Genomic DNA, 46,811 nt, shown 5'->3' with positions numbered 1-46,811 from the left:
TGGTGGCGCCCGTTACAACTCCGACAGTCGTAAGGGAGCAGTGCTCGTATGTATATACCTCATTAAAGATATAACAGATTTGAAAGAGCCCTGTCGCAACCTGCGACAGGGCTCTTTTCATTTCCGCCCATTTATCGAACCCGGCTCAGCCGGCATTACAACAGAGTTTAATTATAAAAAGAAGAATATATGAAAAGTTATCAAGTTGACAAAGATGGTTATTATGGAGAATTTGGCGGAGCATATATCCCCGAAATACTTCACAAATGTGTAGAAGAATTAAAGAATACATACCTCACCGTACTGAATGATGAGAGTTTCAAACAGGAGTTCGACCAACTACTGCGCGACTACGTAGGACGTCCCTCCCCTCTCTACCTGGCACGCCGCCTTTCAGAGAAATACGGATGTAAGATGTACCTGAAACGGGAAGACCTCAACCATACCGGTGCTCATAAGATAAACAATACCATCGGTCAGATATTGCTGGCTCGCCGAATGGGCAAGACTCGTATCATCGCCGAAACAGGTGCCGGACAGCATGGAGTAGCTACAGCCACCGTTTGTGCACTGATGAATATGGAGTGCATTGTCTACATGGGCAAGACAGATGTGGAACGCCAGCATATCAACGTAGAGAAGATGAAAATGCTCGGCGCAACAGTTATCCCGGTAACATCGGGAAATATGACATTGAAAGATGCTACCAACGAAGCAATACGCGATTGGTGTTGTCATCCGGCAGACACGTATTACATCATCGGCTCTACGGTTGGTCCTCACCCTTACCCGGACATGGTAGCACGGTTGCAGTCGGTGATCAGTGAAGAGATAAAAAAACAACTTGCAGAAAAAGAGGGACGCGACTATCCCGATTATCTTATCGCCTGTGTAGGTGGAGGAAGTAATGCTGCAGGTACTATCTATCATTATCTGGATGACGAACGGGTACGCATCGTTCTGGCAGAGGCCGGAGGAAAGGGCGTAGAAACCGGACAGACTGCAGCAACTATCCAACTCGGGAAAATGGGTATCATTCACGGAGCACGTACCTTCGTCATCCAAGACGAGGACGGGCAGATTGAAGAACCCTACTCGATCTCTGCCGGATTGGACTATCCGGGCATCGGACCGATACATGCCAACCTTGCATCGCAGCATCGCGCCACAGTACTGGCCGTAAATGACGACGAAGCCATAGAAGCCGCCTACGAACTGACAAAACTGGAAGGAATCATTCCGGCACTCGAATCGGCCCATGCATTAGGTGCCCTCAAAAAGTTAAAGTTCAACCCGAAAGATGTGGTAGTATTAACAGTGTCGGGAAGAGGAGATAAGGATATTGAAACCTATTTGGGATTTACGATTTGACGATTTACTATTTACGATTGGGATTACCCTTATTTATAAATAAAGTAACTTCAATCGTAAATAGTAAATTGTAAATTGTCTAATCGTAAATCAAAGTAGTTTCAATCGTAAATTGTAAATCGTCTAATCGTAAATAACCCCATGTTTAATTATAAGACCAATAGCAAACAGGTACTTGGCGACCTGCATACTCCGGTAAGTATCTACCTTAAGGTACGCGATATGTATCCGCAATCGGTACTCATGGAAAGCTCAGACTTCCATGCCGGAGAGAATTCCATGTCATACATCGCTCTCTGCCCACTGGCAAGCGTAGGTGTCAACAACGACCTTGTCACTACTACCTATCCGGACAATACCCGCGAAGAAAAGCCGCTGACAGAAACCTTCACAGTAGAAAATGCCATTAACAGCTTCATTAACAGTTTTCATGTATCGGGAGAACACAAGGAAGTATGCGGACTCTATGGTTATACCACTTTCAATGCCGTGAAATACTTTGAACATATCCCCATTAAAGAGAGCCACGACCAGATGAATGATGCACCGGATATATTGTACATCTTATATAAGTATATCATCATCTTCAACCATTTCAAAAACGAGCTTACGCTTGTAGAAATGCTCAGCGAAGGAGAAGAGAGCGGATTGCCGGAACTGGAATCTACCATCGAAAACCGTAATTACGCATCTTATAACTTCTCCGTGACCGGTCCGGTAACAAGCCCCATCACCGATGAGCAACACAAAGCAAATGTTCGCAAAGGTATCGCACACTGTCTGCGTGGCGATGTTTTCCAGATTGTTTTATCGAGAAGATTCGTACAGCCTTATGCCGGTGATGATTTCAAAGTATACCGTGCTCTGCGCAGCATTAACCCTTCCCCTTATCTGTTTTATTTCGACTTTGGCGGTTACCGCATCTTCGGTTCATCTCCCGAAACACACTGCAAAATTGAAGGAAAACAAGCCTGTATTGATCCCATAGCAGGAACTACCCGCCGCACAGGCGACTCTATCAAAGACAAAGAACTCGCAGAGGCTCTGCTTGCAGACCCGAAAGAGAATGCAGAGCATGTCATGCTGGTAGATCTGGCACGAAATGATCTCAGCCGCAACTGCCATGATGTGCGTGTAGTGTTCTACAAAGAACCACAGTATTACAGTCATGTGATCCATCTGGTCAGCCGCGTCAGCGGAGTACTCAACCAAGAGAGCAGCTCCATGAAAACGTTTATCGACACTTTCCCGGCAGGTACTCTTAGCGGTGCACCCAAAGTACGCGCCATGCAACTTATCAGTGAGATAGAGCCGCACAACCGCGGCGCCTATGGCGGTTGCATCGGATTCATCGGACTAAACGGAGACTTAAACCAAGCCATTACAATTCGTACCTTTGTGAGTCGTAACAATGAACTGTGGCTCCAGGCAGGAGGCGGTATTGTAGCCCGCAGCCAGGACGAATATGAATTGCAGGAAGTAAACAACAAGTTGGGTGCATTGAAGAAAGCAATAGACCTGGCAGTAACACTTAAAAATTAAAGACAATGAAGATATTACTTTTAGATAACTACGACTCTTTCACTTATAATTTGCTGCATGTAGTGAAAGAATTGGGAATCAAAGATGTAGAAGTATTCCGCAACGATCAGATTGCACTCAGTGAAATAGAACGCTTTGACAAGATCATCCTCTCACCTGGTCCCGGTATACCGGAAGAAGCCGGTCTGTTATTGCCCATCATCAAACAATATGCCCCAACCAAAAGTATTCTCGGCGTTTGTCTGGGCCATCAGGCTATCGGCGAAGCATTCGGTGCCACACTGGAAAACCTTACGGATGTATACCATGGTGTACAAACTCCGGTTCATATCATCAAAGACGATATTTTGTTTCAGAATCTGGAACACGAAATACCCGTAGGGCGCTACCATTCATGGGTAGTAAGCCGCAACGCCTTCCCGGAGTGTCTGGAAATTACAGCCGAAAGCCAGGAAGGGCAAATCATGGCATTGCGCCATCGGATGTACGATGTACATGGCATTCAATTCCATCCCGAATCGGTGTTGACACCACAGGGCAAAGTTATCATTCAGAACTTTTTAAATGCATAAATGTATGAAACAGATTTTATATAAGCTCTTCGAGCACCAATACCTGGGACGGGACGAAGCCCGTATCATCCTGCAAAACATAGCACAGGGCAAATACAATGATGTACAGGTGGCATCTTTAATCACCGTTTTTCTGATGCGCAATATCTCCGTAGAGGAATTATGTGGTTTCCGCGATGCTTTACTCGAGATGCGGGTCCCTGTCGATCTGAGTGAGTTCTCTCCTATTGACATTGTAGGTACGGGTGGTGATGGAAAAAACACCTTCAATATTTCTACAGCAGCCTGCTTCACAGTAGCCGGAGCCGGTTTTCCGGTTGTGAAACATGGAAACTACGGAGCAACTTCCGTTAGTGGTGCCAGCAATGTAATGGAACAACACGGTGTGAAATTCACCAATGATGTTGATAAGTTACGGCGTTCTATGGAGAGGTGTAACATCGCTTATCTGCACGCTCCCCTCTTCAACCCGGCACTCAAAGCAGTAGCTCCGGTACGCAAATCACTGGCAGTACGTACGTTCTTCAATATGCTTGGTCCGTTGGTCAATCCGGTACTACCGAGCTACCAGCTGTTGGGCGTCTACAATCTGCCGTTACTTCGTCTGTATAGCTACACTTATCAGGCAAGCAATATTAAGTTCGCAGTAGTCCACAGCCTGGACGGATATGACGAAATATCCCTGACAAAGGAATTCAAAGTAGCTACCAGCGAGAGTGAAAAAATTTACACCCCCGAAAGTCTTGGCTTCTCTCGTTACACAGAGATGGATCTGGACGGTGGAAACACACCGGAAGATGCCGCAAGGATATTCGACAATGTACTGGCAAATACAGCTACCGAAGCACAAAAAGATGTAGTAATTGTCAATGCTGCCTTTGCCATCAACGTGATTTGTCCGGAGAAGCCAATAGAAGAGTGTATTGCCCTTGCCCGCGAGTCGCTGGAAAGCGGAAAGGCACTGGATACGCTTAAGAAATTTATAAATAGTGGTGAGTGATTAGTGATGAGTGATTAGTGCCATGCGGATGATCTCGCAGCCCACTAATCACTTATCGCTCATCACTAATCACTTATCACTAATCATTAATCACTATTTTTCCTATGCCCGATATATTATCAGAAATTATCGCTAACAAGCGGATTGAGGTGGAGTTGCAGAAGCAATCCATTACAATCGAACAATTATACGAAGGGGTTAGTGACGCCCCTCCTACCCGCTCTATGAAACAGGCATTAGCTACTTCTTCCAGTGGTATTATTGCCGAGTTCAAACGCCGTTCTCCCTCCAAAGGCTGGATAAAGGAAACAGCCAGTCCGGAGGAGATCATTCCCGATTATGCCGCTGCTGGTGCTTCTGCACTATCTATCCTTACAGATGAGAAATTCTTTGGCGGAACATTACGTGATATCCGTATCGCCCGCCCGTTGGTGGATCTGCCCATTCTGAGGAAAGAGTTCATTATCGACGAGTATCAGCTCTACCAGGCCCGTATCGTAGGCGCCGATGCAGTGCTGCTTATTGCTGCTGCACTCGAACAGGACGAATGCCATGCACTGACTGCCAAAGCTCACGAACTCGGTCTTGAAGTTCTGCTCGAAATTCATAGTGCAGACGAGCTTACTTATATAAATAAGGAGACAGATATGGTAGGTATCAACAACCGTAACCTCGGGAGCTTTCATACAGATGTTGCCAACTCCTTCCGTCTGGCAGAACATTTGCCGGAAGACATCATACGCGTATCCGAAAGCGGACTTTCTCAACCAGAAACCGTATCTCAGTTACGCGATGCCGGTTTCAGAGGCTTTCTTATCGGCGAAACCTTTATGCGAACCGGGCAACCGGGTGAAACACTCAAAGATTTTATAGATAAAATAACCACATAATAACTCTTAATCCCTCAAGAAAATGGTAAACAACAAATTAATCAAAGTTTGCGGCATGTGTGAAGGAGAAAATATCCGTGAAGTAGAATCACCGGACATCGACATGATCGGGTTCATCTTCTATCCCAAATCTCCACGTTACTTATGCGAAATGCCCGATTATATGCCTGCCAATGCCCGCCGTGTCGGAGTCTTTGTTAACGAAGATAAGCAGACAATAGAAATGTTTGCCGACCGTTTCAGTCTGGACTTCATTCAATTACACGGAAATGAATCGCCGGAATATTGCCGGTCACTCCAGTTGTCAGGGCTGAAACTTATCAAGGCATTCCCTATAGCCAGCAGAAAGGACCTGCAAAACGTACACAATTACAGTAATTTCTGTAAATACTTTCTCTTTGATACAAAATGCGAACAACGCGGAGGATCGGGCAATCAATTCGACTGGAGCATTCTGCATATCTATAAAGGACGTACTCCCTTCATACTGAGTGGCGGTATCAATCCTTATAGCGCCAAAGCACTCAAAGAGTTTCAGCATCCCCTACTGGTGGGCTACGATCTCAACAGTCGCTTTGAAGTAAAACCGGGAAGAAAAGATGCGCAACGTATCCATCAGTTTTTAAACGAATTACGCTAACAATAAAGAAAGAATAAGAACATGAATAGAATCAATCAACTCTTCAGCAGCGATAAAAAAGACCTGCTATCTATCTATTTTTGTGCCGGTACTCCTACATTGGAGGGAACAGCCAACGTTATCCGCACCCTCGAAAAGCACGGTGTAAGTATGATTGAAATCGGAATTCCGTTCAGTGATCCAATGGCAGACGGCATTGTGATTCAGAATGCAGCCACACGGGCACTTCGCAACGGCATGTCGCTCAAACGGCTTTTCGAACAGCTTCACGGCATTCGCGAAGATGTAAAAATTCCACTTGTATTTATGGGATATCTGAATCCTATCATGCAGTTTGGGTTTGAAAACTTCTGCCGCCAATGCGTTGAATGCGGTATTGATGGGGTTATTATTCCCGATCTTCCCTTTCGCGACTATCAGGAACAATACCGCCCCATAGCCGAACGTTATGGTATTAAAGTAATTATGCTTATCACTCCCGAAACCAGCGAAAAACGCATACGTGAAATAGATGCCCATACAGACGGGTTTATTTATATGGTATCTTCGGCTGCCACTACGGGTGCCCAGCAGGATTTTGATGTGCAAAAGCGTGCTTACTTCAAGAAGATAGACGAAATGAAACTGCGCAATCCGCGCATGGTGGGTTTTGGAATTTCGAACAAAGCTACCTTCCGTGCAGCTTGTGACAATGCGCGGGGAGGTATTATAGGCAGTCGATTTGTTACTTTACTGGAAGAAGAAAAAGATCCTGAAAAAGCAATCCTACGACTGCTGGAAGCAATTCGGGAGTAAGTTGATGAGTTTGTGAGTTGACAGGGGGGACAAGTTGTCAACTCACAAACTTACCTAACGATAATCCATAAATCATAATAAATTTATATCTTTGTCGCCGATTTAACAAAAGAGCCACAGATATGATAGCAAATTGCCCTTCCGTTTTGTTAATATATACTGGAGGAACTATCGGAATGATAGAAAACCCGGAAACAGGTGCCTTAGAAAATTTCAACTTTGACCACCTGCTGAAACACGTCCCCGAATTGAAACGTTTTAATTACCGGATCTCCTCCTATCAATTCGACCCTCCCATTGACTCTTCTGATATGGAACCTCTTTACTGGGCAAAGCTCGTAAAGATCATCAACTATAATTATGACAACTTCGATGGCTTTGTCATTTTGCACGGTACAGACACAATGGCCTATACAGCTTCGGCTTTGAGTTTCATGCTTGAGAATTTAAGCAAACCAGTCATCCTCACCGGCTCACAGCTTCCTATCGGAACCCTGAGAACAGACGGAAAAGAAAACCTGATAACCGCTATCGAAATAGCCGCAGCCAAAAATCCGGACGGTACCGCCATAGTACCGGAAGTATGTATCTTCTTCGAAAATCACCTGATGCGGGGCAACCGTACTACCAAAATCAACGCCGAAAACTTCAATGCCTTTCGCTCATTCAACTATCCGGCATTGGCACGTGTCGGTATCCATATTAAATATGAACCTAATTTAATCCGCAAACCAGATTTCTCCAAACCACTGAAACCACATTATCTGTTCGATTCCAATGTGGTGATATTAACTCTTTTCCCCGGCATACAGGAAAGTATCGTCACCTCCCTGCTTCACGTGGAGGGATTGAAAGCGGTGGTATTGAAAACTTTCGGTTCGGGAAATGCCCCTCAGAAACCCTGGTTCATCCAACAGCTAAAAGAGGCTACAGAACGAGGCATTATCATTGTCAACATTACCCAATGCTCTTCGGGAGCAGTAGAAATGGAACGGTACGAAACCGGAATACAACTATTGCAGGCAGGTGTAATCAGTGGATACGACAGCACCCCGGAATGTGCAGTAACCAAACTGATGTTCCTGCTTGGACACGGATTGAGTAACAAAGAAATCAGATACAAAATGAACTCTTGCCTGGTGGGAGAAATAACGAAGTCAATAGGATAAAATGAAATAGACAATATATTCCCTAACTCCGAAGTTTTCAATCAACCGATATAGAGTCCCAGGGAATATTTTCGGTATTTAGCTAAAAATCAGGCATTAGTCCTAAATAATAAATAATAGATTACAGATGAATATTTTTATCCTGTTGGGTTCCAATACACAATCATTAATCTTCTTGAATAGTAACCGGAGCAGAGAAAACACAGTTCTTAATAGTAAAAATTCAATAAATATATCTATTATCAACTAAAAATATTTTTCTATATACTTACCTTGATCCTCCCCAAATACAGACATCTCAATCATATATTGAAAGAAGAAACAGTCAAAATAAGCATCATGATAACAATAACCTGTTACTGTAATCCATGACTCCTCTGCTTGTAAAGAAAATCCAATAATAAACAATGAACAGAATATACAACTTTTATTACAACCATCTTTTACAACACACAAACAAGCACAGCATATACCACTGATAAACAGAGAAATAAAAGTTATTGAAAGAGCAACAAAAGAAAGTTGCAATATCCATCCAATAATATCTAAAAAGATGTTAACAAGCAAAACTTTATCTCCCCTAACAGGTTGTTATCATACAATAAATAGATATCTTTGTGATAAATAGTAAAGGCTATTTGTTGTTATAGCAAATTACAGTAGACAAAATAAGCAATATTTAATGTATGAAAATTAACTTCCGGGAATCACTGGCAGCTACATTTATAGTAAGTGGAGTTGTTTTTAGCAGTTGTGTAGATAGCGATAAGAACTTCTATGATCCCAATTACCGTGCTCAAAATCCAATGGGTAACATAAGTGCTCCTAATGGCTTTGACTGGTTATTATTCTCTTCGATAAACCTCAATGTGAAGGTTAACGACACTTTTAACGGACAATATCATTATACAGTAGAAGTGTTCGACAACAATCCTGTAATATCTCCGGATGCAACCCTCCTGACCAAAGGATTTGCCAAATTGGGTCAGGACTTCACTACCGAATTGCCCGTATCCAATTCGATTCCGCTGCTTTACATTCGCCAGACTGCTCCGGATGGATTGGCATCAATCCGTGCGTACAGCACAGAGAACGGTGTCGTTAATTGTGATTTCAGTACTCCGGTGACTACACAAGCTACCAGAAGCATGAGCACACGGGCATCCACGACAATGACAGCACCAGACAGTGAAGATAAAAGTATATTCCCCGAAGCATCACCCACAAATGAAATATTCGATCAAAACAACTTTAAAGCCAACGGCAGTTATAAAGTTACTGCAAAGACAACCAAAATAAATATTTGGGCGTCAGGGGTTAGTTTGTATGTTACCGAAAACATAACGCTGAGCGAAGAAATATACCTTGCTGCCAATTGCAAACTATTCATACTGCCCAATGTGACTGTAACAATGCCACAATCAAAGAATAATGGCCAAAGCAACTGTCTGATTTCAGTAGGTAAAGGGGCAACATTAAAGATAGAAAACGATATGCAACTGGATAGTAACTATAAGTTGTATAACCAGGGTACTCTCACCGCCCGTAATGTCACTTATGCCAACAATTCTTTCATCTATAATGGAGAAAAGGGTATTATAAATATCTCCGGTAAACTGACCGGCACGAACGGAAACTCTAACATGCTGAATGAAGGAGAAGCGACTGCCACCGATATAGCTATCACAGGTGATAGTCATATAAAGAATATCAATAAAGTAACCGTATCCCAACTGACTAACCTCAACTGTACAAACGGCTCATGGGAAAATGAAGGTGAATGGACTACCACGAACATGCACATAGAAGGCTGGAATGATTATAGCCTCAACAAATGCAAACTAATCGTCAATCAGTTATTAGATCTGCACGAAGCTAAAATCATAAATGACGCCGGTGCATTTATTAAGACCAGCAACCTGTATATGGACAATACATTAATAGAATTGGGTGCCAAGTCTATGTTTGTCGTAGAAGAGCAGGCCGAATACAATTATCATACCACTGCCAGAGGATTCAAGGGTACAGGTAGCGAGAAAGCGCTTCTTAAAATAAAAAAAGCAATTGCTACAAATCCCAACAATAATGATATCATTCACTATTCCGGTAATATGCAGATTGTATGTAACGAGCATCCCGAAGCAATGAGAGATCCGTGGAATACCCGCTGGACAATGACAGGTGGTGCCGAATGGGCAAGTGAATCCACCAATCCTGTAGAAATCGCCAAAACAGAATGTAGTGAAGGTTCCGTTACCAATCCGCTTCCTCCGACTGAACCGGAATTCCCAATTATTGTAGAAACAGCCAATAAATACACGCTGCTATTTGAAGACCAATGGCCTCTCTACGGTGACTATGACATGAATGACATTGTAATACAGCTCAAAGGTTTGAAGTATGAACTTGACAGTAAAAACAAAACGAGCAAAGTAACATTCACTGCTACCCTTCGTGCCGTAGGAGCAACCAAAGCTATCGCTGCCGCTGTAATGTTAGACAAAGTACCGGCAAGCAGTATAAGCAGCATTGTATACAAAGCCCATAAACCTACCACATTCAATCTTCAAAACAGTGGAGTTGAAGCAGGTCAGAGCCAAGCTGTGATACCTCTCTTTGACGATGCACACAAATTGATGGGAAAGAATACAAGAGAGTTCATCAATACCCAGTCTGGCAGTGACAATAATGTAAGCAACAGTGATCTTCCCGAAATAGAAATCACTGTGAACCTGACCAATCGCATAGAAGAAAGTGCCTTCAACATCAACAACATGAATTTCTTCATCATCACCGACAGAGCTCAGCAGAGAAAAGAAATTCATATGCCGGGACATCAGCCAAGCAATTTGGCCAACACTCAACTGTTCGGAGGAAATGATGATGGTTCATCGGGCACGAAGTACTACATAAGCAAAGAGAATCTTGCCTGGGGTATTATCATACCGCAGTCGTTCAAATGGCCTCTGGAATATCGCAATATCAAAGATGTATACAAAGAATTTGAAGGTTGGGTAACCAGTGGTGGTACAGAAAACGGAAAATGGTATAACACCTTCGACAACGACGGCACCTTCCAGAACAATAAGAATTAAAAATAAAGTAAAAGCCGGAAAACAAGAGAATCCGGCTTTTATTTTACACGGGAAACAGACTTTATTTGAAAACAGAAAATAACTTTATCGTAAAAGAACACAGTTATAAAAATATTATATATATTTGCACGGCTTGAGACAAGAAAGGCATCAATCACGTATCAACAAAGCAAGCAAAGTAAAAAGTTTTATTATAGACATGAGAAAAAAAATATTGCTCATTGATGACAAGGCATCCATCGCAAAAGTAGTTTCCATCTATTTGGGAAAAGATTACGATTTCACCTATCATGAAAATCCTATTAAAGCCATTGAGTGGCTGAATGAAGGGAACGTTCCGGATCTTATTATCTCGGACATCCGTATGCCGGAAATGATGGGAGATGAATTCTTGCTTTACATGAAACGAAATGAGTTATTCAAATCCATACCTATTATTATGCTTTCAAGCGAAGAAAGCACAACAGAAAGAATCAGGCTTCTGGAAGAGGGAGCAGCCGATTACATCCTAAAACCATTCAATCCTCTTGAACTTAAAGTCCGTATTAAAAAAATTATAGACTAAGTCTTTCTATGCTACATCTTATCTATATCGGAAGATACGAAAAAACGATTAAACGCTTTTCCAAACTCCCCAAAGGGGAATTTTACAATGTAGCTACATGTGATAAGGCTATCAAAATAATAGATAAGATACGGGAGAAGTTTGATATAATCATATTATACGAACAGACTAATACACAGACAGATATCAAAGATATTGAGTCTTTGCGGAAAAAGTATCCCGGTATCTATATGGTATTAGTGATGGATTCACTTACACAACAAGAAAGTCTGCAATATCTGAAAGCCGGTATCAACAACACCATACCGTTTGAAAGCCCTCAGGATGCAATAGACAGCCTGATAAGCTTTCAGAAACGCAGAAAGCAACAAAAGATAAAAGACCTGCAAAAAAGAGGAGAAAATATACAAACATTCAGACTTCCTCTCTGGAAAAGATATTTCGATATACTCTTTTCGGGCACTGCACTGTTAGGTTTGTCTCCCTTACTCATTATCACTGCGATAGCTATCCGCCTGGAGAGCAAAGGAGCCATTATCTATAAATCAAAACGCGTAGGAAGCAACTATGAGATATTTGATTTCCTGAAATTTCGTTCCATGTATACGAATGCCGACAAGCATCTGAAAGACTTCAACTCCCTGAATCAATATCAAGCCGAAGAAGAGACAACCGAAGATATCATCTGGGGAGAAATGCCCGAGCTTAGTGAAAATGAAGACGGGATAGTACTAATCTCTGATGACTTTGTCATTTCAGAAGAAGCGTATATCAACAAAAGAAGCCACGAACAGGAGAATGCATTTGTCAAACTCGAAAACGATCCACGCATCACGCGGGTAGGACGTTTCATTCGTAAATACAGCATTGACGAATTGCCTCAACTTATCAATATATTGAAAGGAGACATGTCAATAGTAGGTAACCGCCCCTTGCCACTGTACGAAGCTGAGTTATTAACCAGCGACGAATACATCGACCGCTTTATGGCTCCGGCCGGATTGACAGGACTTTGGCAGGTAGAAAAGCGTGGAGATTCAGGAAAGATGTCGGCAGATGAGCGTAAACAGTTGGATATAAAATATGCCAAAACATTCTCTTTTTGGATAGACATGAGAATTATCCTGAAAACTGTTACTGCATTTATACAAAAAGAAAACGTATAATATATACAGCTTATATGGCAGACACTCTTTTCTATACTGCAGACAGCATATTCTTTCTCTGCATTGCGATAGCCGGCATCTATCTATTTGTTTTTGCTTTAGCAGCATTATTCAGAAGATCAGAGAAATATCCGGCTACCGGGAATATGCATCGTTTTATACTTCTGGTTCCTCCGGGAACAGAAATCTGTAAACAAAAGTATCCGGAAGAGTTATATACCCTGCTCACTTACGAAAATCTGTATCAGAGTATAAAAGAACTGGATGAGTCGCTATACGACATAGCTATCATTCTGGGAGAAACAACCAATGTATCTCCGTGCCTGCTAAAAGAAATCAATAACGCATACGGATCGGGGACAATGGCTATGCAACTACACCACATCATTGAATGCCGTCCTACCCGAAAGATTCGCTGGAAAGCAATCCATGAAGAAATCCGAAATTCAATATTCAGGCAAGGACATGTCCAGGCAGGACTTTCTTCGGCACTCGAAAAAACGGACATTGCCATAGACTTCAAATGGCTGAAACAAAACCTGAGAAGTCCGAAGAGCAATCTGGAAAGCAGATTATTACAACAGAACATCTATATAGAATATATGGACCACATCCATGTATATAGTAACACTCCTCGTCCCCGCCCCTATTCTATGTCAAAGCAAAAGGCCGTTTCAAAGCTTCCTGTAGTACTAATGGAAGGTAACTGGGATTATGCAGACAAATTATTCCGACAGCTTTTGCCTTCATGGGGAATCCTTCTTCTTGTCAGCAGCATCTGGTGCATCATAGCTACCTGTTATGACTGGAGAGCTTCTTTGAGTTGGTGGTTCCTGCTGTTCGCCCTGTTATTTACTCTCTGCCTGGCTATCCCCGATTATCTGGTAGAGAAGAAGAAAAAGAAGTAACCTCCCAAACCCAACAAACATATATGGACATCAGAAAGCTAAAACATAACATTAAGCAACACCCGGGCTTAAAACATGCCGTACACAGATTCATTATGCATCCGGTAAAAACACGCCCCAACTGGTGGATACGTCTGTTTTATTTTGCATATTTGAAACGGGGGAAAGGTTCGGTTATTTATCGTAGCGTACGCAAAGATCTTCCACCGTTCCGTAGCTTTTCACTCGGCAAATACTCAGTTGTGGAAGATTTCTCGTGTCTCAACAATGCCGTGGGAGATTTGATTATCGGAGATTATACCCGCGTGGGATTAGGAAATACGATCATAGGTCCTGTACAGATAGGCAATCATGTAAACCTGGCACAGAATGTGACTGTAACCGGATTAAACCACAATTATGCGAATGCCGAAAAGCCGATTGATGAACAAGGAGTAAGTACTGCCCCTGTGACAATAGAAGACGACGTGTGGGTAGGTGCCAATGCAGTCATTCTACCCGGAGTGACACTTGGAAAACATTGTGTTGTAGCTGCCGGGAGCGTTGTAAGCCGTTCTGTTCCGGCTTATACAATATGTGCCGGAAGCCCTGCACGTATCATCAAACGCTATGATCCGGCAAGCAAAGAATGGAAAAAAGAGGTCAAGTAACTATATATAGTGAGAAATACTACGTAATATACCTTATTTAAGGGATTGTGGCTATGGGGTAAACACCCTATCTTTGCAGTATCAGAATTTAATTAATTAGTCATAATTTTATTACGTAGCCACATTTAAGTAAAATGAAACAGTGTCCTGTCGAAGTGATTTCGCCAGGATTTTGTTTTTTATATACAAAAAAAATCCCCGAACAAAACAGTGTCCGGGGAGAACATATATATAAAAAGGTAGGCTTATTGGCCTACCTCACTTAGTTTTTCCTTTACCTCATTGGCCTTATCCGCTACTTTACCTGCAACCTTAGCACCTGTTTTCACAGCTTTTACTTTTGCATCTTCCATTGCAGCTTCGGCATCTGCCTCAATCTCATGAAGGGCATTAAACACATCATTTTTCAGTTTCTTAGCTTTCGCTGTGCGCGAAAAGTGATAAACCAACGCACCAATGGCAGAACCTAATCCAAGACCTACCAGAAATTTAGCATTTCCACATTCCATAATCAAATAATTTTATGTTAGTTAATAAAATAAATACATTGCAAAGGTAACTTACTGTCGCGAATGACTAAACAAAGATGCAATCCACAGAAACAGAACAGCACCTACAACAGAAGTTATCAAACTACCGATAATACCCGTTGCCGCCAATCCAAGTAAAGCAAAGACCCAGCCCCCGAGTACACCGCCAATAATTCCTAAAACAAGATTGACCAGCAGCCCAAAGCCACCTCCTCTTGTTATTTTACCAGCCACATAGCCGGCAATAATTCCTATCAGAATATACCAGATAAAATTCATAATATTCTCTTTTTGTATTGTTTATACAAGGAACGTATCTCCTCTGTGAAAAGTTCGCAAACAGAAGAGGGAATTAACGAGAATTTAGGAAAGGTATGATTATGAAAAAAGGCAGTATAGAAATAAATTCCTATACTGCCTGCGTCTAATATAAAAAGGATCTTTTTTTATTTATCGCCGTACATCTTAGCTCTCAACTCCTTAATATGATCGGAAGTAATATATTCATCATATTCCATCATCTTGTCAATGATGCCGTTCGGAGTCAGTTCGATCACACGATTTGCCACAGTCTGAATAAATTCGTGGTCATGTGAAGAGAACAGGATATTACCTTTATATGTTTTCAGGTTGTTATTGAATGCCTGAATAGATTCCAGATCGAGGTGATTAGTCGGCGTATCTAAGATCAGACAGTTTGCATTGCGAAGCTGCATACGCGCAATCATACAACGCATCTTTTCACCACCCGAAAGTACACTTACCTTTTTCAAAACTTCTTCTCCAGAGAAAAGCATACGTCCCAGGAATCCTTTCATATATACTTCATTCCCTTCACCATACTGCCCCAGCCAATCTACCAGATTGAGGTCAGTGTTAAAGAACTCCGTATTATCCAACGGCAAATAAGCGGTAGTAATCGTCACTCCCCAATTGAAGTGTCCGGCATCCGGCTTCATATTGCCATTGATTATTTCAAAGAAAGCCGTCATGGCGCGTGGATTGCGTGAGATAAACACGATCTTATCTCCCTTCTCAACGTTAAAGTTCACGTCATTGAACAGCACTACGCCCTCTTCGGTCTTCTTACTCAAACCTGAAACCTCAAGAATCTGATTGCCCGGTTCACGTTCGGGTGTGAAGATAATGCCCGGATACTTACGTGAAGAAGGTTTAATCTCTTCTACATTCAGTTTCTCCAACATCTTTTTACGGCTAGTAGTCTGCTTGCTCTTAGCTACATTGGCGCTGAACCGGCGGATAAATTCTTCCAGTTCTTTCTTCTTCTCCTCAGCCTTTGCTTTCTGGTTCTGTTGCTGACGGAGAGCCAACTGACTGGATTCATACCAGAAACTGTAGTTACCGGCAAACATATTGATTTTTCCGTAGTCGATATCAACCGTGTGTGTACATACTGAGTCAAGGAAGTGACGGTCATGGCTCACCACCAATACGGTATGTTCAAAGTTTGACAGATATTCTTCAAGCCATGTCACTGTCTCCATATCGAGGTCATTGGTAGGCTCGTCCAGTAGCAAGTTGTCCGGATTACCATAAAGTGCTTGCGCCAACATCACACGTACCTTCTCTTTACCACTCAGCTCACCCATCAACACATAATGTTTGTTTTCTTTAACTCCCAAGCCACTGAGCAACATGGCAGCATCACTCTCGGCATTCCAGCCGTCAAGCTCAGCAAATTTCTCTTCCAGCTCGGAAACCTTCAACCCGTCTTCATCGGTAAAGTCTTCCTTGGCATACAACTCTTCGCGTTGCTTCATGATGTCCCACAACACAGTATGTCCCATCATCACAGTATCCATTACCGTGAAAGCATCCCACTTAAAGTGGTCCTGGCTCAACACTGACAGACGTTCGCCCGGACCTAATGTTATATTTCCGGTAGTCGGATCAAGATCGCCATAAATTGTGCGAAGGAAAGTGGACTTACCTGCACCATTGGCACCAATAATACCATAACAATTCCCACTTGTAAACTTCAAATTTACATCATTAAACAATACTCTTTTACCAAACTGTACCGAAACGTTTGAAACTGTAATCATCTTTTATATTTACGATTTTAACTATTTACAATTTACGATTGAAATGTCTGTAATTCACAAACAGGTTGCAAAGATAGACATTTTTAATGAATTACATGCTATGCAGCATGTGTCAATCTGACAGAAAAGCATTACCTTTGCAGCGTTTTTTGACATGTTTAGCAGATTGGCAGAGTTTTTGCTGGGAGGCAGTTACATTGTAACGTCCTATTGACATGAAATTGAATCCATTTATTAAGAACAAAAAAGATAAAGATATGAATCCTAAAGAAAAAGAAACAGCTAAAGAACAAGAGTTGAACGCTGAAAACCTTGCAGACGAACAGTTGCAGGATACAGAAAATACGGAGGAAGCAGCTCCCCTGACCAAAGAAGAAGAGCTGGAAAAGCAGTTGAAAGAAGCTGATGCAACCATTGAAGATCAGAAAGATAAATATCTGCGCCTCTCTGCCGAATTCGACAATTACCGTAAACGTACGGTAAAAGAAAAAGCTGAACTGATCTTGAATGGAGGTGAAAAGAGCCTGAGTAGTATCCTGCCTGTGGTTGACGATCTGGAACGCGCTATCCAAATGATGGATAAAGCAACAGACGTAGCAGCCGTTAAAGAAGGTGTGGAACTTATCTATAACAAATTCATTTCTGTATTAGGACAAAATGGCGTAAAAGTAATCGAAACCAAAGATAAGCCTCTGGATACAGATTACCACGAAGCCATCGCAGTGATTCCCGCACCGTCTGAAAAACAGAAAGGAAAAATTCTGGATTGTGTACAGACCGGATACACACTGAACGATAAAGTACTGCGCCACGCCAAAGTGGTAGTTGGAGAATAAAATATATATGGAAAAGAGAGACTACTATGAAGTGCTGGAGGTATCGAAAACCGCAACAGCAGAAGAAATAAAAAAAGCGTATCGTAAAAAAGCCATTCAGTATCACCCGGACAAGAACCCGGGCGACAAGGAGGCGGAAGAAAAGTTTAAAGAAGCAGCCGAAGCATATGACGTGCTGAGCAACGAGGACAAACGTGCCCGTTATGATCAGTTCGGTCATGCAGGTATGGGTGGTGCTGCCGGAAATGGTGGTCCGTTTGGCGGCTTCGGTGGAGGTATGTCTATGGACGATATTTTCTCCATGTTCGGCGATATCTTCGGAGGTCGCGGAGGCGGCGGTTTCGGAGGCTTCAGTGGTTTTGGAGGCGGAGGCAGTCAGCAACAGAGACGCTATCGTGGCTCTGATCTTCGTGTGAAAGTAAAACTGACGCTGAAAGAAATCTCTACCGGAGTAGAAAAGAAGTTCAAGCTGAAAAAGTATGTGCCTTGTACGCACTGTCATGGAACGGGTGCAGAAGGTAACGGTGGTTCTGAGACTTGTCCGACCTGTAAAGGTAGCGGATCGGTAATTCGTAACCAACAGACTATTTTGGGTACGATGCAGACCCGCACCACCTGCCCCACTTGTAATGGTGAAGGTAAAATCATTAAGAACAAGTGTAAGGAGTGTAGCGGTGACGGTATCGTATACGGAGAAGAAGTGGTAACCGTTAAGATTCCGGCCGGCGTAGCAGAAGGCATGCAACTCTCCATGAGTGGAAAAGGTAATGCCGGAAAACATAACGGTGTACCGGGTGATTTACTCATCCTGGTTGAAGAAGAGCCACACGAAAGCCTGCTCCGTGATGAAAATGATTTGGTATACAACTTACTTCTCAGTTTCCCGGCAGCAGCCTTGGGAGGAGCTGTTGAGATACCTACCATCGACGGAAAGGTAAAAGTAAAGATTGATGCGGGTACACAGCCGGGTAAAGTGCTTCGTTTGCGTGGCAAAGGCTTACCAAGTGTTAATGGATATGGTACAGGAGATTTACTGGTAAATGTAAGTGTCTACGTGCCCGAAGCATTAACAAAAGAAGAAAAGAGTACACTTGAAAAACTGGATACTTCTGATAATTTCAAGCCCAATACTTCTGTGAAGGAAAAGATTTTTAAGAAGTTCAAGAGCTTCTTTGATTAAGCACATTAGTGTTTGTTTCATATTATTCAAACGCAGGCTAATGCAAATTTTCATATAATTCATTTTACTGTAGAGTATAGGATTTGTTTATGAAAATTAGCGTTATCCTGCGTTTTTTATCTTCCTCAAAGAACTATCAAATCCTATTATGACAAAGTGGTTCTTTCACCCCAAACATATTGATTATCAATCATTAAAAAAGTACGTACTTTATTAGTCCAAACTATGCATTTTAACAGAGAGTTAAAAACGTAATTAACGTGCAATTAAATACGTATTTCTATAAATAAGAATTACTACTTTTCTATCTAAGAATATTATTATTGTAAAGTAATCATTTTCTATTTCTACATCAAATTTATAGTGCAATACTATTTTAATCGATAATATTTTACATAAGCAATAATAACAAGAAGTATAAGTGATATTTCTCGAATGCCAGTCATTAGAGAGAATAATAATGCTCTTTCTACTTCTGAATAAATTTCAATTAATTCTTTTGAATAATTTAAATATGCAGATAGTAAATTAATGAAAAGTATCAAAGGGATAATCCAGAACCGTATATAAGGAAGTTTCTTTACGCGAAAGCATGTTACTAATAAAGTAAATGCAACAATTGCCAATAAAGACGGAGCTATATAAATATTATGAACAAAATTCACAATTATTTCATACCCGATTAACTCAGTAAATCCCAAAATTGATCTTATTATAAAGAACAATATTATTCCATAACAAATATCTTTCTTCATCTTTCAAATTTTATAATATTGATTCAGACCATACATAGAAATCAATTCCTTACCCGTATATTTATCTGGTTGAAGATCATAGTTCGTGCTACGAAAGATCAATCCGGACGGGTAATACTCTAAACTCTGGACTACATTGCCTGTCGCAGCATCGCAAACCTGGCGGACACTACCCAAATGATCGCAAACATACGCATAAGATTTAAGAGAATCCAAATTGCCGGATGTTTTATTTACACATAATTGCAAATAACCATCCTGAATATCTATCCGTTCCGCAACATCACCTTTGTAGTGCATTTCTCCATTACGCCACTCTTTAGTTTCTACAAAAGGATCGGTACTCATACCAACAGATATCAACCCTGTTTCAAGTTGATATTATGAATATATCTATCATAACAATTTTGTATTTCTTCTTCAACATAGGATCGTGCTTCATCAATATTTAAAACTTGCTCACCCTGGATAAATATAATAATAGAAAAAAAATCGATAAAAGCACCGTCTTTATGCCAGTAGTTCACCTCTATCTCTGAGAAATAAGTAGCTTCACTCCCTGTTCTACTAACAAAAGAGAAATCACTATAAACAGAAAATTTCTTAAATTTTCCTCTCCACTCTTGTAACAACTCATTAGTTACTTTTAGAATAGATTCTTCTATTACAATACGCTCTGATTGTTTCATTTTTTCTCTATTTTAGGATATTTGACCCATTCATCTGGGAATTGTCTCATCGTGGCCTTTTCTCCCTGAGGACGGTTTTGAGGAACAAAATCTTGATGTTGATGAATTACATTCCCATTTTTATCATTCACCTGATGTGTTTTTGATATTGTACTCCTTGTGAATCTTTTTCTATTATATGTTTTGATGTGGCACCATCGCGGCCTTTCCCTTTCCTCTGTACAGTGAATTCTGTTACCCCATTGTCTGAAGAGATATCACTCCCTTCTACTTCGTTTTGAGAAAACTCGCCTATCTTGTGACATCAAACTCACAACAGTTTTTCCTGCCACTGCAGCTCCATGCACTATCAATCGAACTCCTGCTGCTGTAACAGGAACTGTTATTGGTGATGCCGTTCCTACTGACCCTACAGTTGCTACAGTACCTCCTCCTGCCGTACCACCTCCAATCGCAGCCTCTATTACCCCATCCCTATACTAATAACATCCCCATCACGACCTACATTATATCATTAGCATTCGATATCAAGTTGTTAACAGGCTCATTAGAAACTCTCAAAAATAAATTTCCCCAAATAGAAGAGCCAAAATCTAACAAAAATCCCAAAGGTCTTTTCCATCCGGATCCACATACCTCATCGGATTCCCTGCGCAGTATCCATACGGACTTAGATCATAATGTTTCTCGCACAACGGATCCCGGGTTGTAAAATGAGGGATCTTATTAAAAGAAACTACTCCTTCTTTGGTCTGCTACTCTTGTATTCTCCTCTTGTATAGACTCCAATCCATTTATCCATGTCGGCATACTTATATATCAGAAAAATAAACAAAAAGAAAAAACCGGTAATGCACATATCTATTTTAGTACTTTTTAATTTTAATTCTTTCTTTCCAATATAACTCAAGCAAGGTATTTGTTTATTATAATACACATTGTTTTCATAAAAATCACGAGCAGCAATTTTTGATATATAAATAGACTGCTTTGATTCATAGTTTTTTTTATCTACAGTGTATTTATAGATGATCGTTTTAGTTTCTGTGATAGAATCTATTTCAACACGCGTTTCAAGATACTCCGGCTTAACATATTCAAAAATATCACCAAAACCATTGTATGCTATATATTGTAAAAAAGCAAGTAAAAAACCTCCTCCTAAAAACAAAAAACCAATACTAAACACTAACTTCATAAAAAGTTTCATTTTAACGCCCTCCATTTTTTAAATTTTCTTCTACTAATTTTGTTGAAACTTCAGTTACTACTGATGTCACAGCTTCCACTTTTATCATTGATTTTGTTGTATTAGCGACTACAGTACCCATCCCTTGTGTTATGCCATTTACGGCTGTATTTACAGTTCCTTGAGTGGCACCTTGTTCAGTTAATATAGTAGCCGTTGTTGTTATGTTTTTGGACATAGTTCCTTGAATAACTTGTGCAGATGAAGTAGCTGCTTTTCCCATTACCCCTAACAATCCACCACTTAAACCATTTATAGCCCCACTTATGGCTCCACCTTTAGCCTTATCTGCAAAATTATTCGTCGAAACATTACTTACTGCTTGAGAAAGAGTATTATCTTTTCTTATTGCTGATACTACCTGTCCCGTAACATCTCCCGCAATTGCCCCTGTAGCTCCACCAACTGTTCCTGCAGCAGCACCTACTCCAATTACGACTAAAGCTCCACCTCCTGTAGCAACCGTAGCTGCAACAGCCAGATCTACAGCCGCACCGGTTATAGCGCCAGCTACCATTCCTTCCGCAGCCCCTGCCCAAACATCCGTACCATTTTTATGGGCTTCATATGCACCTTTTAGTCCTCCAAAAACCGTTCCTATGGCAGTTCCAATAAATCGTCCATCCGGATCCACATATATCATCGGATTCCCCGCACAGTATCCATACGGACTTAGATCATAATATTTCTCGCACAACGGATCCCGGGTTGTAAAATGAGGGATCTGAAACTCTTGCATGCGTGCCTTTGAATAATATTGATTCAGACCATGCATGGAAATCAACTCCTTGCCCGTATACTTATCAGGTTGAAGATCATAGTTCGTGCTACGAAAGATCAATCCGGACGGGTAATACTCTAAACTCTGGACTACATTGCCTGTCACAGCATCGCAAACCTGGCGGACACTACCCAAATGATCGCAAACATACGCATAAGATTTAAGAGAATCCAAATTACCGGATGTTTTATTTACACATAATTGCAAATAACCATCCTGAATATCTATCCGTTCCGCAACATCACCTTTGTAATACATTTCTCCATTACGCCACTCTTTAGTTTCTACAAAAGGATCGGTACTATTGGTTATCTTATCCAAGGGTACGGAGAGCGGAGTGGTATAAGTACGGGAAATACTGCCCAACTTGATACCACTTGACAGATAATAATTTACGATACGGTTGCCATCACCAAATTGTACCGTATCCGGTAGATTAAGAATATTATAGCGTACTGCCACAATATTCTTATCAAGATTAGCAGTTTCATTGCCATTACCATCATAATAATACTCTTGTTCACTATCAGCAAGATCGGGATAAATGGCGAAATCATAAGTGCCATGAAAACTTTTGTTGTCATCGGTCACCTTCAATAGCTGATTACCCCGATAATGAATATCCAGACCATTTACAGTTCCTGCTTCCTCCAAACGATATAAAGATGTGATATTACCCATCTTATCATAACTATAGAACTCATCATTCTTTAAACGGCTACCACTCATCCCATACATCATACCTGAAGTCAAACGATTGAATTCGTCATAATCAAAATGATAAAAATAAGAACGGCCATCCTGACTAATAGAGATATCGGCTATATTACCATTGTAGCAACGAGAGAGTTGATAGGGCAACATAGAATTCCCATAATAAAGAGTTTCATTAAACCGGCTCGTACTGATAATATTATATAGAGTCCCATCATTCTGGTAATTATACATCACTGCAACTTTATCACCCTGCAATTGCTTTTCAATAACACGTCCATAAGAGTCATAATTAAATGTACGCAAAGGAGAAGTATGCCGAGTCGCTCCATATCCTAAAGCATAGGTACTGCTTTTTTCACGTTCGGCATGGTCATAGATATAATTCGATTTCAAAGAGTAACGATTGTCATAATGCGATTCACTCTGTATCAATGCTCCCTGAAAGTTGTAATTATAATCTGTAGACAGGCTGTTGCCGGATAATGTTTCTTTTGAAGACTGAGTAAGTAACCGCGCTTTATCATCATACCGACTGACTGTATACCGCCCTTTATCCGGAAGATTCAATACAGATTCAAACACCCCTGTCTGCAATCCTTTTGCAGAAACGGAAGTGGAAATGTCGACAGAGGGCCACTCTGCGGTAAGTTCTGTAAAATCATAGGTATCATAATACCGAACACAAATGAATGTATATCCTCCCTGCCCCAGCTTCACATTGTCGGAATAACCCATGCATGAACCGGAAGCGCCCCTGTAATTTTCGCGTATCAGTACATCCCGGTAGAGTGCTGCCAGTTCTTCACGGCTACGGCTATCTTTGACCGTCCCCTCTACAACGGCCCGCCCAAGCCCGTCATATTTAATGAAACTCCATTCACCTTTTACTCTCCTGTTAGCATCTTGTATCAGAATCGGGCGATGATCTCCATCATATACTGTATAGATCCAGTCTGCACCCGGATATTTCACTTCCACACACTGGTTATCATCATCATAGATATAAAAATAGGCATATAAATCAAGATAATTCCCTTCAGACAGACTTTGATTGTTGAAAGAGGTGTATCCGTCTACAGCAGCAGGGGGAAGAACACAACAAAGACGATCATAATTATCGTATACAGAATAAGTATCATGATATCCGTCTTCTCCTATTTGACGCTTCAACACTGTACGTTCGTCATTATCCACAAAAAGCAAAGTTTGATGGCCATCCTCATCCGTTTCCCAGGTAACCTGATAGGCCCCTGTCGCTGCTATACGTTTTTCAAGTGTAGTGGGCCCTTGCATTCTGAATTCAAAAGCATTCAACTCCGGTATAGCAGAAGTACTCAGCCGATACTTATAAGTAACATTTTTACCACCTAAATGAAGCCCCGAAACTTCTCGCAGCTGCCCTCCGATAACAGGTTCATAACAATAATCATGAGACCATGCACTACCTGAAGACTCAAAATTTGCATGAGAAACAAAAGCCCCGTTATTACCGGAAAAAGGAAACGGAAGATACTCTTGTGATTTCTGACCAACCGTATTATAAACGATATAGTTTGCCAAATCCCCTTTATCAGGACTAATCCCTTTCTGAAGCTTTTGAATTAACCGGCCGGCAGAATCATAATACTCAATAGTAGTGAGGGAGTTGTTTTCATTAACTGCTGACAACTCCTGAACCGGCTCACGCAAAATGTGAGAAGTGATACTATTCTCCTGAGCGCAAATGCGTACTCCAACATGGACAAGCAGCAAGCAAAGACTATATATAATTAATGTGCGTTTCATTTTTCAGTAGCCATTTTAAGGTGATTTGTTTGAATGATGTTATGGTCATTATCCCGTATACAGTTCAGGCGTCCCATATCATCATATCCATAATAAGTGGTGATACCCCGTCCATCTGTCTTTGAAGTGATGCCCACTGACGGACGATAAGTCATTATAATAACTTCCGCACGTGGAAGTTTAGTGCGAAGGGCATGCAAAGCCTGCCACTGTGCCTGAGTCGGTTCATCGGAACGCCCGATAACGTCAACATCAATTCCTTGCGCTTTTACCTCTTCTATAGTCGCATTAAAAATTTGTGCAATAGGATATTGTGACTTATATCCCCACACATAAACAGCCGTCTGCCCCATCCGGCTTTGTATAGAGGTGCAATTACTCTGAGGGTCATAGTCTGCATAGGTAGTTTCCGCTTTTCCAAACAAGCTCATATCGCCATATAAAGAAAAAGGTTCTTCCTTACCAAATGGTTGATAATAAATATAATCGGCTTCCGGAACAAACTGACTATTCTTATTATTCTTCTTGTATGTATGGAGTGTTTTCCGAACTAATCGATTTTGTGCCCCTTTACGAAAATTCTCTTCAACAGGTGTACAGACTAAATTCTTCTCACACATCTCTTTATAAGGTGAACGGTCTTTAAAATCAACAGAATAAAATATCTCATGAGTTTCATTCAGATTCCGTTCTGTTACTTTTTTAGTTATAGTCCGAGGCTGGAAGTTGGTTGTGTTGTATAGATAACTATTCATCGAATTACGAACAACCGGAGTAGTTCCGTGAATATCAATAATTGAATCATACTGATGAGATAAAGCACAGAATGTGATCGGAATATGATACTTCGAAATAACAAAGAGATTACCCGGATCCTCCCGAAGGGCCTTTAGTCTCATGACCTCCCGTTCCAGATAAGCATAGTAAGTTGCTTTCGTCATTCTTTCATTTTCATAGATACAATGCCGACGCAATTTACCATTTTTAAAAATAAACTCTCCCGGAAATCCGGGAACTGCTCCCTCCCTCTCTTTCTTGTTATAATAATAAAAGTCTTCCCGCAATGTATCTGTCAATACACTGACCTGGCTATAACCAACCGCTACTCCGGCTGTTGGACTTTCCATTGGATTAACAGAACCGGAAGAGCGGTTCAATACAATCGTACTACCAGCCACATAATAATGATCGGGATAGGCAGATGCGGCATCATAGCAAAGAGAGACTTCACGGACAGCGTATAAAGGGTTACGTATCTGAATGCCAGAACTTTTCCAATTATCATTCATATATTGGTATTTCCGGAGAGTTGACGGTGACTTGATCTGAGCTATACGAACTCCACCGGCAAGAGGCAACCCTTTATAATAAGGAACCTTATATAACTTTAGGGTTGCCGTTTCTTCCACAACAGTAGTATTTGACTGCATGTCAAAAGTGTAAATGCCTTCTGTCAGGTAAACTTTACGCCCCCGGATTGACCGGTCATCCCAATTTATATCTTTTGCTGTATGCCTGCGATCACGAAAGCCAAAAATAATAGTTCCCTTCTCTTCCTCTGCGTGAAATTCATTACCGGCATACATGAAATCATAATCCACATATCCGTCAAACGGCATATAAAACCGGCTGGTTTTCAAATGCTCACTGGCAGGCTTTACAAACCGTAATGTTTCCTTCCAGGTACCTTCATCAGACAAAGGTATTTTTACTTTTTCTCCATCAATGGCTTTTGGTTCGTAAGTGAACTCAGTACGCCCACCCTCGGGTGTTTCAAAGGCCGTTAACATGCAAGAAGTTACATAATCGGGCAGTGTGCCGCGATTGGCACCAGGCAAATGAGTTCCTTTTGGAATAATGATATTATGTGCAAAACCCTCATAATCCCGATCCGTAATTATCGAAGGATAAAGGCAATTGTTCTTTATACCGTTGTAATATCCCCAATGATCACAGGAAAAACTATTCTTACGAGGAAGAAGATGGGTTGTGTCATACTCCATGCGATACATAACACTACGTGCCTCTGTCCCGGTTACAGTTATAGAATCCAGTCTCAGCCGAAGCGACAGGTAATTCTTGCACGAATCTGATGAAGTAAAATAGGAGGTATGAAAGTAGTACTTACTCAAAGGCTGAGGTTCTTTATCTGAGCCACAAATTTTAATCTCCTGCAATGCACGAGCTGGGAAATGATTACCCCAATCAGCGTTATGTTTATAATAATACAAAGAACGTACATCTTCTCTTTTATCTTGGCTTGCAACAAAATCAATATGCCCGTTTTTCCAGCTAATACGCCTCAGACGAGGATATTCTACAGTCAGGTCAGCAGAGTAAGTAGCCTTGGGAGTAAATGTATCATACGGAAGTTTCTTTCCATCTTGTGCCAATATTGTATATATATGTTGCGATACACTCACCGGAGACACATAAGCATTCAACTCTTCATCATATTCAAAAGTTATCCGGTCGCCATTTGGATAGTAGATATCTTTCAGATACCAAGCCGTCACATGATTATCTGCCGGATTACTGGGATCTATATCACCTTGTTCAAAATTACCTTCAATACTTGACATACTGGCATTCGACTCTGTATATGAACGAGAATATTTTATCTCCGGTTGCACGAAACAGTAACTGGTGCCATCAGGAACAGTTACTCGAAATCCGATAAAAGTAGTCGTTCCTTGTAGTTCAATCTCCTCGATCTTCAGATTATCTTCCGGATTAGAATAGATAAACCCGCTTCCCGGATTCTCCTGTTGCAGTTTATGCCCTCCCAATTTACAATAAAAACGGCCTGTATATCCACCAAAGTTATAATAAAATACATCCGGTTCGGCATCCCGCGATAATCTGGGGAAAATAAAAGCAGTACCATATTCATAAGACATTCTTATATACTCCGAATCTACCGAACCATCCACTACATCAGGAATATCCGTCTCATTATAATAATATCCGGTACCAAGATCATCTTTCCCCCGGATTGTACGTGTTATCACACCGCCGGCATTCAAGCACCAGCCCAATCCCACCCAAGTAGCTTCTTGTGCAACCCGGATACCCGAAGCGTGGTAACTAAGATTTATCGGAAAGCTATAAGGCCCTGTTTCAATCGTATGAATAGGAATATTGATGGAAGGAGTTCCGGTATACAGAGATACCGGATAGTCAACATATTGCGCTAATGCACACGAATTGGGAGAAGGAGTAATATCTTTAAATAACGATTGCCCTTTTTGTGCTCCCAAAAGACAACAGTACAAAAGTGCAGAAATAAATATTGTTATTATCTTCATACATAATTAGTTTTAAGGTCACTATTACATTATTTTTCGGGACTCTTGCTTTCCATTTACAATAGTACTAAGAATAAACTCTTTGTCTCCGCTCTGCGAAACATCTATTTTCTCAGAATACCCCCCCGCAGAAACTATGTGAGGAGACTGATAGTGGATAACAATACCCGAAACTGTAGTAAGAATCACCTCCAACTGTACCGGTTCATTCATTTGATAGTTCAGTGTCAATTGTTTCCCGGGAACCAACGTATAATCCAACAGAAAAGGCCTGTACCCAGGTCCTGATACGGAAGGATTGTTTTCCGAATCCTGTCCGGGAGTTTTTTCTGCAACGACCGCTAACTGTTCACGAATAGCACGGTTTTCCGGATCATCTTTCAGATATTGCTGTTCTGTAAGGGGATAATAAAAGGAGGTATTGAAGTGTTTGTGTAAAATACCGGACTTATATATAGAATTTTCAAAGGTTTCGAATACCGGATAACGATAGCCGGGAGCATACCACTGGCAATGGACAACATGCCAGGTAGCAGGGTCTCGTTGCAACCATACCTGTATAGTATCGGATAAATGAGGAATACTGTCAATACAGGGAGTAGAATGCCTATTGGCATAGTAGGTCTGCCCTATATACTGATCACGACGAACACGAAGAACTTGCCGCAAAGTATCCGTACCGGGAAGTAGCAAACACCCTAATCCATCGGCCACAACGGAAGAAAAACCGTAGGAAGAGATGCCTAAAGAATGGCTATAACTCCCTTCACCATAGAAATAAGAGCCGATAGAATCGCCATAGGCAAATGGATAGCGCAGGGCAATCATCGGGAACCTGTTGTTTACCCGGGCATTGGCATTCTCATAGCCTATAAGAAGCAACGAATCAGTGGAAAGCCGGTACTTGTATTGTGTACGGGATTCTGATAGACAAAGTACAGAATCAATCTTACCGGTATAACCAACTCTATAGGTGTCATTATCTGCTTTTTGTGTACGGAAATCCCATACTATTCCTGAGCCTTTTGCTCCGGAAGTAGTATAGTCTTGTTGTATCTTATAAAGCACATCACCAGATCGGGGCTGTGAAGCCTCTTTTGATAACTGCTGAGCTAAGCAGCCTGGTGTTATCATAAAAAACAAAAGGAATAACAAAGTACAATTTTTCATATCTTCTATTAAGTTAAGTCAGTGCTCTTGTTACGAGTTCATTGAGAACAAAGGGAAAAAGGAAATTGTAAAATTACGAAAACAAAGCTAGCAAACAACTATTTATGCTTTTTTTTTACATTTTCGGCATATGTTTATTAACATCTTTTCTACCACCCAACAACGTTCTGTTGATATATACAGATAAAAAAACAGCTGCCTGTTAACATTAGAAAATGTACCGACAGGTAGCTATTCTTACTCCAGAATACGTTATATCCTTATTTATACCCCGGATTCTGAACCAGATTCGGATTCATACGCCTCACCTTATCCGGTATGGGGAATACCGTAGTATACCCACTCGCTTCGCCAGCCAACTGTGGCCGGCTGCTATACGGACGGGTGAATAATCCAAACCTCACAAGATCCTGTCGCCTCCAGCCTTCCCAGGCAAATTCCAGTTGGCGCTCATCAAGAAGGGTATTCAAGGTAGCTTCCCGGTAAGGAGCAGCCACACGGGAACGTACCCGGTTCAACTCTTCATCACCGTTCTCTCCGTTGCGGACTTTTGCTTCACTCTTCATCAGCAGCACGTCGGCATAGCGATAAAGCACAATATCATTCTCCATCAGTTTACCGTCTTTCGTGCCCGTATCATCTACTTCGTACTTCTTCATACGGGCTCCTGCTGTCTTCTCATAAGGCTCATTGGATATATCCAAAGCCACCTCCCAGGGTAGGTATTCAAGTATCGTACCGTCGTCCAGCCTCACGACGTTTCCTTTCAAGTCATAAACAATGCCGGCAAAGTAGCACTTGTCAAAACGGGGATCAACCTGAGGAGTGCCATAAGCAAAGGTTTTCAGAACCTCAATGGTGGCACTTGAACCATTCTCTCCACTCAAGCCATATGCCTTGGCATGGTTGTAGTGACGCGAACGGAAGAGATATTGCATCTGGTTGGTGTACAGGTTCTTATTCATCGGTATAATAAAGATATTCTCGGCCGATGATTCGTTGAATACGGCAAAGTTGGTGGTATAATCCTCTTCAAGCCGGTAACCGGACTTCGTGACAGAATCACAATAAGCCTCAACGGTCTGCCAGGCATTAAGCTCTTCACCACCTACATTAAAATAGATGTTTCTGCCATCCGGGCGTATGCCGTCCGTCCAGTCATTATCGGTATATACCTCTGCATTCAGAGCCAGTTTAGCCAAAAGGAAATGGGCAACGGGGCGGGTAATGTGTCCATAATAAGTACCGGGCAGATTGCTATGGGCAGTGCTCAGTTCGGGAGCCGACTGCTGTAACTCGCGTACAACAAAATCATAAACCTCCTGGCGGGTGGACTGTTTCACTTCTTTCACCGGCATAGAAGAAGACAATACCAACGGAACATTTCCAAACAAATCTACCAGATGATAGTAATACAGGGCACGTAATGCTCGCACCTCTGCTTCATAGGCCACTAACTCCCTGTCGTTGTGCGTCCCGGCATACTGCGCTATTCTTTCCAGCGATTTATTACTTAAACCTATCACTTTATACAAATATTCCCAGGTGGCTTGTATAGCATCATTATTGACACCCCAATTGTGCAGATAAAGCCCCTGCCAGAAACCACCATCATACCAGTCGCCACCCCGGGTGGGCATTATAGCCTCATCGGTAGTGAAGGTATTCAGATCGTAGATACCGCGTCCGGTGCCCTGCAAGCCCTGGCTGTCACTGTATCCGCCAATATTGTTGTACAATGAGGCGACTGCATTGAGATACAAGTCGGACAAGTTTTTATATGCTTCTTCCTCAAAGATGCGGTCTCTCGGTTTCTCACGTAAAAAGTCATCACAGGATAGTTGCGCCAGTGATAACAGCAGAAAACATGCTATATATATAAATGAACGTTTCATCGTAGCTCCTTTTTAAAAGTTAATACTCAAACCTACTGTATAAGTCCGCGCCAGCGGATAACCACGTTTATCATCTACTCCTAATGTAGAGTTGACGGTGGAACTATTGATCATCGGCGAAAGTCCGGAATAGCCGCTGATGGTAGCCAGGTTATTGACCGTAAATGCCAGACGAAGTGACCGGATATACTTCTGAGCCTTTGCTAACGGGACATTCCAGCCGATGGTAAGATAATCGAAGTTGACGTAATCTCCCTTTTCCAGCCAGTAATCGGTGGCGGTCTGATCTTTTATATTTCGCCGGGGGGCCTCTTCCATCACATTATAATCGGGGAAGATGTTCATATTCATATAAGTCAGCGAAGTGCCGTTGTAGACCTTGTGTCCGAAAGCTCCGTTGATCTGTACCGAAATATCAAAACGCTTGTAACGGAAACTGATGTTAGACCCCAGTAAAGTTTTGGGTACTGCCTGCCCTGCCACATAGCGGTCTTCACCGTCTTCAAGACTGATGCCTCCTCCGTTCAGATCGGCTATGCCATAGGTATATCCGCCATCGCCATCGGATACAAGCCCGTTGCTGTGCGGAAGATAAAAAACACCGAGCGGTTGTCCCACTATCTGATAGACGATGTGATTGTATCCTCCATGAAAGCCTGCACCGTCAAGGCTTGCCAGGCTTTTATACTCCGGTGCCGAGATATTCTCGCCATTATAGGTACCGCTCAAAGAGAGTAGTTTGTTGCGCTGAAAGGTAATATTGGCATTGATATTCAGTTCCATATCCGGCGTTTTGAGTGGAGTGATACCAATGGCTATCTCGGTACCGCTGTTACGCATGGAACCGATATTTGCCAGCAGCGTGTTGTAGGTAAAGGGAGGCACACTGACGTTATAAAGATAGAGCATATCGGTGGTCTTTGAGTTGTAGTAATTGACAGAGAGTAGCAGGCGGTTGCCAAACATCCCTAAGTCTGCCCCGGCATTAAACGTATGTTTCACCTCCCACTTCAAATCGGGGTTTATATTCTGCATCTCTCCCAAGGTAACTACTGCCGAATTGCCCACAGGCACTACCCCGTTGGGTCTCACCAATCCGAGGGTGGTGTATGAATCTATCCCGTTCTGATTTCCCGCCAATCCGTAACCTACACGTAGTTTCAGATTGTCAACCAGAGGGATACGCTTCATAAACTCCTCTTCACTCACCGCCCATGCTGCGGATACGGAAGGGAAAAAGCCCCACTTATGATTGCTCCCGAACTTGGAGGAAGCATCTGTACGGGCATTCACGGTAAGAATATAGCGGTCGGCATAGGTATAATTGAAGCGCCCCATGAAGGAAGCCAGATGTGGCTCTTCATAATAAGAATTCGTACCTTCCCAAAGGCGGATTGCACCTGCCTGAAGGTTGTCATATCCAAACTGGTCGGAACTAAAGTTTGTGACGGTGGTATAATATCCGGTATAGGTCTCCTTCTGAAGTTCGGCAAGTGCCAGCACATCAAAGAAGTGTTTCCGCCAGTTCTTTTTATAGCTCAGCATCAGGTTGCCAAGCAGAGACTCCATCTTCTTCGTCCCTTTGTATGCCTGCCCGTGTGCCCAGACCGATGTGGGGAGATACTGGGAGTTCTCTACAATATTGTAGGTGTATGCACCAAACATGACGAGCTTTAGATCATCCATCAGATTGAACGTCAACCGGGCATGTGTACTGATGTGAGAAGTAGCATCATGGTCTTTCACTTCCATCCATGCCAGCGGGTTGGTGATCTGGCTGGCACTTGTGATCTGATCCCACGAACCGGTTTCCGTATTCTTATGATTGGGAAAGGTGGGATTGAAAGTAGCCGCAGAGTAAAATGTCTTCTGGTAATCGAACAAGTTATGGTTCTTCTGCACGGAGCCGAACATGCCTAACTCGCAACGGATAAAGTTGCCAAAAATGTTCTGGCTCATATTCATGTTGGATGTAAAATTCTTCATATCCTGATTTTGTATCACCCCCTGCCGGTCTACATATCCCAGGGAGACACGGTAGCTGGAGGCATCGGAACCGCCATAAAAGGCGATATGATGATTCTGCTGAAATCCGGTTTGTTCTATTTCTTTCTGAAAATCGGTATTGTTTCCCAAATCCAGAATGGAAAGTCCCCGCTCACCGGCCACCTGCCGAAAGCCGTTTGCCGATAGCATGCTGAGATTCTTGTAAACGGAGGTTATACCGAAACTACCATTATAGCTGACGCGGGTTTTGCCGCTAATACCCTTTTTGGTAGTCACCTCTATGACACCGGAAGCCCCACGAGAACCGTACTGGGCAGTTTCGGAGGCATCTTTCAGGATAGTAAAACTTTCGATGTCAGTGGGATAAATGGAGGTAAGCATATTCAAATCGCCAAATACCCCGTCGACGATGATCAGCGGATCGTTGCCACTGGTCAAGGAGGTGGTACCCCGCAAGCGAACGGCATCCAGGGCGGCCTGCCCGTTTGTTCCCCGTTGTATGGTTAACCCCGGCACACGGCCACGGATTGCATCGAGAGGATTCGTGATCTGATCCCGGTTCATCTGTAACTCGGTGATCTTCTCAACGGAACCGGACAGATTTTTAATACTTCCGGTGGCATATCCTACGGTTATTAAAGAATCGAGCGGAACTAACCCGGACTTCTGGGCCACGACATCCGAAAAAAGAAACAGAGAAAAGAGGCATAGGAGAGAAAATCTCAAATGTGTAGTGTGGTGTTGCTTCATGTTATCTCTTTTTTTAAGGTATATATATCTTCAATATACATTTATAACAAAAAAAAGGATAGAGGGGTTCGTGAAGCAATGAATTTTATTCCGGCTTCCGGAATGTCACGGAACAGAGCCTATGAAATCAGTAACAAAAAGACGCTATATGAGCTGCATACAGGCAACGCCTTGCCTGCATGCAGTAAAGGCGTGGACTACATGCAGGCAAGGCGTTGCCTGTAAAAGGGCATTCGGAGATGTTATACAGCAGGTATTTCCTCTCTCTTAATAAGATCGGAAAGTAGAAGCCGGCAACCCCTGAGCATTCACCAGATTGGCACGGGTGAAAGGTTGCCAGCCATAACGCACATAACGGGGATGCTTCACCTGATCGCTATATACTTTTATCTGGTCGCCAACGATCTCGGCTTTGGCCGGATAGAAGAGCCCTTCGGTTTCTGCCACTTCAAAAGTCCGCAACGCTTTGCCATCCGAAGAAGACATTCCATCGGCAAAATCAAACGAAACATAAGCAGCCCCTTTGCGGAACTCTGCACTGCGGAACAAGGGTCCGGAAGGTACAACCGCTTTCATGCCATACGTACGGTTCAATGCCTGACGCGCCAGACGCTCGCCCACCGGTTTCTTATTCTTAGGATGTACATCCAGCGAATCACCCTGATCGCTCGAAACAGCTATGCCCGTATAAGGTATCTCCTTCAGCAACCTGCGCTGGCTATCGCGAAACCACGGCCACGAAGGACGGTCCATGGAAGAGAGCTGTACGTAGTAAAACGGAAGTTCCGGATTTTCCCAATTCTTGCGCCAGCTATCTACAAGCAGATGGAATAGCTTCTCGTGCGTCTCGTAATCGGGAGCATTGGATTCTCCCTGATACCAGATCACTCCTTTCACCGGAAACTTATCCAACGGGAGGATGCCGGACTCATACAGATAACATGGTTCATAGGGGTGGCGCTGAAACTTATTCGTCGATTTCTTAACATTCAATGTAGCGCGTGCGCGTATCCAGTTTTGCGGATCATTCTTCGTCCAATTGCGAAACATGACAGGAAGGTGAAACTCCAATGCATGCCTGCTCACCCATGCTTCTGTGGGCGAACCACCAATCGCATTGCAAATCAAACCAACGGGTACATGCAGGCTATCCTGCAACATCTTCCCGAAATAGTATGCCACAGCAGAAAAATCAGCAGCACTGACCGACGTACAAACCGTCCATTGGCTATCTTTATAATACTGCAAATGGTTCAGAGAATCGAGTACGGACACCTCCCACTCTACAGGATTGGTACGCCAACGGGCTTTCATATCCAGCAAACGAATGTTATTATTGCCACTTTGAGGAATATCCATCCGGGCCGTAGAGGCTTCTTTCAGCATAAACTCCATATTGGACTGCCCCGAACAAAGCCATACTTCTCCTACCAACACGTTGGAAAAGTGTAACCGGGTCTTTCCGGCAGAGACAGTAAGTGTATGAGGGCCTCCTGCCTGCATGGGTTTCAGACGCACGCACCACTGTCCGTCCGATCCGGTTTTAGCCCGTTGCTTTTGTCCGGCAATGCTTATCGTTACTTCTTCTCCGGCATTGGCAGTACCCCGCACTTCCAACGGACAATCACGCTGTAACACCATGTTATCACTGTATACCTGCGGCAGACGAAGGCCACCATAATCACCGGTGATGGCCGAGCAAACCGTTTGTGCCAGAATCCCTGCTCCTTCGGCAGTGGGATGTACCGCATCCGGAAGCATAAAGGGATAAGGATAAAGGGGAGTATGAAAGTCTATCAGTTGTGCCCCGGCAAGCTCGGCCACCCTTTCAATGGCATGTTGTATCTGTTCGTGCCAGTCGCGCGTGCCCGACTCAAAACGGGAGTGGCGGTTGGTTATGGGAGTCATTCGCGCCACCAGGATACGCACCTTCGGATTGACTACACGGAAAGAGTCGATCAGCGCCAGATAGTCTCTGACGAAATAATCACGATAATTGGGCCAGTCGCGCGGATCGGTATCATTGATGCCCAGATGAATCACAACAACATCTCCCGCGAAGGTCAATGCCCGCTGAAATTCCTTCTGTCCGATATAGGGACGATGCCCTTTATTCAGCAGTGTGGCCCCTGATTTACCAAAATTTCCTACCACATACCCCTCTCCCAACATCCGTTGCAGTTGGGCAGGATACGCATCCCGTTCCCGGTTTTCAATCCCGGCCCCATACGTAATGCTGTTTCCCACACAAGCCACCCTTACCGGCGTTTGCGCTACAGCAACCAGGCTACAAAGAACCAGCAAATAACTCAGTACTATCTTTCTCATTTTCCGTTAACATAAGGTTTAACAATCTCCACCCATTTCAGATAACCTTTACCCAACAGGTGTAATCCGTCATTCGTATCATCCATATTCATTTTCCCCGTTGCCGGATCGACAAAATGAGCGTAAAGGTCGATATACGTAAGCCCCCTCTCCGTAGCCAGCCGGAGTATCCCTTTGTTGATCTTCTCTACTTCTTCCCAACGGGAAGTGTGGCCCTTAAACAGTCCATAATGATCGGTCACCGGGAGTACACTTTGCAGATATAACTTCGTTCGGGGCGAATCTGCCTTTATTTTAGAGGCAATCATGCCGATGCGCTGTACAATGGTGTCTGCCGGAGTGCCCCGACTTACATCATTAATGCCGATCAGCAAAAAGATCTTCGCAGGTTTCCCTTTCAGAACCGCATCCAGGCGATCATACACTCCCATGCAGACATCACCGCTGATCCCTCTGTTCTTGACATGCTTATTGCCAAGCAACTCGGCCCACTCCGCTCCGTTTGTGATACTGTTTCCCAGAAAAATAATATCCTTCGAGGTGACGGGTAACTCTTCAAACAAAGTAGCCCGCTGATAATAAAACGTTGAGTACTTCCGCTCCTGGGCATTGCCTGCAACAGATACAAGCAATAGCACAATAAAAATCCACTTGTTCTTCATAAATTATTCCTTCTTAATGTTCATTCAATTACGATCTTGCAAATTTGTGCTGTACGAATGCCGGGCTTTGTCTCACCACCTATAACGAAGACTTCTTGTTGCCTTCCTGCCAAAGCAGCACCGGCACGTGCCAGACCGGAAGATTGTCCCCATTCATCCCAGCCGTTCCGGTGGATATCATATACCATCAAGCGGTTGTTAAAGCGATACCAGCTTACGGGTTGCGTCAGATAATTTTCTTTAGTAACCCGGCTATAACTTCCGCTGATTGCATCCAGAAAAATCTCTTTGTTCACTCCGCCTACACAAAGAATAAGACTGTCCGAGCAGGCTATGGAGGCCCCTCCCGTCAAAGTAAGAAGTTCGCCTGTGGCCGGGACCACAGGTGCCGATACGGGTTCCCATGTTTTCGATGCCGGAAGATACCGATAGCCATCCGTAGCAACCGTGGCCTCCTGATTCTCTCCTAAGGAAGGTGAAAAGCCTCCCCAAATGTAGAGCGCATCCTCCTGAGCAGTACAAACCGGTTGCACACGTGGAGCTCCGGGCAAGGCTGGCTCTTCCTTCCAGCCCTCAGCAGGATTCTCCATACTCAAAGAGAACAGAGAAGCAGAGGGAACACCTGCTTTGTTACCCCCGAACACATAAAGAACATTCCCAAGAACAGCGCCTGCCATATTATCTAAAGCAAAAGGTAACGCGGGCAATGTGTCAAGAATAGCAGCGTCACCTGTGGCATTCAATGACAAAGAGTAGGTGGCAGAAAGCCTGCCTGCGGAATGATTGCCACCTACAAAGATCAGTTTATGAGGCAGTGAAAGCGTTACTCCATAGGCAGCCTCAACGGGGAGTTCACCTATTTGGGTCCATGTCAATGTAGAGTCGTTGGCAGGCAGGCCCCTATATATGCCTTTATAAAAACGTTTTTCACCTCCCTCGGAAGCAGGTATACCAGGGAAATTACAACCGCCTGCAATGATTAGTTCGTCGTTTATAAAACCGGCATAGCATGCCGACACTCCCAGAGAGTATCCGGGCTCATAATCCGGAAAACCGGAGATATGCTCTATACGTATGGCACAAGAGGCGGCCTTCTGCCCGGAAGAGGAGGTACATGCCGGGAGCAGACCGCCCGTGATTACAGTGGCGATCAGTGACAGGACTATGAGAGAGGACTTTTTCATAATATATAGATCATGGAAGATTTTACCACAGAGTAACACTGAATTAAATCTTTATTGAAACGCAGATAAACGCAAATTTTCGCAAAGGGAAACAAATAGATGATAAGGAACTACAGGCTTTTAATCTACATTAATCCGCGTTAATCCGCGTTTCAATAAAGATTTAAAACTCTGTGCTACTCTGTGGTGAAACTCAGTATATATCTCCTTTCGCCAATTCCCCCAACAACTGCGCATACTTTTCTACCACAGCCCCGGCGTATCTTTTACCTTTTTCTGCCGTAGCCAGCCGGGGATCTCCGATGCCTGTATCCTCAGATACTTTCTGCCAGTTTCGCGGAATCCATGCAACCTTTTCTTGCAGTGAACTTATGGCAAATGGTTTGTATTTACCCTCACCGGCTTCTTCCAGATTAACTAACTCCGGGTGATAATGCATCATCACAGAAGTTTCCACCTCGTCGGCATGGTCGCCTGGCCGATCGAAGTACTCCTTTGCCGGAAGCACCGCAAACCACTCGCTGCAAGCTATCAGGAAGTCCGGGTAATCAACAGATAAGTCGCGAATCATATTCTTGAAATTATTCCCGCCATGTCCATTGATAATCACCATTTTGCGAATGCCCTGTGTATGGAGTGAAGCCACGATATCCGTAAGGATTGCCCTCTGAGTCTCATACCGGGCATGTATACAGAAGGGTAACTCGCGCTGTCCCGGATTTTGTGACCCCATAGTTACAGGAGGCATCACCATACAGCGCACACCATACAACTCTTTACTGCGCTCTGCCGCATCAACGGCAATGGCGTGTGCCAAGATACAATCTGTCAAATAAGGCAGATGCAGATTGTGCGGTTCGGTAGCTCCCCAGGGAAGCAGTACCAAATCATAAACTAACTCTCTCGTTTTTCCGTAGCATGATACGGACAAGTCAATTTCTTTATTCATCGTCATCCTTTTTTATCTGAATTCAATAGATACAAAATCATTTTAGTTTCTTCTCCGGCGAGTAAATCAACCCGTCTACTGCATGTTCGCCATCAAGCGTGACAAAAACAGTTGTAAACATCCACTTCACCAGACGAACCTGAGGAGTCGTAAATTTCCCTACCGGAAGTTTCAGCAGCACCTTATTCCACCCCTTATTCAAGTGTACCTTCAAAGGAGGGCGGGCTGTAAAGTTTTCATTACCCAAAGGCGTTTCATTATCCGGCTTTGTGTGGGTAGCCGTCCACACAGGAGGAAGTATTTCACTATCGTTCAGCCAGATGCGGCTCCCTTTATAATCCCACTTTCCGGCTGGAGGAGGTAAGTCTTTCTCCGAACGTCCGTAGTTCTGAAACTCCGCCCACAGCCCCACATCCTGTGCTTTGGGCGAATATACCCATGTATAGGCATATGCCGTATGGTTTTCTGCCGGCTCTTTATAGAAAGAGGGGACCAGCGTACCCCATACATGACGCAGATAGATACCCGCACCGATAGCCTGCCGCACATTATACGCTTTGCCATCATATATATACTGATCTTTGAGTCCGGCTTCGGGTGGAAATGCCTGTTCCGGATTTCCTCCATTGGGAAAAGCATCCGTAATGTTCCACTTCACATTTGTCTGCTTCACATAAGCAAAGGGATATCCTTTGAAATGATGCTCTTTGTGCCACAACATTCTTTCTTCAAAATCAGCAAAACTCTTAAACTCCTCCGAGTCTTCACCCGGAAGAACCGTACCGTTCCGGTTAAAATATTCGGAGCCTCCCCCTCTCCACGAACGCCCGGCAAAAGCCAGCATGTTAGGATAAAAGGCATTCTCCCTGATCACATTCTCCTCGGGCACTACTACCCTATCCTGCCACACTGCCATGATAGCCCCGGCTATATCCTCACTACCCTGAGGCTGATTGTAAATGCGACTGTTATACAAAGCTATTATATCGGCAAATACGTCAAAATGATTCAGGTAGTGGAACCTTGAATCAATGGCAGGAATACCTTCCTGCGCCTTTCCGCGGTAGCTCCAGAGGTGGGTCATATCTATTTCTCCCGGTTTGTAGTGCCAGCCCGGATTCCAGGAAATCACTTTCTTGCCTTTTGCCCGGATATAGGCTACCATCTCCGGCGCAAATTGCGGATTGGTAAAGGCTACCTCATCCGTGCCGATATGCAGGTAAGGTACCTCAAAAACCTCACAGACCTCATCCATCAGCAGTTTAAGAATTTTCATTCCCGCTTCGCTCTGCATATCGTGCCGAAAGGCCCGTACAAAGGCGGCACTATGCCCCGGCATATCAAACTCCGGTATCAGCAATACCTGACGCTGTTTACAGTACCGAACCAACTCTTTAGCTTCTTCCTGCGTATAAAACTTGCCCGGCATACGCGTCACATTACAACTGTCGTTCAATACCGGAAAGAGCTTACTCTCAAGCCTCCATGCCTGGTTCTCTGTCAGATGCCAGTGAAACACATTAATTTTATAACGAGAAAGCATGTCGATCTCCCGCTTCAATTCGTCCATAGAAATATAGCCTCTGCCTACATCCTGCATGAATCCCCGTACCCGGAAAGCAGGCCAGTCTACAATCTCACATCCCCGAACAAAGGTCTTTCCTCTCCGGTGCTGCAACAATTGGTTCAATGTTTGTAATCCCCAATAAGCTCCTTGTTCGGTGATAGCCTCAACCCTGATATTGTTTCTATGTACCGTCAGGCGATATGCTTCATTTTCATTCAAGGGTATCCCCTCCAGTTTCTCAACCAACCGGATTTCAATTACAGAAGAGGCGCGCTCATCGGCAGTCCCTCCCGCTTCGGTCACCCATGCTTCCAGTTGCGGAACAAGTACGGAAGAGACGAGCCTCACCCGTTTCATATCAAACTGCTCACCGCTCAGTTTCACTTGCTGCGGCTCTGGCAGGAAATGAATCTCACCTGCCCGGACTGTAGGAAATGTACAAAGCAACAGGAGAAATGCAACGCTATATACAATGTGCCTCATTTCACTATATCTTTTATTTTAATCTGTTGAAATGTCATATGCGCCACACTGCTCTCATACAAAATGCCAATCGTTTCATTGTCCACCAACGTAAGACAGGAATATCCCCAACCATCGGCCTCGTCTATCAACAACTGATGTTCAGGCAACCAGGTCACGCCTCCATCCAGACTGGCTTTTATAGTGATATGGTTTCTTCCCTTCGTTGTATCAGGATTGGAGAAGAACAAAAGATCTCTGCCAAGCACATTGTCCTTTGCCTCTACTTTTATCAGACTTGCCATACACACCGGCTCACGCAAAGCACTCCGCGAAGAAATATGTTCTGTCCACGTTTCGCCTAAATCCCTGGTTATAGATACTGCACGACTTCCACCCCGGTTATCGCGCATGTTCAGCATCAATACACCAGGCTCTACTTCCGCCACTTGTGCCTCGGTGGTATTGGTACGGGCATAGTTATGTATTTTCCAGGTTTGTCCCCGGTCCTTACTGTACATAATACCGGCGTTGGGTATACGTGTGGCATCAATAAACTGAATAGGAAACACCAGCGTACCGTCTTGCATGGTGATACCACGCCCCGGTCCTTGCAGCAGGAAATACCAGGAAGGATCTTTCACCTGCTCCGTGATGTTGATCGGAGCCGACCACGTCTTTCCATCGTCAGTACTCTTTGTCATCATCAATTGCGCCGTATGATTCATATCCATTCCCGGATGCGAACTCACCCACGCCCGCTGATTGCCCATGCCGTGCGTCCATGCAGCAACAATCCATATTGTATTGGTCTTTGTATCTACCAGAATAGACGGATCTCCTACCCCATTCTGTGCAGCAGGCAGTCCTCCATACTCTCCAAATGCCAGTGGCAAACGCATTTTCTCCCATGTCTTTCCACCATCCGTACTCCGGCTTAAACCTACATCGACGCGCTCCTGCAAATCAACACTGCTATTATAGCGCACGTCATACACTCCCAACAGCGTACCTTTGTTGGTAGTCACCAATCCCGGAATACGGAATGCGGCCGACTGATCATCTCCGGCATGACGCACGCCTACCCCCATGCGGTGTTCTGTTTCTTTCGGAGATACAATATCTATAAGTGCTTGTTTACCATCCACTGTCACAGAGGCGATACTCGCCGTAACCTTAGCGGCCAGCGGAGTGGAAGGCTTCATTTGCAAGCTGACCCAGAAATAATTGACACCTGGAAACAGATCTTGGCTGCCCTTCAATGTAACTTCGGCGTTAGGATTACTCACTTCGGCTTTTTTGATTGAATAAGACGGATTGGCAGCCAGCGTATTTCCCACAGCATGGCTGGAAATGTATTCAACTGGTGCAAAACGGTTCTTATGCTTATTCTGCAACGCCTCTGTACCGCTATAATAAAGTTTCACCGATTGAATATCTGAAAGCCTTGTTCCTTTGTCTAATTTCAAAACCACATTATTTAGTTTTTTGCTCTCTTGTGCATTCAGGCGCAGATAGAACAGAACGTTGTCTTGTCTTTCGATCAAGACAGGGATACGCGCTTCCTTAACGAATATAGTATCTGCTGCATAAAGCACAGGTGTGGTACATAAAAAGCAGAAAAGGAGAAACAGAAGAGGGGTCTTTTTCATGGTAATGATTAAAATTGTATGAATATTATTGAGGACAAAGATACTATTTTTCATTTTACAGGATAGGAGGATAATTAAGTTATTTAGCATAGATAAAGTCTATTCCATATTATCAGTTTTAGGCCGCAAAAAATAGAGTTGCAACGCCAATGCTATCAGAACAACAACGCTAAGCCATGCAAAGCCCAATCCCAGATTGCCACCATCGGTCCAGCGTCCCAACAAACTGGTAACCGCTGCTCCGGCAAATACACCAGTCATATTCATTATACCATAAGCCGTGGCTCTATATTTAGTTGACACAAACTGGCACAGGATAGGCATGTTGTTCGCATCGAAAATGCCATAGCCCACACCAAACAACAAACCCGCTCCCACGATGCCTGCTGTATTGTGGCCAAATCCCAACAACATCAGCGCCGGAATTGTAAGTCCCAATCCGATAGCACCGGTATAAACTCTACCACGGATATTCTTCAACACCCATCTATCCGAAAGAACACCTCCAAGCAATACACCGACGAAAGAAGACAAAGCAATCGTTATAGTTGACATTGGCCCCGCTTCGGCCATCGGAATATTCAAATTTTCGGCAAACAGCGTAGGCAGCCAGTTCTTTGTAGCCCATCCCGGAAGGCTCGGTGCGGCAAAATAGAACAATATTACCCAAAATGCAATGTTACTGAACAACAAAGAAAGGCCTTTGAATACAGATGATTTCTGCTTCGGCTCCTCTCTGCGTAAACGTTCAATCTCAATATGCTCTTTATTCTCATGTAAGAACAACACCAGAATCAAAGCATAGATAATACCGATAATACCAAACCAATGGAAAGCAGTATGCCAGGAGTATGCCGCTGCTACCGTAGCACCGAAGCCACCGATAGCCTGCCCTGTGTAAAGCCCCGTCATGTGTATACCTACTGCCAATGACCGGGATTTATCCTGATGCCAGTCGGCAATCAGTGAAAGCCCGGCGGGAATATAAAGTGCTTCACTAACTCCCATCAAAGCGCGCAACCAATATACCTGACTGAACGTTTCGGCATATCCCATGCCAAAAGTGACAGCAGACCATACGAAAAGACTCCCTACAATTAACCACTTTCTATTCAGCCTGTCGGCAATCATACCGGCTACCGGGCTCATAAATCCGTATATCCAAAGAAACACAGCCATCAAACGGCCGAAATTAGTAGCTGATTGTAGCTCTGCAATATCCAGTTGCATGGCGTCTTTCATCGTCGAGAGCATCTGACGATCCATGTAATTGAGTAATGCCACTCCCCAAAGAAGAGCTACCACAATCCATGGATAAATTCTTGAGTTTTTCATAATATGCAGTTCTTTTTATTTATTATTGCGTACTTCCTGCTACGGTTTATACTTGTCTCTAAAACAAGTATCTCTCTCATCACCCGCAAATATAAGAATATACTTTCTCTTTCAAACCTCACTATTCAGTGAGGTTATCTATTGATAGTCAACACATTCAGAAGTACTATTCTTTATATTATAAAAGTACGTATTTAATGGAGTGTTAAATGTACACTTTTGCTATACAAGAGTGTACACTTTCATACTACAAAAGTACGTACTTTTACAAAGGAAGAATCCGATCTTTAACATCTACGTTAATAATGTTAATAGACAATGCCATTAAAAACCGTAAACAATTCGTATGGCAAAATATATATATATTGTTGTTTTAAGGTAGTAATTCCTGGCAAAGTACATAGCCCTTCGTTAACATCCGGGGGATGTGGAAAGGACCTTTGAAAATGTTACCTTTTGCCGGTTGTGAGACTGTTCCGTTGCGATGAAGATATCCATACCATTCGCCAAAATCACTATCAGGAAAATGAGCGTATGTCCAATCACTGATTTGCTGATGCATAGCAAGATATTTTTCATCTTTTGTTGCCTGGTAAGCGTAGAGTGTAGCGATAATAGCTTCCGTCTGCGGCCACCAGAATTTCATATCATGTGCATAATCCTGTGGGGGCAGGTTACGACAATCTCGGAAGTTGATAATACCACCGTGTTCTTTATCCCATCCCCACTCCCAAGACCAGTCGAGAATGGTAAGAGCCATGTCTGTAAGCTGTTTATCCCAGTTACGGAACTTGGCTTCTTCAAGGATAAACCAGGAGGTTTCAATACAATGGCCCGGGTTGATGATACGTCCATTTATGGTATCAATAAATTCACCATTAGCACCCACTGTCTCCAGTAATGCTTTAAACTCCGGATGCATAAAGTCCTTTTTCAGCAAAGCAATAGAGTCATCAATTTGCTGGTCGAGTATGGGATCGGCTATGGCAGCCCGAATGCGCGAAGCTGTATTTATAAGGATCATGACAATCGAATGCCCCTTTGTATGCACCGTTTCACAGTATTTTGGCTCCAAAATGCCGGGAGTCTGGAGAAAGCGCTGAATGTCTTTAAATAAGTTTAAAGCCTTTTCTGCATAAGCCCTTTCGCCCGAAGCAATCGCATACTCCGCCATCGCAATGGCTGCAAAGGTTTCGGAGAATACATAACGGCGTTTACGAATAGGCTCTCCGGATGCTGTAACTTCAAAAAACATACGCCCATCCGAATCAAAACAGTGATGTTCTATGAAATCAAGTGTGCTCTTTGCCGCAGCCAGCCAGTCGGGGTTCTGCTCAATATGATTGTATGCATAACTGCATGTAAAAGCAAAACGCCCCTGAAACCAAACGGATTTGGTAGTGTCTATCAGCGAACCGTCACGATTTAAACAAGTATATATACCTCCATTCTGGCGGTCCAGACCATGCTTCAACCAAAAAGGCATAATATTATCCAGCATGTCAGCCTTGTACGAGGCCGACCATGTCTGTAGGTATTCGGTTACATTCATAAAAATAGATTTAAAATTTATTGCAACGCTCAAAGAAGTGAATGGCCTCTAACTCAGCTTTCAAACGTGCTTCTTCTTCATCGGTCATATTCTGGAACGGAGTACGGTTCTTGCCAAGATCCAGACCTATCAATTTCATTATTCTTTTACCACCAACAATATTGCCCCGATAGTGACAAATCACATTGATAACCTCCTGAGAGAAGTTCTGAAGTTCGCGTGCTTTCTCCAAATCACCTGCATTCCATGCGTCGATAATACCAACCAGGTTGCAACCATTGTAATTGGTAGTACCACCAATTCCTCCCTGAGCACCTCCCATAGCCAGACAAGGAAGAATCGTTTCATCCTGTCCATGCAACATATCAAATTTGCCGTTCTTGTAAAGACGACATTGGTTGTACTCATACAAACTTTCATACGTATACTTAATACCTGCAAAGTTGGGGATACGTCCGTCTACCGCTTCAAGGAAAGCTACCATAGACAGAAAGGCGCCGTTAAAAGCAGGAATATGATAAAAGTAGAAAGGCAGATTGGGTGCACCACAAGCAATCTCTTCACAATATTTCACCAACTCTTCTACGCGACCTACCTTAGGAAAAGGAGGAGCCATTGCACCAATTCCCCATGCACCTATCTTTTGTGCATGTTCTGCCAGACGCCGGCTCGACTTCACACAAGTACTGCCCACATGAACAATCACTTTGAAACCTTCGGGAGCTACTTCGATCCAACGTTCGGCCAGCTTCATGCGCTCTTCTTCTGTCAACATATAGCCTTCGCCGGAAGAACCGTTGATAAAAACACCTTTCAAACCATTCTTCGCTAACATGACGGCATAGGCTGCAATCGGCTCATAATTTACTTCCCCATCCTCATAAAAAGGAGTAAAAGGGGCATCAATCAATCCAATAATCTTTTCCATAAGTATACAGTTTTCATATATCAAACAATTTATTTAAACATTCATGTTGCAAATATAAAAACTTCTTAATTAACAGCAAGTATATTTCTAAATTATTTTATTATTATACCT

The 46,811-nt window shown here is 43.2% G+C and carries 37 protein-coding genes; 16 read left to right on the top strand and 21 right to left on the bottom strand.

Going from position 1 to position 46,811, the window contains the following annotated elements:
- From QX565_RS20420 to QX565_RS20355, 14 genes are all read left to right on the top strand, one after another.
- On the top strand, positions 1 to 193 hold a 193-nt coding region (locus QX565_RS20420; protein ID WP_289294191.1), incomplete at its 5' end, for a hypothetical protein.
- Complete coding sequence (gene trpB / locus QX565_RS20415; RefSeq protein WP_289294190.1) at positions 190 to 1,371, top strand: tryptophan synthase subunit beta; 1,182 nt, start codon at positions 190 to 192, stop codon at positions 1,369 to 1,371. The genes QX565_RS20420 and trpB, both read left to right, overlap by 4 nt.
- A gap of 141 nt (positions 1,372 to 1,512) precedes the next feature.
- The gene (locus QX565_RS20410; RefSeq protein WP_289294189.1) at positions 1,513 to 2,913 is read left to right on the top strand and encodes an anthranilate synthase component I family protein; all 1,401 of its coding nucleotides are present in this window, start codon (positions 1,513 to 1,515) and stop codon (positions 2,911 to 2,913) included.
- Positions 2,914 to 2,918: 5 nt separating this feature from the next.
- Positions 2,919 to 3,485 carry an anthranilate synthase component II gene (locus QX565_RS20405; RefSeq protein WP_002560840.1) on the top strand — a complete coding sequence of 189 codons (567 nt, stop codon included), beginning with the start codon at positions 2,919 to 2,921 and terminating at the stop codon, positions 3,483 to 3,485.
- A 4-nt stretch (positions 3,486 to 3,489) separates the two neighbouring features.
- On the top strand, positions 3,490 to 4,485 hold the full coding sequence (trpD, locus tag QX565_RS20400; protein ID WP_221649031.1) for an anthranilate phosphoribosyltransferase: 996 nt from the start codon (positions 3,490 to 3,492) through the stop codon (positions 4,483 to 4,485).
- 104 nt (positions 4,486 to 4,589) lie between these two features.
- Positions 4,590 to 5,375: an indole-3-glycerol phosphate synthase TrpC gene (gene trpC / locus QX565_RS20395; RefSeq protein WP_221649032.1), complete on the top strand. Its 786-nt coding sequence runs from the start codon at positions 4,590 to 4,592 to the stop codon at positions 5,373 to 5,375.
- Between the two features lie 22 nt (positions 5,376 to 5,397).
- Positions 5,398 to 6,015 carry a phosphoribosylanthranilate isomerase gene (locus QX565_RS20390; protein ID WP_221649033.1) on the top strand — a complete coding sequence of 206 codons (618 nt, stop codon included), beginning with the start codon at positions 5,398 to 5,400 and terminating at the stop codon, positions 6,013 to 6,015.
- A 21-nt stretch (positions 6,016 to 6,036) separates the two neighbouring features.
- On the top strand, positions 6,037 to 6,810 hold the full coding sequence (trpA, locus tag QX565_RS20385) for a tryptophan synthase subunit alpha (RefSeq protein ID WP_289294186.1): 774 nt from the start codon (positions 6,037 to 6,039) through the stop codon (positions 6,808 to 6,810).
- A gap of 122 nt (positions 6,811 to 6,932) precedes the next feature.
- Entirely contained in the window at positions 6,933 to 7,979 is a 1,047-nt protein-coding gene (locus QX565_RS20380) for an asparaginase (protein ID WP_002560845.1), read from the top strand.
- 686 nt (positions 7,980 to 8,665) lie between these two features.
- The gene (locus QX565_RS20375; protein WP_289294184.1) at positions 8,666 to 11,074 is read left to right on the top strand and encodes an LruC domain-containing protein; all 2,409 of its coding nucleotides are present in this window, start codon (positions 8,666 to 8,668) and stop codon (positions 11,072 to 11,074) included.
- Between the two features lie 199 nt (positions 11,075 to 11,273).
- Positions 11,274 to 11,639 (top strand): response regulator, encoded by a 366-nt coding sequence (locus QX565_RS20370; RefSeq protein WP_044095214.1) that lies wholly within the window; start codon positions 11,274 to 11,276, stop codon positions 11,637 to 11,639.
- Positions 11,640 to 11,647: 8 nt separating this feature from the next.
- Positions 11,648 to 12,805: a sugar transferase gene (locus QX565_RS20365; RefSeq protein WP_289294181.1), complete on the top strand. Its 1,158-nt coding sequence runs from the start codon at positions 11,648 to 11,650 to the stop codon at positions 12,803 to 12,805.
- A 14-nt stretch (positions 12,806 to 12,819) separates the two neighbouring features.
- Entirely contained in the window at positions 12,820 to 13,713 is an 894-nt protein-coding gene (locus QX565_RS20360) for a hypothetical protein (protein ID WP_289294179.1), read from the top strand.
- Between the two features lie 23 nt (positions 13,714 to 13,736).
- The gene (locus QX565_RS20355) at positions 13,737 to 14,363 is read left to right on the top strand and encodes an acyltransferase (RefSeq protein WP_221649039.1); all 627 of its coding nucleotides are present in this window, start codon (positions 13,737 to 13,739) and stop codon (positions 14,361 to 14,363) included.
- Between the two features lie 245 nt (positions 14,364 to 14,608).
- On the opposite strand, the gene QX565_RS20350 is transcribed toward QX565_RS20355, so the two are convergent.
- The 3 genes from QX565_RS20350 to QX565_RS20340 all read right to left on the bottom strand — a co-directional run bounded on the left by QX565_RS20350 (position 14,609) and on the right by QX565_RS20340 (position 16,959).
- Positions 14,609 to 14,872, bottom strand: a complete 264-nt coding sequence (locus QX565_RS20350; RefSeq protein WP_221649040.1) for a YtxH domain-containing protein — start codon at positions 14,870 to 14,872, stop codon at positions 14,609 to 14,611.
- A gap of 51 nt (positions 14,873 to 14,923) precedes the next feature.
- Positions 14,924 to 15,172: a GlsB/YeaQ/YmgE family stress response membrane protein gene (locus QX565_RS20345; RefSeq protein ID WP_002560852.1), complete on the bottom strand. Its 249-nt coding sequence runs from the start codon at positions 15,170 to 15,172 to the stop codon at positions 14,924 to 14,926.
- A gap of 167 nt (positions 15,173 to 15,339) precedes the next feature.
- On the bottom strand, positions 15,340 to 16,959 hold the full coding sequence (locus QX565_RS20340) for an ABC-F family ATP-binding cassette domain-containing protein (RefSeq protein ID WP_289294177.1): 1,620 nt from the start codon (positions 16,957 to 16,959) through the stop codon (positions 15,340 to 15,342).
- Between the two features lie 257 nt (positions 16,960 to 17,216).
- On the opposite strand from QX565_RS20340, the gene QX565_RS20335 reads away from it, so the two are divergent.
- Positions 17,217 to 17,795: a nucleotide exchange factor GrpE gene (locus QX565_RS20335; protein ID WP_085929647.1), complete on the top strand. Its 579-nt coding sequence runs from the start codon at positions 17,217 to 17,219 to the stop codon at positions 17,793 to 17,795.
- A gap of 7 nt (positions 17,796 to 17,802) precedes the next feature.
- Complete coding sequence (dnaJ, locus tag QX565_RS20330) at positions 17,803 to 18,975, top strand: molecular chaperone DnaJ (RefSeq protein WP_221649042.1); 1,173 nt, start codon at positions 17,803 to 17,805, stop codon at positions 18,973 to 18,975.
- A gap of 371 nt (positions 18,976 to 19,346) precedes the next feature.
- Here the strand turns inward: dnaJ and QX565_RS20325 are convergent, their stop codons facing one another.
- The 18 genes from QX565_RS20325 to QX565_RS20240 all read right to left on the bottom strand — a co-directional run bounded on the left by QX565_RS20325 (position 19,347) and on the right by QX565_RS20240 (position 46,700).
- The gene (locus QX565_RS20325; RefSeq protein WP_025867928.1) at positions 19,347 to 19,730 is read right to left on the bottom strand and encodes a hypothetical protein; all 384 of its coding nucleotides are present in this window, start codon (positions 19,728 to 19,730) and stop codon (positions 19,347 to 19,349) included.
- A 3-nt stretch (positions 19,731 to 19,733) separates the two neighbouring features.
- Positions 19,734 to 20,078 (bottom strand): hypothetical protein, encoded by a 345-nt coding sequence (locus QX565_RS20320; RefSeq protein WP_289294174.1) that lies wholly within the window; start codon positions 20,076 to 20,078, stop codon positions 19,734 to 19,736.
- An 11-nt stretch (positions 20,079 to 20,089) separates the two neighbouring features.
- Positions 20,090 to 20,419 carry a hypothetical protein gene (locus QX565_RS20315; RefSeq protein WP_289294172.1) on the bottom strand — a complete coding sequence of 110 codons (330 nt, stop codon included), beginning with the start codon at positions 20,417 to 20,419 and terminating at the stop codon, positions 20,090 to 20,092.
- A gap of 736 nt (positions 20,420 to 21,155) precedes the next feature.
- Complete coding sequence (locus QX565_RS20310) at positions 21,156 to 21,617, bottom strand: hypothetical protein (RefSeq protein WP_289294170.1); 462 nt, start codon at positions 21,615 to 21,617, stop codon at positions 21,156 to 21,158.
- 13 nt (positions 21,618 to 21,630) lie between these two features.
- Positions 21,631 to 24,951 (bottom strand): DUF6443 domain-containing protein, encoded by a 3,321-nt coding sequence (locus QX565_RS20305; protein ID WP_289294168.1) that lies wholly within the window; start codon positions 24,949 to 24,951, stop codon positions 21,631 to 21,633.
- Complete coding sequence (locus QX565_RS20300) at positions 24,948 to 28,259, bottom strand: hypothetical protein (RefSeq protein ID WP_289294167.1); 3,312 nt, start codon at positions 28,257 to 28,259, stop codon at positions 24,948 to 24,950. Before QX565_RS20300 ends, QX565_RS20305 begins: the two co-directional genes overlap by 4 nt.
- A 24-nt stretch (positions 28,260 to 28,283) precedes the next feature.
- The gene (locus tag QX565_RS20295) at positions 28,284 to 29,429 is read right to left on the bottom strand and encodes a hypothetical protein (protein WP_289294166.1); all 1,146 of its coding nucleotides are present in this window, start codon (positions 29,427 to 29,429) and stop codon (positions 28,284 to 28,286) included.
- A gap of 260 nt (positions 29,430 to 29,689) precedes the next feature.
- Positions 29,690 to 31,324, bottom strand: coding sequence for a RagB/SusD family nutrient uptake outer membrane protein (locus QX565_RS20290; protein WP_025867924.1), 1,635 nt, complete (start codon positions 31,322 to 31,324; stop codon positions 29,690 to 29,692).
- A gap of 12 nt (positions 31,325 to 31,336) precedes the next feature.
- Complete coding sequence (locus QX565_RS20285) at positions 31,337 to 34,081, bottom strand: SusC/RagA family TonB-linked outer membrane protein (protein ID WP_289294163.1); 2,745 nt, start codon at positions 34,079 to 34,081, stop codon at positions 31,337 to 31,339.
- A gap of 267 nt (positions 34,082 to 34,348) precedes the next feature.
- The gene (locus tag QX565_RS20280) at positions 34,349 to 36,409 is read right to left on the bottom strand and encodes a GDSL-type esterase/lipase family protein (RefSeq protein ID WP_289294162.1); all 2,061 of its coding nucleotides are present in this window, start codon (positions 36,407 to 36,409) and stop codon (positions 34,349 to 34,351) included.
- Positions 36,406 to 37,071, bottom strand: a complete 666-nt coding sequence (locus tag QX565_RS20275; RefSeq protein ID WP_221649046.1) for an SGNH/GDSL hydrolase family protein — start codon at positions 37,069 to 37,071, stop codon at positions 36,406 to 36,408. Before QX565_RS20275 ends, QX565_RS20280 begins: the two co-directional genes overlap by 4 nt.
- A 20-nt stretch (positions 37,072 to 37,091) precedes the next feature.
- Entirely contained in the window at positions 37,092 to 38,255 is a 1,164-nt protein-coding gene (locus QX565_RS20270; protein WP_289294160.1) for a cyclically-permuted mutarotase family protein, read from the bottom strand.
- A 193-nt stretch (positions 38,256 to 38,448) separates the two neighbouring features.
- On the bottom strand, positions 38,449 to 39,204 hold the full coding sequence (locus tag QX565_RS20265) for a creatininase family protein (protein WP_221649048.1): 756 nt from the start codon (positions 39,202 to 39,204) through the stop codon (positions 38,449 to 38,451).
- Between the two features lie 37 nt (positions 39,205 to 39,241).
- A complete protein-coding gene (locus tag QX565_RS20260) occupies positions 39,242 to 41,254 on the bottom strand; it encodes a family 20 glycosylhydrolase (protein WP_289294158.1) in 2,013 nt (670 codons plus the stop codon).
- On the bottom strand, positions 41,251 to 42,885 hold the full coding sequence (locus QX565_RS20255; protein WP_221649050.1) for a sialidase family protein: 1,635 nt from the start codon (positions 42,883 to 42,885) through the stop codon (positions 41,251 to 41,253). Before QX565_RS20255 ends, QX565_RS20260 begins: the two co-directional genes overlap by 4 nt.
- A gap of 99 nt (positions 42,886 to 42,984) precedes the next feature.
- Entirely contained in the window at positions 42,985 to 44,220 is a 1,236-nt protein-coding gene (locus tag QX565_RS20250; RefSeq protein ID WP_289294155.1) for an MFS transporter, read from the bottom strand.
- Positions 44,221 to 44,593: 373 nt separating this feature from the next.
- Positions 44,594 to 45,772, bottom strand: a complete 1,179-nt coding sequence (locus QX565_RS20245) for an AGE family epimerase/isomerase (protein ID WP_289294154.1) — start codon at positions 45,770 to 45,772, stop codon at positions 44,594 to 44,596.
- A gap of 10 nt (positions 45,773 to 45,782) precedes the next feature.
- Positions 45,783 to 46,700, bottom strand: a complete 918-nt coding sequence (locus QX565_RS20240) for a dihydrodipicolinate synthase family protein (RefSeq protein WP_289294153.1) — start codon at positions 46,698 to 46,700, stop codon at positions 45,783 to 45,785.
- Positions 46,701 to 46,811: the final 111 nt, after the last annotated feature.

The sequence above is a fragment of the Bacteroides sp. 41_26 genome (genome assembly GCF_949740115.1).
Lineage (GTDB): Bacteria > Bacteroidota > Bacteroidia > Bacteroidales > Bacteroidaceae > Bacteroides > Bacteroides nordii.
This window is presented reverse-complemented; position numbering and strand designations above follow the sequence as displayed.

Coding starts and splice junctions, on each gene's coding strand:
- QX565_RS20320 (WP_289294174.1), bottom strand. CDS start 20,078: ATGAGTACCGATCCTTTTGTAGAAACTAAAGAGTGGCGTAATGGAGAA.
- dnaJ (WP_221649042.1), top strand. CDS start 17,803: ATGGAAAAGAGAGACTACTATGAAGTGCTGGAGGTATCGAAAACCGCA.
- trpA (WP_289294186.1), top strand. CDS start 6,037: ATGAATAGAATCAATCAACTCTTCAGCAGCGATAAAAAAGACCTGCTA.
- QX565_RS20300 (WP_289294167.1), bottom strand. CDS start 28,259: ATGAAGATAATAACAATATTTATTTCTGCACTTTTGTACTGTTGTCTT.
- QX565_RS20325 (WP_025867928.1), bottom strand. CDS start 19,730: ATGAAGAAAGATATTTGTTATGGAATAATATTGTTCTTTATAATAAGA.
- QX565_RS20350 (WP_221649040.1), bottom strand. CDS start 14,872: ATGGAATGTGGAAATGCTAAATTTCTGGTAGGTCTTGGATTAGGTTCT.
- QX565_RS20355 (WP_221649039.1), top strand. CDS start 13,737: ATGGACATCAGAAAGCTAAAACATAACATTAAGCAACACCCGGGCTTA.
- trpC (WP_221649032.1), top strand. CDS start 4,590: ATGCCCGATATATTATCAGAAATTATCGCTAACAAGCGGATTGAGGTG.
- trpB (WP_289294190.1), top strand. CDS start 190: ATGAAAAGTTATCAAGTTGACAAAGATGGTTATTATGGAGAATTTGGC.
- QX565_RS20410 (WP_289294189.1), top strand. CDS start 1,513: ATGTTTAATTATAAGACCAATAGCAAACAGGTACTTGGCGACCTGCAT.
- QX565_RS20280 (WP_289294162.1), bottom strand. CDS start 36,409: ATGAGAAAGATAGTACTGAGTTATTTGCTGGTTCTTTGTAGCCTGGTT.
- QX565_RS20265 (WP_221649048.1), bottom strand. CDS start 39,204: ATGAATAAAGAAATTGACTTGTCCGTATCATGCTACGGAAAAACGAGA.
- QX565_RS20375 (WP_289294184.1), top strand. CDS start 8,666: ATGAAAATTAACTTCCGGGAATCACTGGCAGCTACATTTATAGTAAGT.
- QX565_RS20305 (WP_289294168.1), bottom strand. CDS start 24,951: ATGAAACGCACATTAATTATATATAGTCTTTGCTTGCTGCTTGTCCAT.
- QX565_RS20315 (WP_289294172.1), bottom strand. CDS start 20,419: ATGAAACAATCAGAGCGTATTGTAATAGAAGAATCTATTCTAAAAGTA.
- QX565_RS20310 (WP_289294170.1), bottom strand. CDS start 21,617: ATGAAGTTAGTGTTTAGTATTGGTTTTTTGTTTTTAGGAGGAGGTTTT.
- QX565_RS20275 (WP_221649046.1), bottom strand. CDS start 37,071: ATGAAGAACAAGTGGATTTTTATTGTGCTATTGCTTGTATCTGTTGCA.
- QX565_RS20370 (WP_044095214.1), top strand. CDS start 11,274: ATGAGAAAAAAAATATTGCTCATTGATGACAAGGCATCCATCGCAAAA.
- QX565_RS20245 (WP_289294154.1), bottom strand. CDS start 45,772: ATGAATGTAACCGAATACCTACAGACATGGTCGGCCTCGTACAAGGCT.
- QX565_RS20340 (WP_289294177.1), bottom strand. CDS start 16,959: ATGATTACAGTTTCAAACGTTTCGGTACAGTTTGGTAAAAGAGTATTG.
- QX565_RS20270 (WP_289294160.1), bottom strand. CDS start 38,255: ATGAAAAAGTCCTCTCTCATAGTCCTGTCACTGATCGCCACTGTAATC.
- QX565_RS20365 (WP_289294181.1), top strand. CDS start 11,648: ATGCTACATCTTATCTATATCGGAAGATACGAAAAAACGATTAAACGC.
- trpD (WP_221649031.1), top strand. CDS start 3,490: ATGAAACAGATTTTATATAAGCTCTTCGAGCACCAATACCTGGGACGG.
- QX565_RS20285 (WP_289294163.1), bottom strand. CDS start 34,081: ATGAAGCAACACCACACTACACATTTGAGATTTTCTCTCCTATGCCTC.
- QX565_RS20335 (WP_085929647.1), top strand. CDS start 17,217: ATGAATCCTAAAGAAAAAGAAACAGCTAAAGAACAAGAGTTGAACGCT.
- QX565_RS20390 (WP_221649033.1), top strand. CDS start 5,398: ATGGTAAACAACAAATTAATCAAAGTTTGCGGCATGTGTGAAGGAGAA.
- QX565_RS20255 (WP_221649050.1), bottom strand. CDS start 42,885: ATGAAAAAGACCCCTCTTCTGTTTCTCCTTTTCTGCTTTTTATGTACC.
- QX565_RS20345 (WP_002560852.1), bottom strand. CDS start 15,172: ATGAATTTTATCTGGTATATTCTGATAGGAATTATTGCCGGCTATGTG.
- QX565_RS20380 (WP_002560845.1), top strand. CDS start 6,933: ATGATAGCAAATTGCCCTTCCGTTTTGTTAATATATACTGGAGGAACT.
- QX565_RS20360 (WP_289294179.1), top strand. CDS start 12,820: ATGGCAGACACTCTTTTCTATACTGCAGACAGCATATTCTTTCTCTGC.
- QX565_RS20250 (WP_289294155.1), bottom strand. CDS start 44,220: ATGAAAAACTCAAGAATTTATCCATGGATTGTGGTAGCTCTTCTTTGG.
- QX565_RS20405 (WP_002560840.1), top strand. CDS start 2,919: ATGAAGATATTACTTTTAGATAACTACGACTCTTTCACTTATAATTTG.
- QX565_RS20290 (WP_025867924.1), bottom strand. CDS start 31,324: ATGAAACGTTCATTTATATATATAGCATGTTTTCTGCTGTTATCACTG.
- QX565_RS20240 (WP_289294153.1), bottom strand. CDS start 46,700: ATGGAAAAGATTATTGGATTGATTGATGCCCCTTTTACTCCTTTTTAT.
- QX565_RS20295 (WP_289294166.1), bottom strand. CDS start 29,429: ATGAAAAATTGTACTTTGTTATTCCTTTTGTTTTTTATGATAACACCA.
- QX565_RS20260 (WP_289294158.1), bottom strand. CDS start 41,254: ATGAGGCACATTGTATATAGCGTTGCATTTCTCCTGTTGCTTTGTACA.